The organism is Paenibacillus sp. FSL R7-0198, assembly GCF_038000415.1.
Classification (GTDB): Bacteria; Bacillota; Bacilli; order Paenibacillales; family Paenibacillaceae; genus Paenibacillus.
The window spans coordinates 3,114,258-3,171,928 of sequence record NZ_JBBOCB010000001.1 but is presented as its reverse complement, the minus strand read 5'-3'; the positions used below and the strand labels follow the sequence as shown (position 1 = coordinate 3,171,928).

Sequence of the window (57,671 nt, the reverse complement as noted above, 5' to 3'; positions counted from 1 at the left end):
CCGAACATCAGAATACGAAGGATCGAGATCATTAGTCCCGTAACGACCGAAGCCAATCCTCCCAGATATACCGCTGCGGTAACGATGGCCAGATGCCGTAGATCTACAATCGTAGTCTCGTTCAAAGGAAAAGAATAGTTCATGAGTACTGTGCCATATATACCGAATAATAAGCCGCCGATCAACTGAACACGTAACGAGGGAAAAGGCAATCGGATATTATAGAACTTCGCGATGATCCCGGACAAATACATAAATGTAATCATGACACAGATATTAATGAAAAAAGTGCTAAACAACCGACATTCCCCCTTTATACGCACATCCCTATATTTTATCTGAAAAGTGGTGCTGTAGCGAACCATATTATCCCAAATTTATGAGGGGATTGCTGGGAAAGGTGTTTTATTTGCATATACAGGATGTTAGAGCGATATTGACTTCAATATACAATAAGATTTATACTTAATCTAAATCAAAATGTATTCCTTCTTTTTGGGAAGACCATCATAAATAGAAGATCAGTGTCTGATTTCATATAAAATGGATCAATAATAAAGGAGAAATGGTTGTGAGAACTTTAAATCTGACGATACAACGGCAAGCGGTGTATGATGTGGTGCGCCATTCGGAGGACCACCCGACAGCTGCTGATGTCATGAATCGACTCGTGGAACAAGGATATAATCTGGCCTATGGTACGGTGTATAATTCGCTTCGTTATCTAACGGACAAAGAATTGATACGGGAACTTAAACTCGGAGAGACAGCAAGCCGGTACGATGCCCGTATGGATGATCATCAGCACATTATGTGTGAAGTATGCGGCAAAGTGGACGAGGTGATGACGGAGGTTCCTCCACAATGGATGAAACAGGTAGCTGAAGAAACCGGATATGCAATCGATCATGCTCATGTGGTCTTTGGAGGTGTCTGCGGGGAATGCAGAAACAAACGGATCAAGTAAAAATAAAACTGCCTGGCCGCCGTTTACCCCTTAGGGTTAAACCAGCCTTGTCCGACTCAACACCCCTTGTGGACAATTGTCCTGTTACAAGGCGTGTTATTCTGATCAGCCCGATGCCGGGGCAGGTTCATGAACTGGTAAAAGCCTTAACGGATAGCTGCTTTGATGTACTGGTCTTTCATCGCTGGGAACCGGATCTGCATGAGCGTCTTGTCTTTGATCTGTTGATCTATGATCTGTCTGTTGCCGGAACCATAGATGCATTCGCTGGGATCAGCAGCCGATTGAACCGGGAGGCGGAACATACCACGCCTTGTCTGTATTTGGTCGGTGAGAAGATGATTGGCAGCGCGAGTGGACCGATGCTTCAGGAGGAATTGCTGGTGTGGCCTGCACGCCCGCAGGAAGCACTTTACCGGGTGCAGCGCATGATTGGCAACAGTCCTGCTCTGCCCAAACGTGGTTTTTTGCCTGAGGAAGGGCATCGTATTGGATTCAAGGATCTGTGGCTCGATCGTGAACGGATGAGTGTGCAGCGCGATAATACCCGGATTCATCTAACCAAGACTGAATATGATCTGTTACTCAAGCTGATTGATGCCAAAGGTGCAGTCATTTCCCGTGAGGAAATGCTCAGTGATATCTGGGAGACGGACTTTACCGGTGGGAGTAATGTGGTCGATGTTCATATCAAAAGCTTGCGCAAAAAATTGGGCGATAACGCGTCTTCGCCGCAATATATCGTAACAGTAAGAGGAGTGGGCTACCGCCTGGCGGATTAGTCCGCTTTTTTTTGCCTAAATTTTATCTTTCACTTCATGCTTTTTCGGGTACTACCTAATAGATAGGCAAATCAGAATCATTCCCTTAAAAACATGTTCATGCTTCATTCATGAAGTGTTGAAGAACCTCATCTTAAACTCATGTGAACCTCATGCAAGAGCAGAGCAGGACATGTTAGAATCAATTTAACAGTTAGATCAAGTCTAAATGTATATTTAATTCGAAGCCGAATATGATTTTAATAGTAGATATATAGCAGCCGTGAGACCCATTAGAGGAGGACGACATGATGACAGAACGTATGACAACCAATCAGGGCGCACCTGTAGGTGACAACCAGAATTCCCGCACAGCAGGCAGAAGAGGGCCGACACTGCTTGAAGACTACCATCTCATTGAGAAAATAGCCCACTTTGACCGTGAACGTATTCCCGAAAGAGTCGTACATGCGAGAGGTGCCGGAGCTCATGGTGTATTCACGCTGGAGCAGAGTATGAAGGCTTATACAACAGCTGACTTCCTGCAAGATCCAGGTACGGAGACGGATGTGCTGGTTCGTTTTTCAACCGTTATTCATGGTACGGGATCACCAGAGACTGCACGAGATCCACGTGGATTTGCTGTCAAATTCTACACTCGGGAAGGCAACTATGATCTCGTCGGCAACCATCTGCCTGTGTTCTTCATTCGTGATGCGATGAAGTTCCCCGACATGGTACATTCCTTGAAGCCGGCTCCGGATACAAACATTCAGGAACCAGCCCGTTATTGGGACTTTATGACCCTCTCACCGGAATCAACACATATGATGACCTGGTTGTTCTCAGATTTGGGCACACCGGCAAGTTATCGGGAGATGGATGGTTTCGGCGTACATGCTTTCAAATGGATTAATGCACAAGGGCAGGTCCATTATGTGAAATACAAATGGGAGTCTGCACAGGGCGTGCGAGGTTTCTCTCGTCAGGAAGCTGCCGAAGTACAGGGGCAAGACTTTAATCATGCTACCCGGGACCTGCATGAACATATCAAGAACGGGCAATACCCGCAGTGGAAGCTTCAGGTACAGCTGTTGAAGCCTGAGCAGATGGATGATTTTGCTTTTGATCCGCTCGACCCAACAAAAACCTGGCCTGAAGATGTATTGCCATTCCATACGGTAGGGACCATGACCCTGAATCGGAATCCGCAAAACTTCTTTGCTGAAGTGGAGCAGGCTGCCTTTTCTCCTAGTGCGCTTGTACCTGGAATTGAGCCTTCCGAAGACAAATTGCTGCAAGGACGCTTATTCTCTTATCCGGACACACAGCGTCACCGGCTTGGTACGAACTATTTGCAAATTCCGGTGAATTGCCCGTATGCACCTGTTCGTAATCATCAGCGTGATGGACTTATGAATGTGAATCAAGATCCATCTCCGGTGAACTATGAACCCAACAGTTCAGGAACCAGCCCGCAGGAAGATCCGGCATACCGGGACAGTGAGGCCCCATTGCAAGGGCATGTTACACGCGAGAAAATCGAGAAAACGGATGATTACACGCAGTCAGGGGAGCTTTTCCGTTCATTTACCCCTGTAGAGCAGCAGCATTTGCTGGATAATCTGATCAATGACCTTAAGGGAGTATCTGTCGATATTCAAATGCGTGCCCTGTGCCATTTCTTCCGGGCGGATGGACAGCTTGGCGGACGTTTGGCTCATGGACTCGGCGTGGATATTTCTGCACATATGCCGTCACAGGATGGAAAATAAAGTACAGTTTGACCCTGTACTCACAACATCATAATGACTGATATTCGGTGAAGACCGGGCAAACCGTGAACGTGCGGAATTTCCCGGTCTTTCGCTTTTTTTGCTGAAATGGAAAACAAATTTACAAATCATTTACATAAAATAGCTGACATAGAGGTTGACTTCTCATTTGATGGCACTACAATGGGTAGTGTGAGGGGTGTCAGAACATGAGAATACACAATTTCAAAGTGGGTGAGCGTGGGCTCAACCGATTTTTCGGTCCGCTGGAGGCCAAGATCATGGACATTTTATGGGCTCGTCCTGGCAGCAGTATCCGTGAAGTGCAGACTGCACTTGAACAAGACAAAGACGTCAATTTTAATACAGTCATGACCGTGATGAACCGGCTCGTGGACAAGGGACTTCTCGGAAAGTCTCAGAAGGGCAGAACATCTTTGTACCAACCGGTACAGAGTAAGGAGGAGTTTATGAACGACCAATCCAAGGAACTGTCACATGAGTTGGTGGATGAATTCGGAGCTCTGGCATTGAATCATATGCTGGATGCGCTGGACGAAGCAGATGCGGGTCTAATTGAACGCCTGGAACAGAAGATCAAACAATGGAAAAAGGATAGCGATTAATATGTGGAAGACCCGCTCGAAACTTTTGTTTACCGTCGGGTTTGGCATTCCGTTACTCGTGTTCATGCAGATGTTCATGTACGCGATGTACAAAATTTTTGGCTGGGATATCCCGTTTAATCTGCTCTGGCTCTGCAATCATTGGATGAGTCGATTGGGATGGTTATCTGTGGGACATTTCCTGCTGGTACTGGTATTGCTGACATTTGCGGGAACAGGCTGGTTGCTAACGGTGCGTATGATGAAAACGAGAGCAGCCGTACGTAAACTTCGCTCCATGGAAGTGCGTGCATTGTCCCGCAAATTGGAGTCCAGGTATCACCATCTCGGACAGCCGGGATTCATTGTGGTGGACAAGTCATCTCCGGTTGCATTTACAATTGGTTTATGGAGACCTTGCATCGTACTCTCCACGGGGCTTCTGACGATGCTGGATACAGAAGAGGAGACGGCAGTTGTGTATCACGAAGTCCATCATCTGTGGCACCGTGACCCACTGAAGACGACACTGTTATCGGTATTTGCAATCATGATGCCGTATATTCCCGTATTGAAGCATACTTCGAAACATTACAATATCGTTAGAGAAATTCTGGCAGACAATGAGGCCATTGAGCGTACAGGTAATGTGGCAGGCATTGGCAGTGCTTTGCTCAAGCTGCTCCGTGCTTGTCCTGAACCTTGGGGAGCCAAAGAACTGACCGTTCAATCCTCATTTGCGGATACGTCGGTGAATGTCCGAATTTCACGTCTGCTGGACCCAGAACAGGACGTGACGCTGAGGTTACCACGCTACGCCGTTCTGATGTCGGCTACTGTTTTCCTGTTGCTGTCTATCTTGTTTGTTTGGTCCATTGGATGAATCAACTTAGCTAAATGTGAGTTCGAGTATAACACTAGGAAGGATGATGAACATGAATAATAAAAGTGTAGAGATTGGATTATTTTTCTCAAGGATTATGATCGGATTGATCTTTGTATTGCACGGCTGGAGTAAATTCGAAGGTGGAATCAGCGGTACAGTAGGTTTTTTCGAAAGTATCGGTATTCCCGGATTTCTTGCATCCGTTGTAGCCATTATTGAGTTGGTGGGTGGTGCAGCGATGATTCTGGGTCTGGGAACACGTGTGTTTGCTGCCCTGTTTGCCATCGTGATGGTTGGCGTTCTGTTTACAGCCAAAATGGGTGAGCCGTTCCTGAGTGGTACCGAGTTAGATTACCTGCTGCTGGCGGGTTCCCTGACACTGCTCTTCACAGGAAGCCGCTTCCTGGCCGTGGATTATCTGTTCTCCAGACAGGGGAACGCTCGCCAGAATGTGAGTGCTTGAAATGACTAACGATTCTAAAAAATAATGAAGTGCAGGATGAGTCCTGTAACGAGGTTCTTTATTGGCCAGGCCGGTTCGGGAATTGTATTTGCGAACCGGGCTGATCAGTAGAGAACTTTTTTCGTTTGGACGACATGCCTTTGGTTTGTTACAATGAGAATAAGTATGCTACTAAGAAAAAATAAGGAGGATGCATTTTATGATTAACGTCATTCCATCCGATGCCCGCTCCAGCTTCGATCGAGGCTGGCTTCGTGGTAGTCACAGCTTTTCTTTCGGAGAATACCAAGACCCGGAGAATACGGCGTTTGGACCGATGCGGGTAGCGAACGACGATGTGATTGCGCCTGGTCGCGGTTTTGGAGCTCACCCGCATAGTGATATGGAGATTGTATCGATCGTACTAAACGGCAAGTTGCGACATGAAGATAATCTGGGCAATGTAGCCGTTACAGGCTTTGGCGGTATCCAGCGGATGTCAGCAGGCAGTGGCATGATTCATACCGAACATAATGCATCCGATACCGAAGAAGTACGTTTGCTTCAGCTCTGGTTCATGCCACAGACAAAAGGGTTGGAGCCCTCCTATGAGACGACATCATTTGATCCAGCGGCATTGGCAGGAGCACTCGTGCCGATTGTATCCCCAGATGGGGGCCCAAGAATTGCGACCATTCATCAGGATATGACGATCTACCTTGGCCGATTAGCCAAAGACGAAAAGTTAACCTTTAATCAGGATGCAGGCCGACGAATGTACATTTTCTCCATCGAAGGCAAGCTGGGATTGGATGGAGAGTACCTGTTGAACGAAGGCGACACGGCTCGTGTGGAACAGCGGGATTCAATCGAACTGCAAGGAAACGAAGATACGTTCTATATGATTATTGATTTGCCGTAGATGGCTGATGAAATGAACTCCAAGATGAAGGAGGATATACACGTATGGCGCAACAGGAATGGTTTATGGTCAAACATGCGGTGACCGGGCGAGGATTGGCTAATAGCAAAACAGATTCCCTGTCCTACCGATTCCAACAGGAGGGTACAGGTTTCATATTTACCGTGACGGGCCTGGACAAGCAGATTGTGGAACAGATTATGGAGCTTAGACACGAGTTAAACGTATTTCGCTTCGTCCAACGCAAGGATCAGCCCCTTTTGAAACACTGGTACTACGTAGACGGTGAACGGGTAGTGTATGACAGGGAAAGTCACACGTTAAGCATCTATGCGAAATCGGAGATTCGTTATGTGCCTGAAGATTATTTTGCGGATTGACTACACGTTATAATAAATATTAAGCCTTCCACATGGAAGGCTTTTTTCCTTATATATTATCAATCTTATAGTATATGTATTTCAGGTTGTTTCATGAAATTTAAGAAAAAAGAAGCAATCGAAGGTTGACATGATGAATTTAATATCGATATAATTCACTTAATTGATAATGAGTATCAATATCAAATGATGCGAGGTAGAGCAAATACAAATGTTTTACGGCGATCGGTAAGGGGATTAGTAGAGAGATGAAGTTACGTTATATGTTGATCGTATTGGCTGTATTGTCTATCGTATACATATTTATTGGCAATTCAGACATTTCACCATTGGATATATTTCATTTGTCCTCTGTCCAGCTACAGGTATTACAAGTTAGCCGGTTTCCCCGCCTGATCAGCATCCTTGTCGCCGGGATCAGCATGAGTGTAATCGGACTGATTATGCAGCAGCTGACACGCAACCGATTCGTTTCCCCAACAACAGCTGGAACGATGGATTCAGCCAGATTGGGTATTCTTGTGACGTTAATGTGGTTCCCGGGAGCATCCCCTCTGCAAAAAATGTTGGTCGCTTTTGCCTTTGCTCTGGCGGGAACACTGATTTTCATGCGAATTCTGGAGAAAGTCAAGTTCAAGGATACGATATATATCGCTTTGCTAGGTCTTATGTTTGGCAACATTGTAAGCTCCGTTACAACATTTTTTGCTTACAAAAACGACCTGATCCAGAACATTTCTTCTTGGTTACAGGGTGACTTCTCCACCATCATGAAGGGACGTTATGAACTGATCTATATCAGTATTCCGTTGCTCATTATCGTGTACCTGTTTGCTAATCGTTTTACACTCGCAGGGATGGGCGAAGATTTCTCAACCAACCTTGGACTGGCGTATCGACGAGTTGTGAATATCGGACTGATCCTGGTGGCGATGGTTTCAGCGTTAGTGATTATTACGGTAGGTACAATTCCGTTTCTGGGCCTAGTCGTGCCCAATATCGTAACACTGTACAAAGGGGATAACTTACGTGATACATTGCCTCATACGGCAGTGCTTGGTGCGATCTTCGTTCTGGTCTGCGATATTCTGGGTCAATTAATTATTTATCCTTATCAACTTTCGATCAGTCTGACGGTGGGAGTTGTGGGAAGTGTATTATTCCTGTATTTACTGCTTCGAAGAAAGGCTTATGGATCATGAGAATGAAATATACGGCGAATACATGGAAGTTGATCTTGTTAATTGCAGCGGCAGTATTATTGATCGGCATATTTCTGGTCATTCAATCCGGAGGGAACTGGGATTACATATTGCCTCGAAGAGGAAAAAAGATTCTCGCCATTGTACTGACAGGTGCCTGCATTGCGTACTCTACAGCTATTTTCCAAACGATAACCAACAACCGAATTCTGACACCTGGCATCATGGGCCTCGATTCCTTGTATATGCTATTTCAGACGTTTGCGGTGTTTGTGTTTGGAAGCACACATATCAGCTTTGTGAACAAAAATCTTAATTTTGCAATATCTGTCATGCTCATGACGTTGTTTGCTTTACTATTGCATCAGTTCATGTTCCGCAGGGAACAGGGGCGTAATATTTATCTGTTGCTGCTGGTGGGTCTTATCCTGGGTACGCTGTTCCAGAGCATGTCTTCATTCATGGAAGTACTGATTGACCCTAATGAGTTCCTTGTGCTGCAGGGCAAGATGTTTGCGAGCTTTAACAATGTGAATACGGATCTGCTGATCATCTCAATCGCTGCGATTATTCTGATCCTGCTGTACGCGCAGAAGTTTACCAAATATCTCGACGTACTGTCTCTCGGCAAAGATCACGCAGTGAATCTCGGGGTGGATTACGATTACATTGTGAAGAGGCTGCTGCTGGTGGTGATGGTTCTGGTCTCGATCTCCACAGCGCTGGTGGGTCCAATTATGTTTTTGGGGCTGCTGGTCGTGAATCTGGCGCATCAGGTATTCCGGACACATCGGCATAAAGTGTTGATCTGGGGTTCGGTTATGATCGCAGTCGTTGCATTGGTTGGCGGACAGCTCATTGTAGAGCGGGTGTTTACCTTTGCTACGACCGTTAGCGTCATTATAAATTTTATAGGCGGCGTGTACTTCATCTATTTACTGCTAAAGGAGAATAAGTCGTGGTAGAAGTCAGAAATGTTACCAAACAATACAGCGGCGTCCGGGTAGTCGATGACGTATCACTGAACATTGCCAAAGGAAAGATTACATCATTTATTGGGCCAAATGGAGCTGGGAAAAGTACCTTGTTATCCATGATTACCAGGCTAATCAGCAAGGATACAGGACAAGTCCTAATTGAAGGGCGCGAGATTGAAAGCTGGAAGAACAAGGACTTGTCGCGCAAAATATCAGTCCTCAAACAGTCCAATCACATCAATATTCGGTTAACTGTGGAGGATCTTGTGGCTTTTGGCCGGTTCCCGTATTCACAAGGAAGGCTCACACCAGAGGATCAACAGTGGATTCAGGAGGCCATCGACTATATGGAACTGGCCCCATTCCGCAAGAAGTATCTGGATGAACTGAGTGGCGGACAGCGGCAGCGGGCATATATCGCCATGGTGATTGCCCAGAACACCGAGTATATTTTGCTCGATGAACCTTTGAATAACCTGGATATGAAACATTCTGTTCAGATTATGAAGGTGCTGCGCAGAATGGTGGATGAACTCGGCAAAACGATTGTCATTGTCATTCATGACATCAATTTTGCCTCCTGTTATTCCGACTATATTGTTGCGCTCAAGGATGGACGCGTAGTGAAAGAAGGCAAGACGGAAGACATCATCGATACGGATGTATTGCAGAGCGTCTATGATATGCACATCCCTGTGCAATGGATTGATGGACGTAAGATTTGTGTATATTTTGCGTGAGTGAAAAGGTAGTCAAATATAGAGAGCGAGAGGTGTCTATACATGAAAAAGGGTTGGTTGTTTACATTATTCGTGGTGTTGTCGGTTGTCCTGGCAGCTTGTGGTGGGAATAAGGCAGCGGATAATACAGGTGCAAGCAGTGGCACAGGATCAGAAGCTGCTGCACCAGCAGATCAAGCAAGTGAAGAAGTGGTCATCAAACATAAACTGGGCGAAACAACAGTAAAGAAAAATCCAGAGAAGGTCGTTGTTTTTGACTACGGTGTACTGGATTCACTGGATCAGCTTGGCGTTGAAGTTGCAGGGGTTCCGCAGGAAGGTGTACCTCCTTATCTGGACAAGTATAATGATGCGAAGTACACCAATGTTGGTGGTCTGAAAGAAGCTGATTTTGAGAAAGTTAACGCGATGAAACCAGATCTGATCATAATCTCGGGACGACTCCAAGATTCGTATGAAGAACTGAGTGAGATTGCACCAACCATATATATGGCGGTAGATACGGCAGATTATATGAATTCTCTGACCAGTAACGTGAAGACACTCGGGGACATCTTTGGTAAAGAAAAAGAAGCAGAAGAAGCCATTGCATCGATCGAAACATCCGTTAAGGCACTACATGACAAAGTAACGGCTGCAGGTAAAAATGCGCTAATCGTCCTGACAAACGAAGGTAAACTGAGCGCCTATGGTGCCGGTTCCCGTTTTGGTATTATTCATGACGTATTTGGTTTTACTCCGTCAGATGCGAACATTGAAGTATCCACACATGGGCAGAGCGTTTCATTTGAATATGTCATGGAGCAGAATCCGGATTACCTCTTTGTCGTTGATCGCAGTGCAGTGGTTGCAGGTAACGGTGAGGCATCCCCGGCAAAACAAGTGATCGAGAACGACTTGGTGAAAAATACAACAGCATATAAGGAAGGACATATTGTTTATCTGGATCCGAATTACTGGTATTTGTCTGGCGGTGGATTGGAATCCATTCAAGAAATGATTAAAGAAGTGGACGCAAGCATCAACTAAAGTGAAGTAACAATGTATGTGTTGGGTGTCAGGAAGGTCTCTGTTAAATACAGAGGCCTTTTTGCTGTCTGAAAACTCAGAGAATTTAATCGTAATTTTGCAAAAAAGACCACATAATTCCCGGCTGTCTGGCACAAGCTACCTTGTATAAAAAACAAGAACGGAGGGGCGGCATATGGCAGACAAGACATCTGGGAAAGACAAGTCCCGACAACCGGGACGAGCTTCAGAAGAGAAAAAACATATCCCTTTGGGACTGCCGTCCCCGCCTTTTCTACGGCAACCGATTAGTGCAGTACATGAAACTCAGATTCAAGCGGTAAAGGAGATCTTCTCCGAATGCTCGGATGTGGTTTTACGCAACGTCATGATTACGCCGGAAGTGAAAGGGCTTCTGGTCTATATTGAAGGCATTGTTAACTCGGCGGACATCCAAGAGCACATGCTGCGCCCAATTATTCGAGGGCTGGTACAGCAGCGTACAGATGAACCTGATGTTCCACTGGATGATACACGTGTTGAGCTAACACAGGTGAAGCGAGTGGATACCTGGGCTGCTGCGACAGAAGGGGTACTGGCATCGTCTGCCCTTCTGGTGATTGATGGAAGTAGTAAAGCCTGGATGTTCAATGTCAAAGGCGGCGTCAGACGTGGTGTGGAGGAACCGCAGACAGAATCCGTGATTCGGGGACCGCGAGAGGGATTTACCGAAACGCTCCGTGTGAATACGGCTTTACTGCGGTTTAAGCTGAAAACTCCCTCTCTCAAGATGGTGAGTATGACACTAGGCACAGAAACCAAGACCGATATCGTTCTGACTTATCTGGACGATATTGCTGATCCGAAGTTGATCCGGGACGTGAAGAAACGTCTGGAAAAAATAAAGATCGACGGCATTCTGGAGACGGGGTATATCGAGGAACTGATTGAAGACCACCCGTACTCTCCATTCCCGCAGATGCACTATTCCGAGCGTCCGGATACAGTAGCAGGCAACCTGTTGGAAGGGCGGTTTGCCATTATGGTAGACGGCACGCCCTTCGCGTTAATTGCTCCAGTCACGATCTGGCAGATGCTTCAGGCCAGTGAGGACTACTATGAACGATTCTTCATCAGTAATCTGGTACGCTGGATTCGCTTTTTATTCGTAGCCATTGCTCTATTTCTACCAGCGCTGTACATCGCTATTACGACATTTCACCAGGACATGCTGCCAACCACATTGATACTGAGTATTGCCGGGGCACGGGAAGCTATTCCTTTTCCGGCACTGGTTGAAGCTCTCATCATGGAGCTGTCGTTCGAAGCCCTCCGTGAAGCGGGGGTCAGGTTACCAAAAACAGTCGGTCAGGCAGTCAGTATTCTCGGTGCGCTCGTGATTGGGCAGGCCGCAGTTCAGGCAGGGATTGTGTCCGCACCAATGGTTATTATCGTATCCATGACAGGTATAGCTTCCTTTACAATTCCGCGGTTTAACTTTGCGATTACCGTGCGTTTGCTCCGATTTCCGATCATGTTACTGGCAGGTATGCTTGGACTATATGGCATCGTCATCGGTTTGGTCCTGATCTCGGTGCATCTGACACAGATGACTTCGTTTGGTGTGCCTTATCTGTCAGGTCTTAGCCCGTACAGTAAAACAGATACCAAGGATATTCTTATTCGTGTGCCGTGGTGGAAAATGATCAATCGTCCTTCTACGGTTCAGGATAACCAGAAACGGATGAAAGACAAGATCAATGGTTCGCCTGAAGCTGAGGAAGGATGGTGAACACATGTTTCTTATTCGTAAATTCCGCGCTGCATTGATGTTACTGCTGTGTACCCTTTTCATAGCAGGATGTTGGGATCGTAAGGAAATTAATGATATTGCCTTTGTGATTGGCGTAGCTGTTGATAAGGAGGACGACAATTACAGATCCAGTCTCCAGATTGCACTTCCCGGTCAATCCGGTACTACCGGCAGTTCGGGAGGTGGCGGTGGTACAAGCGGGGACAAATCATGGTTCATGTTGTCCAACACCGCGAAGACACTGAGGGGGACTACACTTGAAGGCCAAAAAGCACTCTCACGAACGATTTATTATGCGCATCGTCGTACCCTGCTTATTGGAGAGGACCTTGCCCGGGATGGCGTGGCTCCGATGCTCGATTTGTTTACGCGGTACCCACTCAACCGATTCTCTGCATTACCTGTTGTTACGAAAGGTGCGGCATATGAAGTCATGGATACGGATGCACCTATAGAGAAGTTTCCATCCGAGATGGTGAGAGAGTTGTGCTTTCTAAATATGCGTAATCCACGTTCTCTTAAAACGTTCACCGATTCCATTCTTAGTGAAGGGGTAGATCCATTCCTGCCGGTTGCTTCGAAAGTGGACAATGTTCCGAAAAGTTGGAAGGACACCAAAACCAACATCAAGTTGGATGGATTGGCCATTTTCAAGAAGGATAAACTGGTTGGCATGATTGACAAGGCTCCCGCTGATGCCCTGATTCTCGCCATGGGGGAAGCCAATGCACCAGAAGTTATGGTCAAGGCTCCGCGCGGAGATGGAGATATATTCATCAAATTGAACGAGAACAATTCTTCACTGCACCCCAGTGTCAAGAATGACAAGGTTACTGTGACCGTTCAATTGTATGCCAAAGGTGTGGTTGTAGATAACGAATCCAATTACGGTGATCTGCGTGAAAAAGAGATTTTAAAATTAAATGACGCGATCCACAAAAAAATAAAAGAGGATATCGTTGAAGGGGTTCGATTAATACAGCAAAAATATCATGCCGATATTCTCGGGATTGGTCGGTCGATCCATCAACAATTGCCTAAAGAATGGGACAAACTTAAGGATCGATGGGATGTTATCTATCCTGATGTTGAGGTGAATGTTGTCCCCCACGTCATTATTGAAAATGTAGGGGTAGTCAATAAACCGATCGGTGTCATGGAGGAGGATATCGTACATGATTAAACCACTGTTGTTCACCTATCTGGGGATGGTCATCATCGTGATTGTGATGGATTTCAGACATCTGAAGCAGGCGGCGGTCATTAATCGCTGGTTATCTTATGGCTTGATTGCATTAGGAACTGGCCTTTGGTTCTATGTAACCCATTTAAGTAAAACCTTTTTTGTAGCGGTATGGATCAGCCATGTCATCCAGCGATTCTTACCGCTTCCATAGATACGGACTAGAAATGGTGCGGAGTACAGATTGAATAAAAGAAAGGAGGTATAGTATGAATCAAAGTGTGACTTCTCGACAACTTGTACTACTCGTGCTGCTGCTCAGTATGACGGGCACGTTGATTCAACCCCATGCACAGGCCATTTATTATGCGGAACAGCATGCTTATCTCTCGTATGTGCCAGTTGTTCTCGTGATGATTATATCCATGTTGATGGTAAGCCGAATTCAGCGAAGATTTCCGAATCAGGATCTATTTGAGGCGCTTGTTGAGCGGTTCCCCTTTATGGGGAGACTCGCAGGCGTAATGTACATTTTGTTTTTTTTCTTCATATTCGCTAGAGATATCCGATTAATTGGTGATTATGTAAGTATAACTTTGCTAGAGACAACGCCGATATCCATTGTGGTATTGTCACTCATGATTATGGCGGTATTTATCGTCAGAGGTGGGCTGGGTTCGTTGATCGGAATGTCAGAACTATATGTTACCCTGTTCCTGTTGAACTCTATCATTGTGCCTTTCATGCTTATTCAACAGTTGAATATGGATAATCTGATGCCCTATTTTCATGTCGATGTGGCAGGTGTAGGCAAAGGAAGTTGGTACATATTTTCTTTTTATGGAGAGATGATCGCCTTGCCTTTTGTCGTCAAAGGCAGTGATTTTCGCTTCAAGCCTGTGTTATGGGGCATCATCATCTCGGGATTGCTGATGATGCTGATTCTTGTGGAAACCATCACGTCGATTGGTGTGCCTATTGCTTCCAGACTGGTATACCCTTCATATGAACTGGCAAGGCAGCTGCAAATTAGTGATTTTCTGGATCGGTTTGACCTGGCACTGGCAGCGGCGACCTTGCCTGCCATGATTACGAAGATTGCATTTGATCTGTACTTTGTCTGTTGGGGACTGAAGCGAATGATCCCGAACGTTTCGGGAAAGGTCATGACAGGTCCGGTGGCACTGTTAGGCTTTGTTTGTGCATTCTGGTTTTTCAGAAACGCCATTCAGCTTTATCGTTTTACCCGGGAATGGACTTGGATTGCCATTGTTTTTGAAGTGCTGTTCCCTATGGTGCTGTTTCTTTTCCTTCGTCCTCGCAAAAAGGATAAAAAAGAATCTACCCAACAGAGATCGGGAGACCAGTCCAAGAAAGAGAAGCAAAAAGCCTCTGATTCGGAGAAGAATGGAGAGAAAAAAAGGCAGGATTCTCATGGTGGAGAACTCCAGCCTTCCTGATACATTCCATCAAAAATCGTTATAGATGAAATGGGCAAAAAGAGGGTAAGCGCAGTTTCCCTTCACAGGAGTACCCTGTATACTGTAGTCAGACTGATGAACATTCGGCTGAACTAACGGGGGGAACATGAATGGCTCAACATTTGGCAGGTGTACGTGTAGCATTGACAGGACCGCGAAAATCGAAAGAAATGTCCATACTGGTGGAAAAAATGGGCGGTATTCCGCTTGTGCGACCGGCACAGGGAACGGTATTTCTGGATGATCGGAATATCAGGGACGGGCTGGTATCCTGGATCTCAGACCCGCCAGACTGGGCGGTGTTAACGACAGGTATGGGATTGGATGCACTGTTTGAAATGGCTGAGGATATGGATGTCGCAGGCCAATTGTTGGATGTATTATCGGAATCCTCAATTGCAGCGAGGGGATACAAGACGGTGAATGCACTCAAAAAGCGCAAGTTAACACCGCTGGTACGAGATGATGACGGTAGCACGGATGGGCTCATTCGAGAATTCGCCCCACATGATCTCGCAGGGAAAAAGGTTATATTGCAGCTTCATGGGGAGACAGCTCCCAAACTCGTTGCATGGTTGGAAGAACAAGGTGCAATCGTCAGACAAGTGCTTCCTTACCGCCATGTCCCGCCAGAAGAGGCAGAGCTGGAACAACTGTTGAATGAAATTCTAAAGTTCGAGGTAGATGCTGTTGCGTTCACGAGTGGACCGCAGGTCAGATTTCTGACCCATTATGCGGCCTCTCAGGACAAGCTTGAGCCGATGCTTGCAGCCTTCAGACAAGGTGTAATTCCTGCGTCTGTAGGTAAAGTTACAGCAAACTCCATGCGTGAAGAAGGTATTGAGGCACTGGTCATTCCGGAGGAAGAGAAGATGGGCGCACTCATCGTTGAGCTTGGACGTTACTTTGCAGCAGGGCGTGCGGCCAAGATTAGAGATTAGTGGCCTGCTTTTAGATCAGTTCGACAAAAAGCTTTTGGCGTCGCTTCATGAATAAAAAGTGTGCATTAAGCTTAACCGCATCGCTATATGATGCGGTTTTGTTTATATTATAGAATCTATACGTTTTCAGCGGAGCTGAAGGATTCGATAATCGCAAGAAAAGGTGGAAATGACGATGAGCATTGCAAATCGTAACACCAGACCCCGACTGATCATTGCAGGCACCGGAAGTGGTGCAGGGAAAACGACAGTAACCCTGGGGCTGATGAGAGCACTTGCCCAGCGTGGTTTAAGTGTACAAGGGTTCAAATGCGGCCCGGACTATATTGATCCGACATACCATACCGCTGTCACAGGCAGACCGTCACGTAATCTGGATGCATGGATGACATCGCCTGAGTATGTGAGAGATACGTTCGAGAAGGCATCGGCGGGGCATGATATTTCCATTATAGAAGGCGTTATGGGCCTCTATGATGGCAAAGATCCACTCAGCAATACAGGCTCAACTGCAGAGATTGCTCTGGTCACGCAGTCCCCTGTCATCCTGGTTGTGGACGTACGCAGCATGGCTCGCAGTGCGGCCGCAATTGTACTGGGGTTTCAACAATTGGAGCCTGAATTAAATATTGCCGGAGTGATCGTTAACCGGTGTGGAAGTGCGGGTCATTATACCATTGTGAAAAAAGCCATTGAGCAGATGTGCGGCATTCCGGTGGTTGGCTGGCTGAAGCGGGACGAGGGCATGTTCATCCCTGAGAGACATCTGGGACTGGTACCTGCCATTGAGCGCGGTGAACTGGAACCATTATTTCAGCGGGCTGCCGATGTGTTAATGGAAGGCACCGATCTGGATCTTCTGCTGGAGCTGGCAGCAAGCGCCCCGCCTTTGAATGCAGAAAAAGTGAGTCCTGCGACTACTACCCACATAGATTCAGCTAATACTGAACCAGGTTCGAATTACGATCCACATTCCAATTCAGTGATCCACGTTAATAATCGACATGTATCATATGAGGTACAGCCTGTTATAGCCGTTGCGCGCGATGCGGCATTTAATTTCTATTATCCCGATAATCTGGAATTGCTCGAAGCAGCCGGGGCCCGATTACATTACTTCAGTCCGCTCGCTGGCGAAAGCATTCCAACAGATGTGGATGGCGTCTATTTGGGCGGTGGGTTTCCCGAGGAGTTTGCAGCGGAGATTGCCGGTAACCAAGGGTTCTTGAAAGGACTTCGACAGGCAGCACAATCCAACATGCCTTTATTCGCCGAGTGTGGTGGTTACATGGTGCTTGGAGAAACGTTGACCGACCGTGAGGGCGTCACCTTCGACATGGCGGGCATTATCCCCGCACAGGTGCAGATGCAGAAGAAGCGCGCTGCGCTTGGCTACCGTGAAGCAAGTAGCGTTCGGGATTCCTTTTTGCTGAAAAAGGGTGAAGTACTTAGGGGTCATGAATTTCATTATTCGACAATGACCTATCGTGATGAAGAAACGATCCCTTATGCGTATGAGACCAAGGGGTTACGTGGCTTGAACCAAGAAGGGTATGCCGCAGGCAACATCGTGGCGGGGTATACGCACGTTCATCTGGGCTCTTATCCGGCAGCCGCTCGAAGATGGGTGGAACATTGTTCAGCCTATCGGCAGGAGCGATATATACAGAGATAATAGCAGCTATTTATAGCTTGAATAGATAGCTTAATTCAATAAGCAAAATGGCTCTAATCTCACTTTTACCTCCTGAGTCTTTGGTCGTGAAGTTGGCGATCCCATTCTGAATTAAAGGTTTTCAGATGAATATGTGGAATGAATAAAAGACAGAATCATTTTGCGAGGGAGGGACATCATGATGAGAACCGTATGTGTAACGGGAGCTGCCCGGGGATTGGGATTGGCTTTGACGGCACAGATGCTGAAGAGAGGGTATCTTGTGTATGCGGCCGGTCTGGACGTGGAAGATTCCGAGGGAATTCGTATGCTTGCAGAAGGATATCCGGACCATCTGCGCGCCATCGAACTGGATATTGCAGACGACCTGTCGGTAGCTCTGTTCACGGAGACATTGAAGCTGGATACGAATCATTTGGATATGCTGATCAATAATGCGGCTATACTAGGAAGTATTACGGATCATATCCGCGGGCCGTTGAATATGGCGGAGATGGCTGAAGTATTTAATGTGAACACCTTAGGTACACTTCGTGTGACTCATTCCCTGTTACCCCTCCTTCTTCAAGGACAGGTCAAGCTAATTGTTGATATCTCTTCCGAGGCTGGAAGTATAGAACAATGCAGTCGGGATGGGTGGTATGCCTATTGTATGTCCAAAGCTGCTTTGAACATGCAGGCCCGTCTTGTGCACAATGGTCTGAAGGATGAAGGCGGACAAGTGATGCTTGTGCATCCCGGTTGGGTACAGAGTTATATGCGGGGTGAATTGGATGTTGCTGCGGATCTCACGCCCGAGCAATCTGCACAGCATATCGCAGTACTTATCGACCGCCATGAACAGTTTAAAGGAGATCAACCCGCATATGTGGACTACAAGGGCGAGAAGCTCCCCTGGTAGTTGATTGATACAGTGAGGTGAACAAGAAAGGAGATTGATTGAATGGATCATCGTAAAAAAGCATTACTACTTGGCGATTATACACATCCGGATTGGCACCCGCTTCAAGGTGTGGATGCGGAGATTAGCCGAATTTTCCATGATACTATGACTGTGCAGTGCAGTGAGAATCGGAATATGCTGCTGCAAGAAAATATAACCGGGTTTGATGTATGTATCTCATACATGGACGATTGGAAGGGGAAAGTCTCTCCACAGCAGACAGCAGGTTTGTTGTCCTATGTAAGTAATGGAGGTGGACTGGTCATTATACATAACGGCATTTCCCTTCAAAATCGTTATGAACTCAAACAGATGATCGGTGCCAAGTTCCTGCATCATCCGGCTTATGCACCACTTGAATTCACTGTAACGGAGGAAAGCCATCCCGTGACGGAGGGCATTTCGAATTTCACAATGGAAGAAGAGCCGTATCAGTTCGAATTTGGTTCTTTTGCCGAAACGAAAATATTGCTTGAATATCAATCCGAAGATGGACCAAAGCCTGCGGTATGGGCTCATCGATATGGTGTTGGACGTATTGTTTATTTGATGCCGGGTCACCATGTACCGTCTTTTGCACACGAAACATACCGCAAGTTACTCCTGCAAGCAGGCAAATGGGCTGCACGTTACGTCTGATCGGACTGACATTTTTGCATGCGGAGTGTAAGGGGTATAATATAGAGATCAACGAAGAGGAGGATGACAAAAATGAGCGATTTGTTCAAAAAGGCGATCTCGTTAGGGCTTGGTCTTACTGTCGTAAGCAAAGAAAAAATTGAGAAAACCGTGGATGATTTGGTCAAGCGTGGGGAACTTGCGCCCGGTGAATCCAAAGCTTTGGTTGAACGCCTGATGGAACGGGGCGATGAAGAACAAGGCCAGTTCAAGAGAGTGATTCAGGAACAGGTCAAGCGCGTGCTTCAGGAAGCTGGTGTGGCATCCGAAAGTGATGTAACCAGTCTGGAACAGCGTGTTGCCGTTCTGGAGAAAAAACTTGCTGAACTGGGCCACTCACCACAGCTTCAACCTGATGAATCCCCAGCTCCACTTGAAGTTCCTCCTCCTCTCAAAGGAAACGAGATCGAGTAGATGGCAGTGCGAATCAAACATGTCGGCAGATACCGTGAAATTGCCATGGCGCTCGTGCGTCATGGCTTCGGTTATATGGTCGAGGAGCTGGGATTGTTCCAGTTGCTGGCTCTGCCCAGACGGTGGATGTCGCGTGAAGCACATACCACCAAAACGCTGAGTGAACGCATCAGGCTTGTGCTGCAGGAGCTGGGGCCAGCTTTCGTCAAGCTGGGGCAACTCGCAAGCACAAGGGCAGATCTATTGCCTGAGTCTGTCATTCGTGAGTTGGTGAAGTTGCAGGATCAGGTCCCGCCGTTCTCTTCCGAGACGGCACGGGGTATTTTGGAACAGGAATTGGATACACCGCTGGAGGAGATCTTTTCCCGGTTCGAGGATACCCCTGTAGCTGCGGCCAGCATTGGACAGGTGCATCTGGGCAAACTTCGAAGCGGTGAATCGGTAGCCATCAAGATTCAGCGGCCGGGTATATCGCGTATTGTGCAGCGTGACCTGGATATTTTGCGTGAACTGACAGCCATGGCCGAGAAGCGCTGGGATTGGGTGAAGCAATATCAGATTCCGCAAATGGTAGAAGAATACGCCCAGGCATTGATGGCTGAGCTGGATTATACGGTCGAAGGCCGGAATACGGAAAAGATTGCACAGCAATACCAACAGGACAACAAGGTGAAAATCCCGACAATTTACTGGGATCAGACGTCGTCACGTGTGCTCACGATGGAGTATATCGAAGGTATCAAACTCAATGATCGTGAAGAACTGGTCAGACGCGGCCATGATCTGAATAATATTGCTGAGCGGCTGGTGGACTCATTATTGAATCAGATCTTTATTCATGGATTCTTTCACGCTGACCCACATCCGGGTAACCTGATGGTATTGAAGGATGGACGTCTTGCCTTTATAGACTTCGGTATGGTGGGCAGTCTGAGCGATGAGATGAAACAGCAGCTTGCTTCGCTTATTATTGGGTTAATGCGCAAAGATACAGACAGTATGATCCGGGCCATTGAGAAATTGGGCATGATGCCAGATGACATGGATCTGCGTGGGCTTCATGTGGATTTGGACAAGTTGCGTAGCAAATATTACGATATTCCCTTTTCCAAGATTAGTGTGGGTCAGGCGTTAAATGACTTGTTCGGCGTAGCCCAGAGGCACCGGGTTGTCATGACTGCCGATATTCTGCTGCTCGGTAAATCGTTGCTGACGATGGAAGGTGTGATTGAACATCTTGATCCTTCCCTGAGCATTGTAGATATGGCTGAACCCTTTGGCCGTAAGCTGATCAAGGAACGTTTTAGCGCAGGAAGAATCAAGAATCGGTTGTTCCGCAGTGCGGCTGATATGGCCGAGAGTGTCATTGGTCTGCCAGGGCAGTTAAGGCAGTTATCATCCATTATTAGCAAAGGCAAGCTGAGGCTGGAGATTAGTGTCCCTGAACTGGATGCACTCATGCGTAGAATGGACCAGATTAGCAATCGGCTGTCCTTCAGTATCGTGTTACTCGCTTTTTGTATCATCATGGTGGGATTGATTATCGGTTCGTCCATCAGTCATCAATCCACGATGCTGTGGGATATTCCGGTCATTGAAATTGGTTTCCTGGTGGCGATTCTGATGGTGGCTTTCCTGCTCTATTCGATATTCAAATCCGGAAGATTCTAGCATAGCAATGCGATAATACCCGTTAAAGAGACTTTTATCAAAGGATCTTTACGGGTTATTTTTTTGTGAATAGAGCATGGGTGAGTAAATTATAGAAAGATTAAGATAATAGGAGATAAGGTTCTGTTTTTTCGCCTTAATTGTATTAGTACATATCCAGTCCTGTGACTATAATAATAGGTCAGTACATTAACGGACCCGGTTTTTCTGAGAGGGGAAAACCTATTGGCATCAGGATCAGCTCCTGATGTCGCATGAGTAAGTCAGCTGAGGCAGTAATGGAACACCAACGGTACACACTGGAACGGAAACGACGTAAGCGCTCAATAACCCGTCAAGGCTATACGGATGGCGAAGAATGATGCAATTCAGGCAGGAGCATAGGCGAATGATGCGGAGAGGATTCCGTTGTTTTGTGCTGTCCTGGGTAGTTGGTTAGTGTGAACGGCTTCCGTTACTCTTCAGTAGAATTGTCCATTATAAGGAATACACGTAGGAGGAACGGCAAGAACATATGAATACTTTAAAACAACAATGGTTTGGCAACATTCGCGGAGACGTGCTGGCAGGCATTACGGTAGCGCTGGCGTTAATTCCGGAAGCCATTGCGTTCTCCATCATTGCAGGTGTTGATCCGATGGTCGGATTGTACGCTTCAATTACAATTGCGATTGTGATCTCGATTGCTGGTGGAAGACCAGGCATGATCTCGGCGGCAACAGGTGCCATGGCGGTACTGATGGTTGGACTGGTCAAGGATTATGGCGTTGAATATCTTTTTGCAGCTACGATTTTGACGGGCATTATTCAGTTTCTGCTTGGCATATTTAAGGTTGGGCGATTTATTACGTTTGTGCCTCATTCGGTACTGACTGGATTCGTGAATGCACTGGCTATCCTGATCTTTATGGCGCAGTTAACCCACTTCACGGGAGCGAACTGGATCATGTATGCGATGGTAGCGGGTACGTTAGCGATCGTTTATATTTTGCCACGGTTTTTCAAAGGCATTCCGGCTCCACTGATTGCAATCATCGTGATGACGATTATTACCGTAGTGTTTCATTTGGATGTAAAAACAGTAGGCAACATGGGAAATATAACGAGTACTCTGCCGATGTTCCACTTGCCGAATATTGCATGGACTTGGGACACGCTGATGATTTTGCTGCCTTACTCATTCACCATGGCACTGGTTGGATTGCTGGAATCTCTGCTGACGGCAACCATCGTGGATGAGATGACAGAGACGAAGAGCAGCAAGAACCGTGAAGTGCGGGGTCAGGGTATCGCGAATTTTGTGAACGGTTTGTTTGGCGGCATGGGCGGCTGTGCGATGATCGGGCAGTCGGTCATTAATGTGAAGTCTGGCGGACGTGGAAGATTATCTACGTTTACTGCGGGTGCGTTTCTCGCGATCCTGTTGTTGCTGTTTAGCGGTGTGGTGAAACAGGTACCGATGGGTGCGCTCGTCGGTGTAATGTTTATGGTGTGCATCGGAACATTCGACTGGAGTTCCATCAAAAATATTGCTCGCGTGCCGCGAGCGGAAGCCTTTGTCATGATCGTAACGGTGGCGATTGTGGTCTATACCCACGATCTGTCGATCGGGGTTATGGTCGGCGTTGTGCTCAGTGTGCTGCATTTTGGCTGGAAACAGACCAAGATCCGCGTACGGGCGAGCCAGGAACAAGGGCAGAAAGTATACCGGGTTCACGGACCATTCTTCTTCGGTTCTTCGTCCCGCTTCGTGGATGAGTTCAATGCGGAAGCCGATCCGAAGGAGATCACGATTGATTTCGGAGGGTCACATATCTGGGACAATACTGCGGTTGTGGCTATAGGCAAAGTGAAATTCAAATACGCGAAGCTGGGCAAAACTGTGCACCTGCGCGGGTTAAACGAGGAAAGCTCCCGTATTCTTGAACGGAGTGGATTTGCGACAGCGGGCGGTTCTTAACTTGGTTGGACGAAGGTGTACTGTCGGAACATAGTTACGCGGACAAGGTGAAAACTCAAAGTGAGTGAACATGTGAACATGTGACATCCCTATGAAGTAGACAACATAAATAGATATTTTTTAATCAGCGGCGCACTTTTTCCCAATGTAAGTTGGGGAGAGGGCGTCGTTGTTTTTATTAGAAAATATGGTGTGTACAGCGTTGGAGTTGTAAAAGAAGCAATAGTAGTAGATCTAGTGGCAGTTCTAATGGTAGTAATGGTACTTCTAGTAGAAGTATAGGTAGTGTTGATTCTTTTTGGTTGTTGTTGTTGTTGTTGTTGTTGTTGTTGTTGTTGTTGTTGTTCCTAGTTCTAGTTTTGCAGTTGGTGTTCTGGTTCTAGTAAATGTTGTTATTTCTGTAGCTGATGTTATTGTATTCAAGCCTCTGTCCTTCAGTATGTGTAATTCCTAACGAACCTGACACGTCTTATATGGGGGTATTTCATGTTTTCGTTATTTTAACGAATCTCAGACATCTTATTTTGACAATATCGCAAAAAAGAAGCCCTACAGCTGATGTTTCCGGGTAATAAGGTGGCTGGAGTTCGTTAGAAATTACAAACCGCTATAATCGACGGAATAAGGTGTCCTCGGTTCGTTAGAATTAGTGGTGGTAATCACATCGTGAAAACTATTTTTTGACCCATCTACACACAGTATACTTTGATCTACCATCTACCCACTGCCCCACCGCGTTCAGTTCAATCCTCAACCCCATTCACAGAGTCATACTCCCAACTAATTTTAAGATATTTCACTCATCATTATTGCTCAGGGGGAGCTCCAATAGTTACTCTTCAAAACCATCCTCAAACTCACTTGGTCGATACAAGTCACACTGATCTTGGGATTTTGTGCTACAAGTTGGAGGTGTAACGCTGTATCCCCTTTTGTTTTGCTTGACTAACGTGTAAACTACAGGGTATGGAGAAGAAGAGCAACGAGTGGATTGCTTTTTAAAAAATTCATTTCATAATCATGGTTGATATAAGGAAAACTAGTCTTGATGGCAGATACTGATACAGAAGTCATTATGAAATGGACTTATCTAAATGAATATACAGAGGTGTAACGATTGGCAAACTTTGAACAACTGGGCATTCGCCCGGAATGGTGCGAGATCCTGAAACATCAGGGCATCGCCGTGCCGACTCCGGTACAGGAGCGTTCGATTCCGGTACTGCTGGGTGGACGCGATATTATCGCCGAGGCACAGACAGGAACAGGGAAAACGCTGGCATTTTTGCTGCCGATTATTCAGAAGATTAACGTATCTGACCGTTCGCCGCAAGCGTTGATTATCGCGCCTACGCGTGAGCTTGCGCTGCAAATTACGGAAGAAGCGAAGAAGCTCACGGCAAACGACGATAAACTGCATGTGCTTGCCGTATACGGCGGACAGGATGTGGACAAGCAACTGCGTAAATTGCAGAACGGTACCCAGATCGTTATTGGTACACCGGGTCGTCTTCTGGATCACTTGCGCCGTGGCACATTGAAGCTTGATAATGTGAAAAAACTGGTGCTGGATGAAGCCGACCAAATGTTGCACATGGGCTTCCTGGACGATGTGGAGACGATTCTTAGCGAGCTGCCACACAAACGCCAAACGATGCTGTTCTCAGCAACGATGCCAAAGGGTATTCGCAACTTGGCGAAAACCTACATGAAAGATCCGGAAGATGTAAAAGTATCTTCCCAATCTGTTATTCCGATCAAACAAATTCGCCAGCAGGTGCTGGAATGTACGGATCGCGGTAAGCTTGAAGCGCTTCGCGGCATGATTGATACGTATCGCCCATACTTGGCAATTATTTTCTGCCGGACCAAGCGTCGTGCATCCAAGCTGAACCAAGATCTGCGTGAAGCAGGTTATGCAAGTGATGAACTTCATGGAGATCTGTCCCAATCCAAGCGTGAGAACGTAATGAAAGCGTTCCGCGATGCCAAACTGCAAGTGCTCGTTGCTACAGATGTAGCTGCACGTGGACTTGATGTTGAAGGTGTAACGCATGTATTTAACTACGATATGCCGCATGATGCGGAAAGTTATATCCACCGGATTGGTCGTACAGGCCGTGCAGGCGGTACAGGTCTTGCTGTAACGTTTGCAACAGAGCACGACAGACCGGAACTTGCACGTATTGAACAAGGTATTGACCAGAAGCTGTCCCGTATCCAGTGGACAAGCGAAGGTCCAATTGCTTCGACTGGAGCAGCTAGACGTTCCATTAATAGTCAGGGTGATGACGAACGTTCAGGCGGACGCTCTTCCGGAACTGGCAGTGCCCGTCGCGGTGCAGGCCGTAACGATCGCAGAGATGGCGGACGTGGGGGTCGTGGTTCCCGCGGTGGCGAAGGTGGACGCAGTGAAGGCGGACGCAGTGGTGGTCGTAGCGGTGGCCGCAGCAGCGACAGCAGTCGTGGTGCAGCGGGTCAAGGTGGACGCGGTGCAGGTCGCAGTGGCGATGAGCGCAGCGCAGGTCGTGGTTCTGCACGCAGCAGCGACAGCAGTCGCGGTGCAGCGGGCCAAGGCGGACGCGGTGCAGCTAGCAGCGGCTGGGCTGGCCGTAGCGCCGACAAGCGCACCTCCGGGCGCAGCAGCGAAGGCTCTCGCCGTCCGGAATCCGCAGGACGCGGACCGGCGAAGGGCGACCGTCGCGATTCTCGTCGCGGACGGTAAAGCCTTGGCGCAAGCGGCGATATAGCTGCAATTGCGCAGGCACCATGCCATGCCACAGTGATTGGCATGGCACATATGAGAGGGTTCGGGTACAGATGTACCGAACCATCAGATCAAGGGTCGCGACGGAACCACGTCGCGGCCCTTTTTCACTAGGACAGATGATCATTTCCGCTTATTGTTTTTGTCGTCTGCGAGTGCCTGTTTGCGCGCCTGTTTGATCCATGGAATATGCCATTTAGGTATTCCCCATCTAGTTTTTCTTTCTGTCCGTGTCCTTCGCATAGCACTTGGCTGACTGCCATAAACTTCAAAACACCTCATCCTAGACCTAAGGATGGGGTGTTTTTGGATTAATTCTTATATCATTAGAATCATAACCTTCGATCTGTGGTGCTGACGCGTGTGCAGGGATGGATGAAATTGCATTCGTCTATATACAAGGAGTGAGTTTGCACTAAATTACGTTTTTCTTTCTCAATATATCATCTCTACAGCTGAACATCTGCGTATTGATCCCGATATTTCTCGTTATACACCCGGCCTACCGACTCCGCGAGACCCCCGCGTGCCTTGCTCGGATAGCGTTCAATCGTGTGATAAAGTCTCATGAATCGATCCTTGGGCATAAAGCGGGCGTAGCGGGTAATAAGACTAGGGAATAACTCAATATATTTGCTCTTGCGCACGGCAGCAGCAGCTACGGCTGTAAGTATCTGAATTCCATTGTGGAGCTGTAAAATGTTCACTTCATAGGTCGCGATATAACGAATCGCATCTTCACGGATCAAATCCGGCTTAAGCCGCGCAATCTCACCGATATATTCAGCCAGCAGCCGCTCGAAGCTGCGTAACAGCAAGGGCTTGAGTTGCAGATCCATGTCACTGCGCAGGACAAAGGATTGTAACAGCGCAACCTGTTGCAGTCGAATCCGGTCATTGTAGACGAGGGAGCCGATCTCGCGGAGCATCTCATAGGCAAGTGCTTCATCCTGCTTTCGGGCTTCGGCGACCAGAGCCCAGTTGCGGTTGATTCCCTGGCGGATGATTTCCTCATCCTGTTGCAACGTGCGCTTCAACTCGCGCTGCTGCTCTACCTCGAATGAACGTTTCTGCATGAAGATCAGTAAGGCCAGAAGCAGCAGGGAAACGCTGGCTGCCGCCATGGTCTGATCAATGGTCTCACCGAAATAGGTGGCACCTGCACCGAACAATATGGTAATGAACAGGTCGCGTGCAATGCGGCGTTTCACACGGGAAGTCGCCTTCGCCTGAACGGAGTTCAGGGTACCCCGGCCACAGGCCGTGCACTCATCTTCCCACAGGCAGGTGTACTGTCCACAACGTGAGCAGACTTGCAACTTTTCATAGGCATATGTCGTTCGTTGAAATGGTCGTATGGATACAACTAGTTTAGTACTCATGCTCAATCACGCTCACCATTCAGAATAGTGTAGAGGGTACGATCCGTGTCTTCGCGGGAGATTGGTTTCCGCCGATGAAGCTGGAGTGCAAAACCCTTTATGATGACAAAAAGAAACAATATGGCGAGGCATCCGTATGTAACCATAATCCGTTCCCTTCTATGGCTTGGTAAACAAGCGCTGTTATATTGCAGTTTGCTGGCAATAACTATATCATATTTCCATAGTTGGTACTTTTGTGCCAGTTACAGGCGTGAAATCGTCGATTTTTGTCAGTCATTACAAAACTGTAACTCAAGATAGGGGTGCTTTTCAGAATTTATTAGTAGACTGTTAAGATTTCCTTAAGGCTTGACGCCTATAATAAACTATTCCCATTTTAATCTCAAACGTGAAGGAGTACACCCAATGCTGCGGACACGCAAAATACGCTGGCTCAGCGGAACGATGGTTCTGCTGGCAATTCTAACGCTACTGCTACCTCAAGCGTTGCTGCCACAAGCTGCAGCGGCTCAGGCACAGACAAGCGGAATCGATGCGGTGCTTGTAGCCGATGTAAGTAACTCAATGAATACAAGTGACCGTGACAAGATCAGTAATGAAGCCATGAAAATGTTTATTGATATGCTGCCAGTCCAGGGGGACAAGGTAGGGATTGTCGCTTATACCGATCAGGTGGAGCGGGAAAAGGCTATGCTGGAGATTCAGTCCGATGCGGACAAGAGCAGCCTGAAGGATTTTATTGATCAGCTCGGCCGGGGGCCATATACCGATGTCTCAGTTGGTGTCGCCGAAGCTGTGAACATACTGAATCATGGTGCAGACCCATCCCACTCGCCAATGATCGTGCTGCTGGCGGATGGTAACAATGACTTTAACAAAACCAAAGGCCGTACACAGGCACAATCCGACGCTGATCTGGAAAAATCCGTGAAGGAAGCACAGGATCAGGGTATCCCGGTATATACGATTGGACTGAACGCCGATGGCAAGCTGAACAAGGATGCACTTGCAGACCTGGCCAAGCAGACCGGAGGCAAGTCATTCATTACCGATACGCCGGATGATCTGCCACAGATTTTGAGTGAGATCTTCGCCGATCATGCCAAACTGAATGTGGTGAAGCTGCCCTCTGTAACGGGAAACGGCAGTTATCAGGAAGTTACCGTGAACGTGCCAAACGACAGTGTGCTGGAAGCAAACATTTCGATCATGTCCTCGAAGCCGGTGGAAGTACAATTGACAGACCCTTCCGGACAAGCTGTGGACCTGAACTCGGATGCAGCCAAGCTCTCAACGTCGAAGAGTTATTCACTCGTGAAGCTGTTGAAACCCCAAGAGGGAGACTGGAAACTTCGGGTAAAAGGGGCTCCGAAAGACAGCATCGATATCAACCTGTTGTTCAACTATGATCTTCAGCTCGTTGTGGACCCAATTAAGACCAAGTCCTATACCAAAGGGGATAAGGTTGATCTAGCAGCTAAACTGGAGAATGGTGGTCAGCCACTTCAGGATAATGATCTGTATACAGATATGAAGGCCACGCTGGTTGTGAAAGATGTAGATACAGGGAAAAGCGAGGAACAACCGCTGGAAAACACAGGTTCTGGTTTTGCCGGAACGTTTGAAGTACCGGACAATCATAATTATGAATTGATCATCCGTGCGGAAGAAGACAGCTTCTACCGTGAAAGTGCGCCAATCACGATCAACGCGAGCGGAGCAGCCGGAAGTGGATCTCAACCAACAACGTCTGGCGGTGAACAGGACAAGTCGTTTCCTTGGTTGCCTGTCATCCTGGGTGTTATAGCCCTGATCGTGGTTGGTGTTGGTGCCTGGTTCCTGATGGGCTGGCTGAAACGCAAAAACCGGGGATTTGTAGGTCAGATGGTCGTGGAGATTCGTGATGAGAACACGGGAGATAAGTCATATCCGCAATATAAAAAGCTGGTATCTTTCCGCGGCAGATTCCATCTGCATCAGTTGTTGCAACTGGACCCTGAGCTGAAGGAAACCGAAAAATACGTATTTACGCCCAGCAATGGGGATCGAATTATAGTCCGTAACACCGCAGGCGGTACGCTGGAGAAATCCGGTCGTGCAGTTGATGCAAGCTCAGGCGTTGAACTGAAGAACGGTGACCGACTGAGCATCCCGCTGCAACAGGCGGACAAGACCATTTTAATTGAGTATCTGGTGTGAAGGATTATAGCTAAGTGAACGTAAGCTATATAAGTTGAACTAATCATTTACACGAGAACGCAGAGGACAGAAAAAAGCTGGAGAAGCGGAAGCGTTCGCCTTTATCCCCAGATTTTCACCGTTGAAAAAGAGAATCAAAAAATCTGGGGATAACAGCGATCGGAAGTTTGTTCTGTCATCGGAGTGGCAAGTGTAAATATTCTTTAGTTTGAATTATATAGATTGAAGCATACGTGCGTTAATCTAAGGAGGACAACGAATGAAGCCGATTGTTAGAGAACATATTCAGCAACTGGATGTATCACTTGGCGGAGGTATTGTCAGTGAGAAGATCAGAGTTGATACGATTGATAACCCCATTCTGATTATTGGTCTGGGGGGAACGGGAATTGATGCGCTGCTGCGGCTCAAATATCAGATTAACCGTCGTTTCAAGCTGCCACAGGACCCGGTATCCAAGAAAAAAATGGACAAGCCGGATAATGTGGAGTTTCTGGCTTTTGAGACAAACGAACAGGATCGTGCCAAAAAGTATAAAGGGATCGGACTTGATCCGATTAATGAATTCGTGCTGCTATCCAATGCCGAGATTGGCGGACTTCTTCAAAACCGCAGCGTGCTAGAGCCTTACATTACGGACTGGCTATCTCCAGAACTGAGCATCACGGACGGCATGAACGGCGCCGCAGGTGTGCGTCAGGCTGGACGTCTGCTGCTGTTCACGAAGATTAATCAGGTCGTGCAGGCCATCGACAAAAAGATCAAGACCTTATCCGTAGGCACCAACAAAAAACTGATGGTGTTCCTGCTGACAGGTCTGTCCGGCGGTACAGGCAGCGGCTGTTTCCTCGATATTTCCTATATCGTACGCGGCATTATCGAACGTGATCACGGCTCTGCCGGGATTGACCGCGTCAATACGCTTGGGTATCTGTTCACGCCAGACGTGAACCTTTCCAACAAAAGCTTGAGTGAACACACTCGCGAATACATTCGCAAGAACGGATATGCTGCGCTCAAAGAGCTGGATTATTGGATGAACGTGGATAGCCGCGGTGAGCGGTTTACACAGAAGTACGGCAATATTTTAACAGTTAACTCACCACTACCGCCATTTAACCTGTGTCATCTGATCTCTGCGACGAACACCGAAGGCAAATTGCTGGAGAACGCCTACGATTACTGCATGAACGTTACGGCCGAGAACATTACGAACTTCATGGCAAGTGAGGAGAAGCAGTCGGGTGAGGAGTTTGCGATCCATGACTATATCAGCAACATCCGGACCAACATTGCACAGATGAACAAGGTGTACCCGGCGAACTATGATTACAACATCATCGGTGCATCTTCGGCTGTACTGCCAATCGAAGAGATGACCACGTATCTGGCTTACCGGATGTTCGACAAAATGAACACCATGTTCTCCAAAGCGCCGAACCAGGAGGATACCGAGAAGTTTGCCCGCAAGCTGGGCATTGATCTCGAAAGTGTCGTTAAGTCCTTTGAAGCGCGCGTGCCAGAGCCACTGCCTGGTTATCAGAACAGCGAGCGTTTATCCTATGGCAACGTGGTGAAATCACAGGTTGTGAACATGGACACCGAATTGGAGCAGAACTTCCTGGCTCGTGCCCGTGAAGAATATATCAAGGCGAAGAAACAGCTGCCTGGTGAGATTGCGGGTCAGTTCACTGAACAGATCCGGCGTATGTTTTTGCATCCCGAACAAGGTCCGTTCTATGTCTCTCGTCTGATTTATACGGAAAAAGGTTTCTGTGTACTGAAGATGATTCAGTCGTACATCGAAACGTTGCGTGAGAATGCCTTCCGCATTCCGCGTGATATTGAAGCAGCTCAGGAGCAGTCCGAAGAGAAGCTGGGCGATGCAAAGAGTGCTTTTGTCTCCAAAGAGAAGAAAAAGAATGCTTATATTGAAGCAAAAATTCATGAGTACTGGCTGCACGCCGACGTGGAACGCAACGATCAGATGATCGAGTTCTATGAAGATCTGTATGAGTTGCTGAACCAGGAAAACAGCCGCATTTATAACGTATTTACCGAAACGCTGAATGCCCTTAGCTCGATATTCGCCAAGAACGGTGATCTGTTGACACGCGGCGAAGAACAAGCCGATCACAAAGGCAACAAAACATATTACTGGAACGTGGTAAGTGTACCGGATATCGTCAGTGTGGTGGATGGGCTGCTGGACAAGCGCGATACGGATGATCTGATTCGTGACTTCTCCCGTGAATTGCTGGAAAATTCCAGCCAGTGGGTGAAAGAAAACGAGATTGATATCGTCAGCTCCATCTCTGACTTCCTGAGTGAAAAATTCGGTGATCTGATTACCCGTTCCATGGAAGATTTCCTGGTGATCAAATATGGTCAGGATGAGTCGGTCGAGAAATTCGTGGAACGTTTCATTGCTGGCAAGCTGGATGATGAGGCCGTTCCAGTGTTCAATCTGAGCAACAGTACAGGCAGTCTGCATTTCCCTTCATGGGGATTTGTATCGGTACCGGCACAGGCGCCAGGCATTCTGAAAGGGATTCGTAATTATCAGAACAATGCGGTGGGCAAGTCTCATTTTACCGTCAAGGAAAGTGAAGTGCGTAACCGGATTTTCTGGCTGAACACCCGCAACGGGGTACCACTCTTTGTGTATACACCGCTCAAAGTCTATGAGGAAAGTTATGAACGTACCATTTTGGACAAAGAAGGCATTGGTCGTCACTTGGTGCAAACGGAGAAAAACAACTGGACCTATCTGCCGTCTCCGATTCCGGAGAAATCATGGGGAGATGTGTACGAGAACGCCCGCGTGAAGCAGTATAACGCCCGTGTACGTAGTGAATTCGAGCAGGCGCTTGGATACAACATCGTAATAGCCAAATCCATTGATGAAAATACAAGCAACCGGTATGCGATTGTGACAACAGAAGCGTTTGATTTGTCTGCCAAACTGGGAGCCTACGACATGCGTCTGACGTCTACCACGCCGAACCTCGGCGAAGTGAAGCGGGCCGTGATTGAGCTGAAACGTTTGCAATCCGAAGGGTTGCCGCGTGTAGGCGTTAAGGATATTTTCGGAAGTATTAATGAAGATATGGCCAAAGAAAACCTGGTACGCTCTCCGCAGTTGATCGCACGTGTCCGTGAGGAACTTGCGAAGATGAATGCCATCTCGGCCAAAGTTGCCGAACTCGAAGGCATTCTTGCCCAGTACCAGGACGAGGAACAGTGGTATGACCGCTTCATCGAAGCGTTATATACCGACACCATCGTCAAAAAAGGTGCGCTCTATGTTTATGACCGTGACCCGGAAGAAGACGCATGGGAGCCGTTCGCAAACCTGATGAAGAGCCGTAACTTTGCCGAGTATGAAGTGTTTGGCAACTTCCGAGGTCTGGCGGAGAAGGATCGCAGTACATTGCTGCGCAAAGCCTCCCGCCGTGATAACGATCTTACAGCCTCTGAGGATATCACCCCATTGCTGACAAAGCTGGATGATCTGGCTGCGCTGTTCATGGAATCACGTGATCGTCTCGAATACGAGCGGGTAGAGCTGGCTAACGGAGAAGACATCTATCAGTTCTACAGAACGATGTCGTCCAAGCTGAACGACATTCGCAGAAGGCTGAAGTAAGATGGTGACCGGGATGGAGTTCAATTCGAACAATACCCTGAAGCGTGATCTGGAGAAGTATGCAGCGCAGTATGCAATAGAGCAGGAGCGTCAAGGCAGCCTGGGTGATGGACGCAGCAGTATCCATTACCCGGCACTGTTCCTGTTTGTGGGTGATCTGGTTGCACCTGCCGTGTCTGCCGTGCAGGAGATCAATCGGCTGAAGTGGGATAACGGAGACGGTGTGGTCTACGTTCAGATCGGGACAGAAGATCAGGAAGCACCTCCGGTTGAAACGAGAAATGGTGGCTCGTCTGATGATGGTCAGGTGACTCGTCACCGCTTGCCTTTGTCCGCTGGGCAGACAGAGCGACCGTCCAAAACACGGCGTAAAGATGTACATCGCAGTTTCCACGAATCGGATCAGGCGCTCTTTGATCTGAATCGTACGCTTCGGCGGGTAAGTAACCGGATTGCCGAATATGGACGGTTATATTCGTCATTTGATCGGATTTACGTTACGGTGGTAACCAGAGCGGATGATCCGTTGAATGTATTGTTGCCGGAGCTCACCAAGCTGACGGAGACCATTCTGTCCCAAGCCTTCAAGTCGGTGCAGACGGATCTACATGTATTGGTCAGTGAGATGGAACAGGTGGATTCCTTCGGGTATGCCAGCGCAGCAGGTCTTGCTTTTCTACGGGAACTGGATTATATGCAGTCCTTGGACTATACGTTCAGCGGTAATCTGCTGGTGACGGAGGATGTGATCTCCATTCCTGTTACACATCCCGCTTCGCCGTTGTTTGATCTGGTATATCTATTGTCCGATAAAAATGAGCGTGGAACCGGCGTTCCCGGTGGCTGGATCGAAAATGCCGAGATCATTTGCCGGATCTGCTTACTGAAGAACAGGAAGCAGGATGTGGATCACTCGGGTACCGTTTCAAGCACGGGAGCGAACACATACAACAATACATCTTTTAAAAACAATATTCGTACCACCTCTAATCAGCATGGTTATGCAAGTGCGGGTTTTGCCGAGATTAGGCGGCCAAACAAGCCAATTGCCTTGGCGGTGTTATATCACATGTATCGGTATCTGCTCGCACGCATGCGGCAGGAGCCGGATTGGAGCATCAAGGACAAGCTCGCTTTCTTCGGATTGGATGCGGCCTCGGTGGAACGCAAAGTCGAAGGTCTGCTGCCCAATGAAGATCTGGTTAGTGGCATGAGTGGCATCATGACGCATAACGTTAGTTTCTCTGATCTGAAGCCTCTCTCCCTTCGTGAAGCGGAGAGAGCGTTGTTTGGACAAGGAGCTGAAGCGTACTTCCGCGATAACGTTGTCCGTCTTGTCGAAGAGCGTGTGCGTGAGCGCAGCTCTGGCGGCTCTCTGCGCCGTCAGGCCGAACAATCCCGCGCGGAGCATTCAGAGGTTGGTTACTTCCAGTGGGCGGCCTGGAGTGACAGTGAGCCTGGCAGTGTACGTGAAGCGCTGCTCGGATTGATTCGGGATAAATCGATGCAGCTTGAATCCGCACGTGCTTTGCTGGAGCAACGTCAGCAAGAGCGAGTGGAAGATCAGTCGTTCAAACGAGCGTTGTTCCGTGATAAACAGAATGTACGCAATCTGATTGACTGCATGCTGGAGCGAGTGTATGTACCGAAGGTAGAATTACTGCGACTGGAAAATGAATTACATCTGCTGCGCAACTACGATACGGAGATGGAAGAGCTTCACCGTTTTAGTCGCCACGTCACAGCAGCACTTGAAGCGCTGGAACGCACACTGCGCGAGACAGCTACCCAAAGTATCGCCGCTGCGGATGAATACATTGGCCAGAACGTGATGGAGTACTACGGCAAAGTGACGGAAGAGCTAATCATCGACCTGGAAGCCAAGCGCGGACGGGATGTATGGTTTGAGGACCGTTACATGGGAGACATGAACCGGCTCGCCACAGAAGGTGATGATCGTCTGCTGAAACGTCTGATGGAGGTATGTCACTCCTTGCTGCTTACGGCCGAGCCGTTGCGATTGCCATTTGAAGAAGAGTTGTTGCAGCGGGCCAATGTAACGATTGCCTACGGAGATAAAGACGTATTAACCCGGGATGATCTGTTCCGCAGGTTGTACCACACGCTGGAGGATCAGGCAGTTGTTCGGGTACGCGTATTCGATTATACGCAGGAACATCGGTATGAAGAGAAGTATTTCTTTGGTGACCATCATAGTGCTTTCATGGACTACGCGGCGCATGCCGAAGAGACGTCTCGCATCTACAAGTTGGGTGTGGTGTACGAAGAACGCAGTAGTGGCGTGGAGAAGCTGAATCTGATGGGAGGTTTCCATCTGGAGGATCTCATGGTGTATCGGAACGGTAAGGTATATTACGACTCGTATACGGAAAATGGCTATGAACTTCACCCCGCAGGTCTGGTGGAGAAGTTGTCACCCATCCGTTAAGACGTCTGGCGGTATCCTACACCCAGCACCAATTTTGTATTAACTCAGCCTGCTTACGGCTGGTATGGAAAGGATGCATGTGGACATGCAGCGAAAAATCAATCTTCTCCTGGTCCTGTTTAGCCTGATAGGCGGGGCGGTGGGCTTTGCGGCAGGAGAAATCATGCTGCGTCAATGGCTTGGGGAGATGCCACGTCTGTTGCTGATGGGATTATACTTTGGGATACTTGCGCTGAGTGTGGGATTGTTCTGTTTGATCGCAGAGATGATCTCACCCAAGCTGAATGGCGCTTCATGGAAGCTGCGATATCTGGGACTGTCGTGGAAACTGCTTGTTCCGGCAACACTCGCTCTGTTGTTTGTTGTTGGACTGGCTCTGCAATTGTTGTATCAGATCAATCCAGGCGGTGTGAAGCAAGTGAAAGACATCGTACTGATGATCGACAACTCGGGCAGCATGAGCGAGACAGATCCGGATAACGGACGCTTTGAAGCCGCCAAGACACTGATTAGCCAAATGGAGAGTGACAAACAGGTAGCTGTCATTACGTTTGATGACCAACCGCAGTTGTTACAGCCGTTTATTGCGCTGGATAGTGAAGCGGCCAAGAATGAGGTTTATAGCAAAATCGATGGCATTGTCACAACTTCGGGCGGCACCAATTTTGATGCCGTGTTGCGGGAAGGCATGGAGCAGATTCAGGGAAAACAGGACCCGAAACGCGGTACCGTTGTCATCTTGTTATCCGATGGCTTCAGTGAAGCGGATACGGCAGATATTTTGTCCCAATATAACAACGAACAGATTTCCATTAATACAGTCGGCCTCAGTCTGGTGGACCCATCAGGAACGGATTTGCTGCGTAATATTGCCCAGCAAACGGGTGGCATGTACTATGATGTACCAGATTCCGGTGGTCTGAATCTGGCATTCCAGCAGATCTACGATACGATTGATGAACGGACGCTGGTGACGGAGCGTACAGGCATGATGGAGCATAGCGTTTATCTGGCGATTTTCCGTGTAGCAGCCGTGTTACTGATTGGCGTGGCGCTGGGTGTGTCACTCGGACTCGTATTTGATAACCGTCATCTCGCGCTCAGCTTTGGTATTGGCGGTGCGGTGTCGGGTCTACTGGCAGGGCTTCTGCTGGAGTGGGGACTCGACGGTTCGAACGTGGGTGATACATTCGTACGTCTTGGTGCGATGCTCATTTTGTCTGGCGTATTGACCCTCTTCTCCTGGATTGTTCCGATTAAGGAGAACACGCCGCGGAAGAGCAGGGGTCGTCGTGAAGCGGGCGGCGGAACTTCTTCTGCCGAAGGGTTTGGTCAGAGACCAAGAGATACACGCAGCAAAGGATTCTAACGTCTGGAGGTCAATGGAAATGCGGTTTACGGATGCAGACCCTTCGACACCCTTGATTCGAAAGCTGACACTTGCGGTGGACGAAGGACGTTGTACACTTCGCTGGCTCTGGCCGGAACGGGTAGAAGCTGTGTATGTGGAACGGCTGGAGCTGGATATGATGAGCGATGATCGTACTGGGGAAGAGCCTGCACAGGGCAAGCTGAAGCTGTACACGAGAGAGGAATATAAGGCGAGCAATGGTTACACGGATCGGATCACAGGTTTTGGTGCCATCAAGTACACCGTGTATGTGTGTCAGATGGAGGAAGAGGGACCTGTACTGATCCGTCAACGAGACGAGGACAACATGGTGATTGCAAGCGCAGGGAAGGCGGATATCCGCTTTTCCATTCGCTACAAGAGCGGTTTTTTTCAGAAACGAAAAAGTGTATTGATCACCGTCACAGCGGAAGTACCTGTTCCAAAGGAAGCTCTCTGTTATGTTCGCAAACAGGGCGGGGTTCCGCTGAATAAGGAAGATGGTACGGTGTATCCTTTTGTGAGTGATTTTGCTCCCGGAAGAAATGAGATGCCGCCCGTTGAAGTTGCCAAGGATGATTATGTGCGATTATTCTTCACGGACGGACCGAAATATGGAGCCGCCTATCGGCTTATATCAGACTAGATAGTTGGACTAGCGATTGGAAGGTTACTCTGTCATCGTAGTGCAAGTGTAAATCACCTTAGTCTAACTGATCAGGGGAGGGGAGTGGCTATGAGCTTTTTTAGTCGGTTTTTGAAGAGACAACAGCCGGAGGAACGTCCGCTGTTTTACGATATTGTATGCCCTTATTGTTTCAGCAAGTTTTCACCGGAAGAGGTGGTGTTCCGCGCCGCCCATCACCGCGATGATGATGAGGACTACGCACTCGGGGAAGATGCGAAGTTGAATCGGTATCGTGAAAGGTTCGGACTCGACACGGTATTTGATATGGAGGCCGTATTGGCACCTCATGATGTACCGGAGGAACATCGTATTTATTCCGATAACATCGTGATGGGTCTGAACGATCGATACGGTGTCGTTACACGCCGCCGGTTGTGTCCGCAATGTCATAACGAGCTACCTGTTACGGCTGGTAAAGCACCGAGCAACATCATTTCCATTATTGGTGCGTCCCAGGTGGGTAAATCCGTCTACATGACTTCATTAATTCATACATTGCAGCATTATACAGCGGATCATTTTGACGCGGCTTGCATGCCACTGAATGCGGAGATCAGCCGACGGTTCCGTGCGGATTATGAAGAACCGTTGTTCGAACGGGGCGATCTGCTGGATTCCACCCAGAAGGAGAAGTTGCAGGAGCCGTTTATCTTCCAATTTGTGTTCAAGGACGAAGATAAAGCACCGCTGACCCTGGTGTTCTTTGACGTTGCGGGTGAAGGTATGGTGGAGCAGGATTATCTCGGACTTCACGGGCAGCATATCAAGAACTCGGCAGGTATCCTGTTTATGGTGGACCCGCTTCAGATTCGTTCGATTCGGGACAAAATTCGCATTAACCTCGGCAACGAGCCGGGAGAGTGGACGCCACGATACGATGAGCCGCGTGATGTGGTGCTGACGATGTTCGGAGATTTTATCGCGTATCAGGACAAAGCCAAAACGAATATTCCAACAGCCGTTGTGCTCACGAAAAGCGACATGCTGCATTCCCTCAAAGATGAAGAGGGGGATTATATCAAATCGAACAGTAATGTCTTCCGCAACATGGTGCATCGCGATTGGTTCGACTTAACCGAGTTTGAAAATATCGACGGGGAGATCCGGCGTTTTATCGAGAAGGTGGATCGTCCGTTCAAGGGTACGATGGATGTGTACTTCAAGGATACAGCTTATTTCGCAGTATCTGCGCTAGGCAGCAATCCGGTGGATATGAAATTGCAGGGTGTGGTTAGCCCGATCCGCGTGGATGAACCCTTCCTATGGTTACTCTACAAGCTGAAGTACATTGAGGGGAGAGTGGGATGATGCGTTCTTCCGTAACCCCGCCCATTGAACAACAGTTGTATACCCGAGAGCGGCGCGGGGTGTTTCGCACAACAGAGGGGTTCGATACGGTTGCGGCATCGCCGGGACTGGACCCTTCTTTTATCAAAAAAGTGCTTCACCCCTACTGTGTCTATGACGCTCCAGCGGAGCTAACAGGCCGTAGCGAGAAGGACGAGACGAAGTTTCCGGCTTCCATTCACCTGCTTCATCTGGAGAGTGGAGAGACGATTATTGGGCAAAATGTGTACCAGGCTGCGGATTTCACCGGGCTGCGAAGTGCCTTTTTTGCACATAATTACGTCTTGTCTCCCGAACGCTCGGAAGAGCAGATGAAACAAGGCGGCTGGCTGGATGCCGTGTTCGCCACGTCCTATGACATCGAACAAGGTACAGTTCTACCAGCGCTTGCTGAATTGCCAATATCGCAGGGAAGCGGCCCTGATTCATCGCCAAGCCAGATGCTGAGCGCCTTGAAGATGAACGAAGTGCTGTTCAAGCGCTTGCTCTATGCGGTAATGCAGTCTGTAGCGACACGCAGAAAAGTATACATTGCGCTGGACCTTCCCGCAGAAGAAGTGACCGCAGGTGCCAAAGGATTGTTACGTTTGCTGTACACAGCGTTACCATACGCCTTCCGGCGGCAGCTGGGATTCATGACGTTTGCCAAGGAGCCGCAGGGCAAGAAGGGCATCCACATCCAGTTTGTAGAGCGGGGGACGTTGCGTCCGAAAGACCGGAATACGGAGAAGGACTTCACCTTTGATCTGGTATCCGGCAGAGTGACACATGCGGATGCATCAGTGGCGAAGTTACCTTATGCGGAATTCGCCTGGGCTTTATTGCAGGAACCTCGTGCTGCGGATGCGTTCTATACCTTTGCGGACGAAATGCTGTCTGGCATGGAGCCTGGACGGGAGCTTTCCATTGAAGCCTATGGCGAACTATCGGTGTTCTATGCTCTTGAACAAGGCATGGAAGATCTGTACCTGGATAACAAAAGCCATGTCCTGAGTGGCTTGTTGACCTATCTGAAGCCGGATGGTGGATCGCGGCAACGTTCCCGCCTGAACGAGCTGTTCCTGACCTTGCTCAGCCGAGAACTGGACAGTGTGAAGCGCGAGAACGTACCCGAAGAAGACGTTGCTGCTCGCATTGGAGAATACTTCAGTGTTGCCGCGCCTGTGGTGCAATCCTGGATTGTGGACTATTTCATCTACGGTGTGAATAATGCCCGCGCCCAGAAGCGTATGCGTGCTGTGCAGGAACTGTATGCTGTGCTGGATCGGCATACGCAGCTGAATCGGGCATTCTTTGATAAAGTGCTGGCCAATGAATCGCTCACCAAGCTATTGTTCGAGCCTTATCTGGATAATCAGCTGAAACGTACCGAATCGGCAGCGAACGTTGTGGAAGTGATCCAAAAATGGATTACGTCCCATCCATCTGCGATCCACTACAGCTTCTTGCTGGAGCGGACAGCCAGTGAGCTGCGTGAACGGTTATGTTCTGCACCTAATCCGGTGCAAGCTGCGAATGAAGCACTCCAGCGCGTTAGCATACTGGATCAGGTACCAGCTGAGAGTATTTATGATACAGGTATTACTGCACGAATTGGTCAGTCTGAATCTACAGCCCGCTCTAATCGAAAAGGTAAATCTCCGTCTGCCAGTCAAGATCCGGCATATCAGGAGGAGTTAACCCGCCTTGCAGACAAGCTTGCTTATGTCATTAACCTGTTTATGATTCAGGATCTGGATCTGGAACGGGTTAACCGTGAACAGCTGTTAAGTATCGATATTTTGCAGCATGGCAATGAGGTTCGGGATTGGGCGGCACGTCAGGGCTCGGATGTTTCCGCTCGAACGAACATGATGCTGGCAGCTAGAGCGTGGCTTAGTGGCGAGGGGAATGAAGAAGAGGCATTGGAGGCACTTTCCCTGGCAGAACGCAATGAACTTCAGCGCTGGACGCGTCGCTGGCTTGCCGGAGAGCTGCAGGCTCATCCGGGGATCGAGGCATATGAAGCTTTGCCGATGGCTTTTTATCGGGGAGGAAGCGGCAGCAATCGGTTGGATTATCCTGGCCTGATTGAATTCATCCGCACCAATGCAAGTCGTGCTGAAGGGCTGTATCCATTCTTCGATTGGTCAGGAGATCATCGAATGTTTGTCCGGGGTTCCAATGCGCATAAAGGATATGCGGATGCCATCGTGGCTTATTTCAAAGCCCATGACCGTGAAGCTTTCAAGTCGAAGTCGGCTTTCAAACCGTATTATGCAAGAGCCAGCAAGACAATGAAGCCGGTCTATGATCGTGCGAAGACGGAATTGTCCTCTCCACTGGTGCGGATGCTAACGGGTAAAAGGAAAAATCTGTTCGGATTAATCCTCTTGATCCTGGTTCTTGGTATTGCTGGCGGTACATATGCATGGATGAAAGATTCTGTAGAGCCGCCAGAGGCATCCCCTCCATCTACCCAGGAGCCTGTCATACCGGCTGAACCTGAGGTGCAGCTCGCGGAGCAGATTGCTTATATGATTCCTGCGAGTGAACAGGAGGATACGCAATCACCTGCTCAACTTGTGATCCGTTTCAGGAATGATACGGGAAGCACTGAGTTTGAGCAAGGCAAACTTCAATTGACGATGAAGGATGGCAGCACTCAAGAGTTGGATGCTACAGGTAAGTGGGAGAGCTTTAATCGGAATGAAGAGCCTGATACCCAAGATACCTCCGATGGTGGCTCAGGAAGTACTTCCGAAGGAGGCACGGATGGTTCCTCAGCGGGAGACACGGGGAACACAGAGCAGACGCAGGATGGCGATCAGCAGGCAGACCCATCATCTGGTGACTCCACTTCAGATCCTGCTACCGACACAACAACGGATACCGGTACGAATGCATCGTCTAATGCTGCGAGTGGAGACACGGATCAAGGTACTGATGCAGATCAAGCTACAGGTTCGACATCACCTGACACATCTGTATCCAATGAACATGATGCGGATGCGACCACTCCTGCACAGATGTCTATTGGAGAGGTAGATCGCCTTTATCCGTATGGATTGCAGATCGATCTTCCAGCAGATATTGATGCCGAGAGCATTGTCAGTGTGAAGAGTACGCAGGGCAATATGACGATAATCCAATTGATGCCGCAGCCTAATTAAGCTGTAAATCATCATATTATTTGAGTGTGTTGCATAGAATCATTGAGTGTCTTTTGATCCAACAATGAAAAAAATGCTGATTTCATACCTTATTTAACGAGCGTATGTGAGATGACCTTGAACTTGAATTTCAAGGTCATCTTTTTTTATTTGATATGGCGGCTGAATAGATTGAACTAACATTTACACAAAAACGGAGAGGACAGAAATAACCTGAAGAAGTGAAGCGTTCGCCTTTATCCCCGGATTTATCCTTTAAAAAAGGATCAAAAAATCTGGGGATAACAGCGATCAGAAGGTTGTTCTGTCATCGGAGTGGCCACATTCACAATTCAGACACAAAATTTGCGATTCAAGAGTTTGAAAGACAGTCAGAAATGATAAAGTGCGCGGAATGAATGAGAAAAGATCTCATATGCACTTGGGAAAAGAGGGAGATTTCTGCTACAGAAAGAGCAAATAAAGCACGAAAAGAGAAGAAAATTTGGTTTTTTATGTTGACAAATGATAATGATTATCAGTATCTTTAGTGTAGAAGATATTTGCGTCGGAAATACACAGAATTACAATTTCGTTTTTGTTGTCATAGCCGGATTACATAACCGGGATAAATGAGAGAGGGATGATCGCATGTTTCGTCTGGAGACGACCAAGCTGGATATCGCTTATGAGGAAAGACTAATTGTAGAGGATCTGAATATTCAGATTCCCCAAGGAAAAATTACAGCACTTGTTGGAGCCAATGGTTCAGGGAAGTCAACCATCCTTAAAACGATGGCACGTATTATGGCTCCAAAAGCAGGTAATGTATTGCTCGACGGGAAGTCCATCCATAAACAGTCCACGCGTGAAGTTGCCAAGCAACTTGCGATTTTGCCACAGAATCCAACAGCCCCTGAAGGTCTTACCGTTACTGAACTGGTATCGTATGGTCGCTTTCCTTATCAAAAAGGATTTGGCTCCATGCGTGCGGAAGACAAACGCATGATTGAATGGGCTATCGAAGTGACAGCCATGACTGAATTCCATGATCGTCCGATTGATCAACTTTCCGGTGGACAGCGTCAACGTGCCTGGATTGCCATGGCACTTGCACAAGAGACGGATATCCTTTTCCTGGACGAGCCGACTACGTTCCTGGATATGGCTCACCAGCTCGAAGTATTGCAATTACTGGAGCAACTGAATGCCACAGCCAACCGTACCATTGTTATGGTTGTACATGACTTGAATCATGCTTCCCGCTACGCACATCACATGATTGGTATCAAAAAAGGTAAAGCCATTGCTCATGGTTCACCTGTGGAAGTTATGAATTCGGATGTGCTTCGTGAAGTATTTAACATTGAAGCAGATATTGTGATTGATCCGCGTTCCGGTGTACCGCTCTGCTTGCCTTACGCTCTTGCAGGCGAACGTCAGCAATCGAAGACGCCAGAGCAGATGGTCATGAACAGTGCGATGGTTCATGCTGGAGGACGGACAGAACCACGTGTTCAAGCGACAGGAAGTTAACGAAATGGGCCATATGTGGTCATTACATTATAGAATGAAGCCGCTGTGCGCTATCGCACGCGGCTCTTTTGCATTCATGGGGAATTTGCAACGCATGGGAGCAAAGGGGACGGGTAGACCCGGGATTTGGTAATCGCATTGGATCAGGTCTATAATAATAGGACAGGCTGTGAGTCCATTGGTTATGCCAACGTGCTCGCAACAGCCCAAACCAACATATGTCATGGGAGGAATCAGTCATGTCCGTATATTCATATCAGGCGGTAACCACCGCGAACCAAGAAGTCTCACTGGATCTGTATCAAGGTAAGGTATTGGTCATTGCTAATACAGCCAGCAAGTGTGGGCTGACCCCGCAATACGGTGAATTGCAAAAGCTTTATGATCGTTATCGCGATCAAGGCTTGGTTGTACTGGGTTTCCCTTGTAACCAGTTTGGAGGGCAGGAGCCAGGTACAAGTGAGGAAGCGGAATCATTTTGCCAGATTAACTATGGTGTGAATTTCCCGGTGTTTGCCAAGGTAGATGTGAATGGTGAGGACACTCATCCCCTGTTCCAATACCTGAAGGAGCAACAACCTGGCGTAGGTGAAACAAGCGACATCCAATGGAACTTCACCAAGTTCCTTGTTAACCGTGAAGGTGAAGTGGTAGGTCGTGTTGAACCGAAAGAATCTCCGGAGACAATGATTGCAGATATCGAGAAATTGCTCGGTTAATACATGAACGTTGAGAAGCCTGTCCTTGCATAAGCAAGGATAGGCTTCTTTGATTATTTTATATAGCGTGGCTATATTCTCTTCACAGGTAGGGGGTGGCTTCAGGGTAAATTTGTAAGCGTTTACCAATTTAAAAATCAACAATTTAGCGGAAATTGAATGCATTTATTTTTGTACAAGTAAAACATGAATGTGGGAGAGGACTCTAATTTTATACGTCCATACTGTGTCCATACAGGGAACGCGGAAGCCTTTGCATAGCATAAATCGACCCCAATCCGGGGACAATGAAACCAATACAATGAAGGGGAGAAAGGCTTAAATACAGGGAAATGACTTCTTTCGACAAACTTTTTTTGCTCAACCTATTGCAATGTGAAAAAGATCACATTATAATGAGTGTATAAAGTGAAATAAATCACATACACAGTTTCGAACAAGAAGTGAAATATTTCACAACCATCATAACGTTATATTCAAACTCATTTATATATTTCGAGGAGGAACTTTTAATGAAAATCGCAGTTATCGGATGTACACACGCAGGGACCGCAGCCATCGTAAACACCGCCAAATTGTACCCGGATGCTACCATCACGGTGTATGAGCGCAATGACAATATCTCCTTCCTATCTTGTGGCATTGCGCTCTACGTAGGTGGAGTTGTGAAAGACCCTGACGGTTTGTTCTATTCTTCGCCTAATCAATTGGCAGAGCTTGGTGTTGAGACCAAGATGCTTCATGAAGTTACAGCAGTAGATGCCAAGGGTCATACCCTTCGGGCTAAAAACCTGCAAACCGGGGAAGAATTTGAAGATACGTTTGACAAACTGATTGTGACAACGGGGTCATGGCCTGTCGTTCCGAAGCTTGAAGGCATCGAGATGGATAACATTTTACTTTGCAAAAACTACAATCATTCCAACACGATTATTGAAAAAGCCAAAGATGCCAAACGTGTTACCGTTGTAGGTGCAGGATATATCGGCGTTGAGCTGGTGGAAGCTTTCCAAATGAATGGCAAGGAAGTTACCCTGATCGACAGTGTGGACCGGATTTTGAACAAATACCTGGACCCTGAATTCACGGATGCGATCGAAGATACGTTGACTGGGCGTGGCATCAAGCTGGCTCTTGGTCAAACGGTACAGAAGTTTACTGGAGAGAATGGCAAAGTAACTAAGGTGATTACGTCCAAAGGAGAGTTTGAAACCGATCTGGTTATTCTGTGCATTGGTTTCCGTCCAAATACAGAGTTGCTTAAAGGCCAAGTGGATATGCTGCCAAATGGCGCAATCGTCGTGGATAAATATATGCAAACGAGTCAAAAAGACGTCTTCGCTGCAGGTGACAGCTGTGCTATTCATTACAACCCGACAGGTAAAGCATCTTACATTCCGCTGGCAACCAACGCCGTACGGATGGGTACACTTGTAGCCCGCAACCTGGTTCGTCCTACGACACCATACATGGGTACACAAGGAACATCCGGTATCAAAATTTATGAGCAAAATATCGCAGGTACAGGAATGACGGAAATGTCTGCTGCTGACGAAGGTTTGATTGTGGAATCTGTCGTACTGGAAGATAGCTACCGTCCGGAGTTTATGCCAACGGCTGAGAAACTGTTGCTTAAAGTGGTATATGAGCAGGCAACTCGTCGGATCGTCGGAGCACAGGTGATGTCTCAGGTTGACCTGACCCAATCGATTAATACGATCTCGGTCTGCATCCAAAACAACATGACCGTAGATGAGCTGGCCTTCATCGACTTCTTCTTCCAGCCACATTACAACAAACCATGGAACTTCCTGAACACGGCTGGTCTGCAAGCACTGCCACCGGTAGAAGTAAAAGCACCAGCAATGGTGTAAGCAAGCAGAATAGATGGTCGAACAGCTAGCATGATAAACGCCATACAAAGATAAGTCATGCTTATCTGTAAACATGAGGTGTACAATAACTGCCAGGATTACGAAACAAGGCGGACGATTATATAGGAAAAAGAAGACTGGCGAGTATATCGTCAGTCTTTTTTGTGATTTTTTAGCTTCAAAAGGTCTTACTATACTCTGCTGACTTAACTATTCAAAGACGCTCTGAAAGTATTTTTTTAAACAACATTGTGATAATTTGCACAAAGTTATGTTTAGGACCGAGATACAATTAGGATGTGGTATTCAACGCATAACTAATGAATTTCAAATGGTTTTATCCAATGATGAACAATGAAGGAGAGGATGAATGATATGGCAGCAAAAACACCTCTTGAGGTTGCACAATATACGGCGCAAACAGGCATGAAGAAGGCTCAATATCCGGTGTCTTCTGTACTGGTGCTTAGTTTTCTGGCAGGGGCTTTTATTGCGCTCGGTTTTCTACTGGATATTCGGGTGATTGCATCTGCTCCTGCTGAGTGGGGAAGTCTGGTTAATCTGATTGGTGCAGCAGTGTTCCCGGTGGGACTAATTTTGGTGCTCATCGGTGGTGGCGAGTTGCTGACAGGTAACATGATGGCAGTTCCACTCGCGACGATTGCTCGAAAGTTATCCGTTGGTAATATGTTGAAAAATCTAACCTTAGTGACGATTGGTAACTTTGTTGGAGCTTTGTTTGTCGCATACGCGTTTGGACATGTGCTTGGTCTGACCGGAGAGGGTGTATATCTGGCGAAAGTGGTGGATATGGCTGGACACAAGCTGCATGACGGATTCCTGCAGGCTTTTATCTCAGGCATCGGCTGTAACTGGCTGGTCGCGCTGGCGGTGTGGCTATCTTATGCATCGGATACAATGAGTGGCAAGGTACTGGGTATTTGGTTTCCAACGATGGCGTTTGTGGCCATTGGATTCCAGCACGTTGTGGCCAATATGTTCCTCATCCCGGCGGCAATCTTCGAAGGACATTATTCGTGGGGCCAATATGTGATGAATTTCATTCCGGTATGGCTCGGGAATCTGACTGGTGGTGCTCTGTTTGTAGCTGCAGCCTATTGGGTGGTGTACCTGCGCCAAGCTGAGCCGAAAGTGAAACCGGAGGTAGCCACGTCGATCGAAGCTGTGGAGACGGAGGCCAGAGCGATGTGGAGCAAGCAGGCGTAGCAGGGCATATATACACGTATGTATACATGGGTAATGGAACATTCATGTAGAAGAGAAGACGATTCTGATCTTGCTCGGTTCATGGCGAATATGCTGTGATGGAGCAAGGCGGGATCGTTTTTTTGTATGGGGTCCTTGTTGGAGTTTAACGCAAAATAAATTCGCCATGACAAGGTTCGGGGGAACGAAACCTGTTCATGGCGAATTTCGGGAGTGGTCCATGATATGGCATGAGGAGGAAGTGGGGAAACACTAGCCTAATGCCTTATTTTTAATTTACCCCTGAATTCTGAAGTTGAATCAAATGGCAAAACATTTTTTTGAAAATAATTTTAATCCGCTATAGCGGTGAATATTGGGCGAAAATATATTGTTCTCTTTACGTATTAACCTCGAAGAAGATATGATATAGGGATAGTTTTTTAAAGAGGGGGAGCCATACGATGATCGATCAGGAGAATGGAATTTTCGCAGCGGTATGCCCGCTCGATTGTCCGGATACTTGTGGTCTGTTACTACATAAAGAGAACGGTAAAATTGTGAAGGTGGCAGGCAATCCGGATCATCCGATCACCAAGGGTGCCATTTGTAATAAAGTCAGAAATATGACCGAGCGGGTGTATCACCCCGAGCGTCTACAATATCCGATGAAACGTGTAGGAGCCAAAGGTGAAGGCCAGTTTGAACGAATCAGTTGGGATGAAGCGATTTACGAGATTACGACCAAATTCACTGCATTGTCCGAGACTTACGGCCCGGAGAGCATCCTGCCCTACAGCTTTTACGGTAACATGGGCATTCTCGGCGTAGACGGCATGGACCGACGTTTCTTCAATGCGCTTGGTGCAAGTGTGCTGGAGCAGACGATCTGTAACTCTGCTGGAAATACCGGCTGGAAATATACGATGGGCGCCAACCACGGAACGGTGCCGGAAGATACGGAGCACGCGGATCTCATCCTGGTATGGGGCGGTAATATCGTCAGTACGAATATGCACCAGGTCGTTTTGGCGGAGAAAGCCCGTAAGAAAGGCGCCAAGATCGTCGTCATCGACGTTCATCGCAATCGTACGGCCCAATGGGGCGACTGGTTTATTCCTTTGTATCCGGGCACGGATAGCGCACTAGCGCTGGGTTTGATGCATGTGCTGTTCGAACGGGGACTAACGGATGAAGCGTTTATGCAAAAGTATACAGTGGGTCATGAGGCACTGCGTGATCATGTCCGCAGTTACAACCCTGAACGTGTTGCACGCATTACGGGTGTGCCGGAGGAAACCATTGTGGAGCTGGCCGAACTATACGGCAACGCACAGGCAGCCCATATTCACATCGGCAATGGCCTCCAGCACCATGATAATGGGGGGATGAACGTGCGTAGCGTTGCTTGTCTGCCTGCCATTACAGGGCAATGGCTGAAGCAAGGCGGCGGTGCCGTTCGCACGAACAGCTACGCGAGCACGAATAGCGACGCGCTGGAACGTCCGGAGCTGCGGCAGAATCCGGAGCCGCGAGTAGTGAACATGAACCGGATTGGTGAAGCGTTGCTGGAAGCAGAGCAGCCGATCCGGGCTATGATGGTTTACTGCAGCAATCCACTGGTGGTGGCACCGGATACCGAGCGGGTGGAGCGAGGTTTTGCACGGGAAGATCTGTTCACGGTTGTGCATGATCTGTTCATCACGGATACGGCGAAATATGCAGATATCGTATTGCCAGCCACATCTTCATTTGAAGCGACGGACCTGTACACCTCTTATTGGCATCAGTACGTTCATCTGCAAGAGCCGGTAATTGCACCGATTGGGGAGAGCAAGAGCAACGTGGAACTGTTCTCACTGCTTGGGCAGGCTATGGGGTACGATCCTGCAATCTTCGGAGAAACGCCGGAACAGATGATTGAGGACGCACTTCAGGGCACAGGCAACCCCTACATGAATGGGGTCACGTTGGAGGGACTGAAGGAACATCGATTCGTGAAGCTGGATATGACGCCACATGCTACATATCTGGATCAGCTGCCCACGCCTTCAGGCAAAATCGAATTGTATTCCGAGACGATGGAACAGAGAGGGCTTCCCCCGCTCCCTACCTATAGTGCTCTGGTTGAAGGATATGATGGGGAGAATCCGGCTGGACCTGCCGATACCTATCCATTGATGTTCCTGTCGCCGCCAAACCATAATTTCCTGAACTCCACCTTTGGCAATTCAGCCAAACATCAGCGTTTGGAAAAGATGCCTCTATTGCAAATGCATCCTGAAGACGCTGCCCGCAGAAACGTGGAGGATGGAGATGCGGTGCTCGTATGGAATGATCGTGGGCGCATTGAACTTACCGCCAAGGTAAGTGAAGCCATGCTGCCGGGAACTGTTATCAGCCAAGGCTTATGGTGGGATGGTGACGGGAAGAAGCAGCGGGCAAACTCGCTCACATCCAACCGATTGTCGGACATGGGCAACGGTGCTACCTTCTTCTCGGCCACTGTTGAAGTGAAGCGTCAATGAGTGTGCTTGCAGGGTGATTTTTTTGAGGTAAGATGAACAAAGGCTAGAATTTGAGCAGGATTATAGTGCAATAGATGTAACACTTCATAAAACCTTCGCTCTGGCTGGTTATGGTTATGCCGTCAGGGCAAAGGTCTATTTTTTATGGCCATTTGTTTGTGCAGAGGTACTAAGGAGAATGATTTAACGATGATGAGATGGCTGGATAACTATCCAAAAGAAGTGAGAATATTTTTATTAGCAAGTCTGGTTAATGCAACAGGCAGTGCCTTGATGTGGCCGCTGACCACGATGTATGTGTTTGATGAGCTAGGACGGACGATGGCTAACGCGGGTTTTGTAATCCTCATTCAGTCCCTGGGTGGCATCTTTGGACAATTGCTTGGTGGTTCGTTGTATCACCGGGTGGGCGTGAAGAAGCTGATTATTGGCTCACTGGCGCTTAATGCGTTAGGTTTGTTTGCGCTGCCCTGGATTAGTGCGTATTGGGTCGTATTTATATGTGCGATGGGGTGGATTGGTCTGTTCAGTTCATTGTCGCTGCCAGCGATTCAGGCCTTTATTGGCTTCCGGTTTGCGGAGCAACGCGGTGAATTATTCAATATTATCTATGTGGCGAACAATATTGGGGTGGCGATTGGTACGGCGCTGAGTGGTTTTCTGGCTGACTTTTCCTATCACCTCAGCTTTGTACTGAACGGAGTGACCTCAGCCGGGTTTGCGATTTTCTTCTGGTATTATCTGTCGCGGGTCGAACCGGATCAGGGGGAAGTACATCTGACCAAACGCAAAACCGTCCCCGATGGGCCGGGCGTCTGGGCATTGCTGGGTAATACCCGATTATATCTGTTTATGAGCTTGGGCGTGCTCTTCCTGTTATTCGGCAACTCCATCTGGAACACAGGTGTGTCCCCGTATATCATCTCTGAGGGTATGGAAAAAAGAATGTACGGTCTGCTCTGGACCCTGAACGGGGTGCTGATCTTTGTGGGCCAACCTTTTACCAGCTGGGTGAAACGGACCATGGCCCGTACCTCCACTGCCCAGATGACCGCGAGTGCCGTATTCTATGGCATGGCCTACATCGTGATGATTACCATGTACAGCTATCCGGGCATGGTGCTTGCCATGGTACTTGCCACGTTTGGAGAGATGTTGATCTCCCCTGCAACACCTGCGTTTATCTCGGAGCATGCGGGCAGGGCGGCGCCTTTTTACATCGGGATATCGGGTGGGATCGGTGCGGTTGGACGGGTTATCGGCCCCTATGCGATGGGGGTCATGTATGACAAACAGGGACTTATTCCGGTAGCGTGGCTGGCAACAGGCACAGCAGCTATTGCGGTACTTGGTTTTGTGTTGCATGCGGTGTTGAACCGTAATCGTGAAGTGAAGGAGTATGGAATGGACGCCTAACAGATCTCATCGGGTTGGATAGGATGCGGAAGGAAGAACGAGTTGAAGTGGACGGTAAATTCACTGTAAACTGTCTGTTCATCCGTAAATTATGGTTGACAAAAAAATCTTTTTATGCTATAATTTACATATTAAAACATTCCGTATATACTAAGATTCTCCTGGCCAGGGGAATCTTATTTTTGTTTGTACGGGAGGATGAAATATGATGAAGCAAAATGAGTCCAGCATTACATCCTTGATTTCGGCTTTTGGTCGATCTTACCACTGCCAATACGATACACCTCTTATTTTGGATGATTATATAGCCAGTGCGCTTATCACTCCTCAAGAGTTTTCGGATATCCGTGAGAATATGATTCAAGGTATCCATTTTTTCAACCCGGACATGGCTCATCTGATCAAGGACGACCCGGATGAGATACTGAGGTGGATTGTACAGACCCAGCTTGCTCCAACCCCCTTGGCACGTGCCGCATATTGCGAACGAGTGCTGCTTCATGAAATGGCATTGGGAGGCACGCAATATGTAATACTTGGAGCCGGTCTGGATACGTTTGCGTTTCGGTATCCGGAATTAAAGGATAGACTGAACATCATTGAAGTGGATATCCCAGCCACACAGCAATTCAAACGTAGTCGGCTGTCGTCCTCGAAACTACCTATTCCATCCAATCTGCACTTTGTAGCTATGGATTTGACCGATAAGGATTCCCTTATAACGCTCGTGACTGAAGAGTTAAGCAGCGAGAAATCCTTTGTGAGTTTACTTGGCGTCTCTTTTTACTTGACCAAAGAAGACTTGTCCCGGTTGTTACAAGTGTTGTTTACGAAACTGCCTTCCGGCAGTTCAATTGTTTTTGACTACGCTGACGAACATCTTTTTGATACAAAGGGCATATCTAATCGCGTGGACCATATGATCCAGATGGCAGCAGCTGGCGGTGAGCCGATGCAATCCGGGTACTCATATGTGGAGATGGAGGCCTTGCTTGATGAAGCGGGGTTGCTTATCTATGAGCATCTGACTCCAGAGGCGATTCAGGAACAGTTTTTCCAGGATCGAACCGATCATCTAAGGGCATTTGAAACGATACATTTCATTCACGCGGTAAAAAAATAAATCAATCTGGGCATACAGGATTACCTAGATAGCCTACATTTGCATAGCAACGACCAACCTTCATCCTGAGGCAGGGTGAGGGTTGTTTGGTTTGAACGAAGGATCAACATAGACCATGATTCGGTAGTCAATATTTTCGCATGTGATACAAATGTTCAGAAATCAGACTTGTTAGGGTGCAATTCCATGTCATTCAATGTCCTTGCCTCTATTTGTGCATAATGCCCATATAATAGAATGGATCTGGTTAAAGGCAGGGGGATGCATACGATGTACAAGGTTTTGTTGGTCGATGATGAATTTATGATCTCGGACGGGATCTCCAGTGTTGTGAACTGGACCCGATTAGGAACAGAACTGATCGGCATTGCTCAAGATGGATTGGAAGCGCTTGCTTCAATTGAGCGGCAACGTCCGGATATTATCATCTCGGACATTCGCATGCCGGGCATGGATGGATTACAGCTGGTTGAAGCGGTGGCTGAAAAGTATCAGGATATCTCATTTATCATGCTTACGGGTTTTACGGAATTTGAATATGCGAAGACGGCCATGCATTATGGAGTGAAGCACTATTTGCTCAAGCCCTGCAGCGAGGAGCATCTTGTACAGGCTATTAGTGAATTGGTCAGTGAGAAGCGGGAGTTGACTGATCAAGAGCGCTTTGTACAGTCGATCCAATATAATCTGGAGCGTGTACTGCCGCATGCCAAGGAATATTTTCTGAAAGAGCTGGTGACCAACAGAACGTATGGCGCCAAGGAGTGGAAATATTTCGAGGAATTATTCGATGTACAGTTCCAGGATCAGCGTGTGCGGTTGCTGCTGGTAGAGATCGAGGGGGATCATGAGTATCTGCACTTGTTCGCGGTCAAGAACATTGCCGAGGATATTTTTCACAATCCGATCTTAAGTACCACGGTTGGAGGGCATGTGTTACTGATGATGGAGGACAAGTTGTCTGAAACACAGTTGTTCCATAATATCGATGAGATTCGCGCCACATTTACCCGATATTATCATGATGATCTCACAATAGCGCTAAGCGAGCCAGGAGACCTCTCGCAGGCACGCCATTTGTACATGCAGACGCTGGTTTATCTCAATTACCGCTTTTACCTCGGTGAGGGCAGTCTCATTATGGAACGGGATATTTACTCTCCTGGAGAACGCATTCTTCCTGAATTCGAATACGATCCGGAGCGGATGGTTACTGCAATCAAGGCGGGACACTGGCAGGAAGTGGGATCAGAGCTGAACCGGATGTTTCAGCTGCTGGCCAGCTTGCGATACGATATATCCCAAACGAAGTCCTATCTTATTCAGATGTTTATGGAGATGATTCGACTCAGTGGCTCTGCCGAGATGAAAAGGTATATGGACCAGTTGCCAGGCATGATAGAATCCAGCACCCTGCATTCTTTTCAACAGTTTCTGCTTGCCGTTGCCAAGGAAATCACGCTTCGCCGTTACGAACAACACCGCTCCAGACAATCGCAGATGGTAGGCAGTGTGAAACAGTTGGTAGAGAAGCGCTACAGGGACGAGACATTAACACTCCAGTCCATCGCTGGGGAAATATACATGAATCCAGACTACATCGGCAAAATGTTCAAAAAAGAAACCGGTGAGAAATTTACGAACTATGTGTTAAGCTACCGCATCCGCAAAGCATTGGAACTTCTGGAGCAGGACGGGAACTGCACTGTATCCTCGCTTGCCGAGCAGACAGGGTTTGGTGCCAACTGGCCGTATTTCAGCAAAATGTTCAAGAAATACACGGGATTCTCCCCTTCCGAGTATAAAAAAGTTCCCTAAGACAGCGTTGCTGTCGCTTCTACATAGCTAATCTTTATATCCGATCTACATCTAATCTGTGATCGGGCCCTGTACGCCATTCATCGGCAGCAGGGTCTTTTTTTGTCGGACGGAACTCGGTTTTGAACATCCATTTAACGGAAATGAGCATGGGAAGAAAAGGCGCTCGCTTCTATCATTAGAAGTGTCATGTTAATCAATACCGAGAGTGGAGGGCGAGTGGATGGAGCTGAATCGAAGCCGGGGAATTGAACCTGGGCGTTTGAAGCCAGCTGGCAAATGGAGTTCGGTGAAAAAGGAACTTGTCCGCAACAGATACGTTTATCTGATGCTCGTTCCTGTGGTAGCCTACTATCTGATTTTCAGCTATGGGCCAATGTACGGGCTACTGATGGCATTTCAGGAATCCTACAACCCGATCAAAGGAATCTTGGCAGGCGAATGGGTCGGATTTGACAACTTCACCATGTTTTTCGAAAGTTATTATTTCTGGCGACTGATTAAGAACACACTGATTTTGAGTTTTTACAGTATTGTGTTTGGTTTTCCGGCTCCGATTCTACTAGCACTGTTGCTGAATGAAGTCCGGAAGAAGTGGTTCAGAGGCGCAGTACAGACCATCAGTTATATGCCGCATTTCATCTCGGTTGTTGTCGTGGTTGGAATGTTGAAAACGTTCTCATCTCTGGACGGTGGGTTATTTAACGTCATTCGTGACTTTTTCGATCTGCAGCCGATTATGTTTTTGGCGGAAAAAGATATGTTCCGTCCGATGTACATCCTGTCCAACATATGGCAGGGCGCAGGCTGGGCCTCGATTATCTTTTTGGCAGCACTAAGTGGTATTGATCCTCAGTTGTATGAGGCTTCCAAAATTGATGGTGCAGGCCGCTGGAGACAGCTATTACATATTACACTGCCGGGCATTATGCCAACGATTGTGATCATGTTAATTCTGCGTATGGGGGCGGTCATGAACGCGGATTTTCAGAAAATATTGCTGATGCAAACGGCACCGACCTATGAGACATCGGATGTTATCTCCACCTTTGTCTATCGATCGGGTATTTTGGAGGGCAACTATACGTATTCAACGGCCATCGGACTTTTCAATGGCGTCATTAATTTCGCGCTACTTATTATCGCAAATGCGATCAGCAGAAAGCTTAACTCAACCAGTCTATGGTAATCGGAAGGTGAAGCGATGAGACAGTCTATAGGGGAACGACTTTTTGATGTATTTAATACACTGCTGCTCTTGGTGATCATGGTTTTATGCTTTTACCCGATGCTGTACGTGTTCAATTCTTCAATCAGCGACCCGGACCAGATGCTGCGTTCCCGTTCACTGATGCTCATTCCTGAAGGTTTTCAGCTGGGAGCGTACAAGTCGGTATTTCAGGATACTCGCATCTATACGGGATATATGAACACCTTGTTCTATGTTGTGGTAGGTACCGCGATTAATCTGCTCATGACTTCACTGGCTGCATATGGGCTGTCACGCGGTGATCTGATGGGCAGAAAAACGTTGATGAAATTAATAACGTTCACGATGTTCTTCGGCGGGGGCATGATTCCGACGTTTCTGCTGATTCAAAATCTGGGCATGGTGGATACCCGTTTTGCGCTTATTATTCCGGGTGCCATCAGCACATTCTATTTCCTTATTATGAAAACAAATTTTGAGGGCATTCCGATCAGTCTGATCGAATCGGCGAAGCTTGATGGTGCCAATGACTTTCTGATTTTGTTCCGAATTGTACTGCCTTTGTCAAAGCCAATCCTGGCGGTCATGATGCTGTATTATGCGGTTGACCATTGGAATGATTATGTCGGACCGATGCTCTACCTGCGCAGTCAGGAATTATATCCGATCCAGATTATTATGCGTGATATTCTGATCAGCAGCAGTACGGAGGCCATGGGCGCTGGCGCCGATACCGGCTTTGCCATTGGGGAGAACATCAAATATGCAACCATCATTATCTCGACGCTGCCTATTATGCTGGTATATCCGTTCATCCAACGTTATTTTGTTCAGGGCGCTTTAATCGGTGCTGTGAAACAATAAAAATGTATCCTATGGAGGCGAATTACGTGAAAAAAAGAATGGGGTCCATCCTGTTGTCATCGCTACTTACCATGTCTTTACTGGCGGGCTGTACGGGTGATAATGAACCAGGTAACGCAGAGCCAGCGGAAGGAACAGAACCTGCGGTTCAGGCGTTAACCGAGATTCCGCTACCGATTACAAGTGAGCCATTTACCATTGACTACTGGCGCGCCAATGATGCCAAACTGACAGCTTCCTTGAACAATTTTGGCGATATGGCGGCTTATAAGGAAAAGGAGAAGCTGACAGGCATCCAAGTGAAGTTCACACATCCTCCGCTTGGACAACAGCGTGACCAATTCAATCTGTTGATTTCCACGAAGGAGCTTCCGGACGTCATTTATTATAACTGGGCAGATGCCGTTGGCGGACCGGAAAAAATGATCAAGGATGGTCGAATCATTCGATTGAACGAACTGATCGACAGTTATGCACCGAACTTAAAGCGGATTATTGAATCCGATCCGGATGTGAAGAAACAGATTGCACTCGATGATGGAACGATCTATATGTTCCCGCTGCTCAAGCTGGATGCTTTGAAGCTAAATGCCACTTCCGGTTTAATTATGCGCCAGGATTGGCTTGATGCATTGAACCTTAAGGTACCTACGAACATTGATGAGTGGTATACGGTACTCAAGGCATTTAAGGAACAGGACCCTAACGGCAACGGCAAGCCAGATGAGCTGCCATTCACAGGAAACTGGGGGCCGGGTAACCTGACCAAGCTCCATGATTTTGCCGCGGCCTTTGGGGTAATTGGTGGCTTCCAGATGAATGGAGACAAGGTGGAGTTTGGACCGATTCAACCAGGCTACCGTGATTTCTTGGAGACCATGGCCAAGTGGTACAAGGAAGGGCTGATTGATCCCGAGATCATGACCAATGACGGTAAAGCATTCGACT

General features: G+C 47.8%; 45 protein-coding genes (2 of these 45 cut by a window edge). 42 read left to right on the top strand and 3 right to left on the bottom strand.

Annotated elements, in window-relative coordinates:
* A protein-coding gene (locus MKY87_RS13620; RefSeq protein WP_340964892.1) for a GGDEF domain-containing protein crosses the window boundary here: on the bottom strand, nt 1–299 show its 5' portion. 814 nt of this gene lie to the left of the window's left edge; the window shows 299 of its 1,113 coding nt (coding positions 1–299); its start codon is at nt 297–299; the stop codon falls past the left edge of the window.
* Between the two features lie 272 nt (nt 300–571).
* Here MKY87_RS13620 and MKY87_RS13615 point away from each other — a divergent pair, with 272 nt between their 5' ends.
* The 24 genes from MKY87_RS13615 to MKY87_RS13500 all read left to right on the top strand — a co-directional run bounded on the left by MKY87_RS13615 (nt 572) and on the right by MKY87_RS13500 (nt 26,149).
* The gene (locus tag MKY87_RS13615; RefSeq protein WP_036612807.1) at nt 572–967 is read left to right on the top strand and encodes a Fur family transcriptional regulator; all 396 of its coding nucleotides are present in this window, start codon (nt 572–574) and stop codon (nt 965–967) included.
* Nucleotides 943–1,749, top strand: a complete 807-nt coding sequence (locus tag MKY87_RS13610; protein WP_338588920.1) for a winged-helix domain-containing protein — start codon at nt 943–945, stop codon at nt 1,747–1,749. The genes MKY87_RS13615 and MKY87_RS13610 overlap by 25 nt, the downstream gene beginning before the upstream one ends.
* Nucleotides 1,750–2,039: 290 nt before the next feature.
* Nucleotides 2,040–3,503 carry a catalase gene (locus tag MKY87_RS13605; protein ID WP_340967442.1) on the top strand — a complete coding sequence of 488 codons (1,464 nt, stop codon included), beginning with the start codon at nt 2,040–2,042 and terminating at the stop codon, nt 3,501–3,503.
* 209 nt (nt 3,504–3,712) lie between these two features.
* Nucleotides 3,713–4,129 (top strand): BlaI/MecI/CopY family transcriptional regulator, encoded by a 417-nt coding sequence (locus MKY87_RS13600; RefSeq protein WP_017691824.1) that lies wholly within the window; start codon nt 3,713–3,715, stop codon nt 4,127–4,129.
* Nucleotide 4,130: 1 nt separating this feature from the next.
* Nucleotides 4,131–4,991 carry a M56 family metallopeptidase gene (locus MKY87_RS13595; RefSeq protein ID WP_340964890.1) on the top strand — a complete coding sequence of 287 codons (861 nt, stop codon included), beginning with the start codon at nt 4,131–4,133 and terminating at the stop codon, nt 4,989–4,991.
* A 52-nt stretch (nt 4,992–5,043) separates the two neighbouring features.
* A complete protein-coding gene (locus tag MKY87_RS13590; protein WP_339788260.1) occupies nt 5,044–5,457 on the top strand; it encodes a DoxX family protein in 414 nt (137 codons plus the stop codon).
* Between the two features lie 199 nt (nt 5,458–5,656).
* Entirely contained in the window at nt 5,657–6,358 is a 702-nt protein-coding gene (locus MKY87_RS13585) for a pirin family protein (RefSeq protein ID WP_340964888.1), read from the top strand.
* Between the two features lie 44 nt (nt 6,359–6,402).
* Nucleotides 6,403–6,738, top strand: a complete 336-nt coding sequence (locus MKY87_RS13580; RefSeq protein ID WP_339788263.1) for a hypothetical protein — start codon at nt 6,403–6,405, stop codon at nt 6,736–6,738.
* A 248-nt stretch (nt 6,739–6,986) separates the two neighbouring features.
* Nucleotides 6,987–7,940: an ABC transporter permease gene (locus MKY87_RS13575; RefSeq protein ID WP_340964886.1), complete on the top strand. Its 954-nt coding sequence runs from the start codon at nt 6,987–6,989 to the stop codon at nt 7,938–7,940.
* Complete coding sequence (locus tag MKY87_RS13570) at nt 7,937–8,905, top strand: iron chelate uptake ABC transporter family permease subunit (RefSeq protein WP_339788266.1); 969 nt, start codon at nt 7,937–7,939, stop codon at nt 8,903–8,905. The genes MKY87_RS13575 and MKY87_RS13570 overlap by 4 nt, the downstream gene beginning before the upstream one ends.
* Nucleotides 8,899–9,657 carry an iron ABC transporter ATP-binding protein gene (locus MKY87_RS13565; RefSeq protein ID WP_338588904.1) on the top strand — a complete coding sequence of 253 codons (759 nt, stop codon included), beginning with the start codon at nt 8,899–8,901 and terminating at the stop codon, nt 9,655–9,657. Before MKY87_RS13570 ends, MKY87_RS13565 begins: the two co-directional genes overlap by 7 nt.
* A 42-nt stretch (nt 9,658–9,699) precedes the next feature.
* Entirely contained in the window at nt 9,700–10,686 is a 987-nt protein-coding gene (locus tag MKY87_RS13560) for a siderophore ABC transporter substrate-binding protein (protein WP_339788271.1), read from the top strand.
* A 175-nt stretch (nt 10,687–10,861) separates the two neighbouring features.
* Entirely contained in the window at nt 10,862–12,457 is a 1,596-nt protein-coding gene (locus MKY87_RS13555) for a spore germination protein (protein WP_339788274.1), read from the top strand.
* Between the two features lie 4 nt (nt 12,458–12,461).
* Nucleotides 12,462–13,661 (top strand): Ger(x)C family spore germination protein, encoded by a 1,200-nt coding sequence (locus MKY87_RS13550; RefSeq protein WP_338588898.1) that lies wholly within the window; start codon nt 12,462–12,464, stop codon nt 13,659–13,661.
* On the top strand, nt 13,654–13,875 hold the full coding sequence (locus MKY87_RS13545) for a hypothetical protein (RefSeq protein WP_338588895.1): 222 nt from the start codon (nt 13,654–13,656) through the stop codon (nt 13,873–13,875). Before MKY87_RS13550 ends, MKY87_RS13545 begins: the two co-directional genes overlap by 8 nt.
* A gap of 55 nt (nt 13,876–13,930) precedes the next feature.
* Entirely contained in the window at nt 13,931–15,121 is a 1,191-nt protein-coding gene (locus MKY87_RS13540) for a GerAB/ArcD/ProY family transporter (RefSeq protein WP_340964881.1), read from the top strand.
* Between the two features lie 131 nt (nt 15,122–15,252).
* Nucleotides 15,253–16,083, top strand: a complete 831-nt coding sequence (locus tag MKY87_RS13535; protein WP_340964879.1) for a uroporphyrinogen-III synthase — start codon at nt 15,253–15,255, stop codon at nt 16,081–16,083.
* A 175-nt stretch (nt 16,084–16,258) separates the two neighbouring features.
* Entirely contained in the window at nt 16,259–17,758 is a 1,500-nt protein-coding gene (locus tag MKY87_RS13530; RefSeq protein WP_339788280.1) for a cobyrinate a,c-diamide synthase, read from the top strand.
* Nucleotides 17,759–17,936: 178 nt separating this feature from the next.
* Nucleotides 17,937–18,659 (top strand): SDR family oxidoreductase, encoded by a 723-nt coding sequence (locus tag MKY87_RS13525; RefSeq protein WP_235193706.1) that lies wholly within the window; start codon nt 17,937–17,939, stop codon nt 18,657–18,659.
* Nucleotides 18,660–18,701: 42 nt separating this feature from the next.
* The gene (locus tag MKY87_RS13520) at nt 18,702–19,340 is read left to right on the top strand and encodes a ThuA domain-containing protein (RefSeq protein WP_338588883.1); all 639 of its coding nucleotides are present in this window, start codon (nt 18,702–18,704) and stop codon (nt 19,338–19,340) included.
* A 72-nt stretch (nt 19,341–19,412) separates the two neighbouring features.
* Nucleotides 19,413–19,793 carry a phasin family protein gene (locus MKY87_RS13515; RefSeq protein ID WP_253441470.1) on the top strand — a complete coding sequence of 127 codons (381 nt, stop codon included), beginning with the start codon at nt 19,413–19,415 and terminating at the stop codon, nt 19,791–19,793.
* Nucleotides 19,794–21,464 carry an ABC1 kinase family protein gene (locus tag MKY87_RS13510; RefSeq protein ID WP_340964876.1) on the top strand — a complete coding sequence of 557 codons (1,671 nt, stop codon included), beginning with the start codon at nt 19,794–19,796 and terminating at the stop codon, nt 21,462–21,464. It abuts the gene before it with no gap.
* A gap of 514 nt (nt 21,465–21,978) precedes the next feature.
* Nucleotides 21,979–23,424 carry a SulP family inorganic anion transporter gene (locus MKY87_RS13505; protein WP_340964874.1) on the top strand — a complete coding sequence of 482 codons (1,446 nt, stop codon included), beginning with the start codon at nt 21,979–21,981 and terminating at the stop codon, nt 23,422–23,424.
* 1,117 nt (nt 23,425–24,541) lie between these two features.
* A complete protein-coding gene (locus MKY87_RS13500; RefSeq protein WP_074092592.1) occupies nt 24,542–26,149 on the top strand; it encodes a DEAD/DEAH box helicase in 1,608 nt (535 codons plus the stop codon).
* Between the two features lie 491 nt (nt 26,150–26,640).
* Here the strand turns inward: MKY87_RS13500 and MKY87_RS13495 are convergent, their stop codons facing one another.
* Nucleotides 26,641–27,573, bottom strand: coding sequence for a hypothetical protein (locus MKY87_RS13495; RefSeq protein WP_338588874.1), 933 nt, complete (start codon nt 27,571–27,573; stop codon nt 26,641–26,643).
* Between the two features lie 2 nt (nt 27,574–27,575).
* Nucleotides 27,576–27,719 (bottom strand): hypothetical protein, encoded by a 144-nt coding sequence (locus MKY87_RS13490; protein WP_340964870.1) that lies wholly within the window; start codon nt 27,717–27,719, stop codon nt 27,576–27,578.
* A 262-nt stretch (nt 27,720–27,981) separates the two neighbouring features.
* On the opposite strand from MKY87_RS13490, the gene MKY87_RS13485 reads away from it, so the two are divergent.
* The 18 genes from MKY87_RS13485 to MKY87_RS13400 form a co-directional block, all read left to right on the top strand.
* Nucleotides 27,982–29,775 carry a vWA domain-containing protein gene (locus MKY87_RS13485; RefSeq protein ID WP_340964868.1) on the top strand — a complete coding sequence of 598 codons (1,794 nt, stop codon included), beginning with the start codon at nt 27,982–27,984 and terminating at the stop codon, nt 29,773–29,775.
* Between the two features lie 259 nt (nt 29,776–30,034).
* A complete protein-coding gene (locus MKY87_RS13480) occupies nt 30,035–33,424 on the top strand; it encodes a tubulin-like doman-containing protein (protein ID WP_340964865.1) in 3,390 nt (1,129 codons plus the stop codon).
* Between the two features lie 13 nt (nt 33,425–33,437).
* Nucleotides 33,438–35,873, top strand: coding sequence for a transcription initiation factor TFIID (locus MKY87_RS13475; protein WP_340964863.1), 2,436 nt, complete (start codon nt 33,438–33,440; stop codon nt 35,871–35,873).
* Between the two features lie 85 nt (nt 35,874–35,958).
* Nucleotides 35,959–37,242 carry a vWA domain-containing protein gene (locus tag MKY87_RS13470; RefSeq protein ID WP_340964861.1) on the top strand — a complete coding sequence of 428 codons (1,284 nt, stop codon included), beginning with the start codon at nt 35,959–35,961 and terminating at the stop codon, nt 37,240–37,242.
* A gap of 19 nt (nt 37,243–37,261) precedes the next feature.
* Nucleotides 37,262–37,909 (top strand): beta-mannanase, encoded by a 648-nt coding sequence (locus MKY87_RS13465; RefSeq protein ID WP_076209731.1) that lies wholly within the window; start codon nt 37,262–37,264, stop codon nt 37,907–37,909.
* A 90-nt stretch (nt 37,910–37,999) separates the two neighbouring features.
* Complete coding sequence (locus MKY87_RS13460) at nt 38,000–39,259, top strand: TRAFAC clade GTPase domain-containing protein (RefSeq protein WP_024632789.1); 1,260 nt, start codon at nt 38,000–38,002, stop codon at nt 39,257–39,259.
* Nucleotides 39,256–42,450 (top strand): GAP1-N2 domain-containing protein, encoded by a 3,195-nt coding sequence (locus MKY87_RS13455; protein ID WP_340964859.1) that lies wholly within the window; start codon nt 39,256–39,258, stop codon nt 42,448–42,450. The genes MKY87_RS13460 and MKY87_RS13455 overlap by 4 nt, the downstream gene beginning before the upstream one ends.
* 630 nt (nt 42,451–43,080) lie before the next feature.
* The gene (locus tag MKY87_RS13450; protein WP_091012819.1) at nt 43,081–43,965 is read left to right on the top strand and encodes an ABC transporter ATP-binding protein; all 885 of its coding nucleotides are present in this window, start codon (nt 43,081–43,083) and stop codon (nt 43,963–43,965) included.
* Between the two features lie 239 nt (nt 43,966–44,204).
* A complete protein-coding gene (locus tag MKY87_RS13445) occupies nt 44,205–44,684 on the top strand; it encodes a glutathione peroxidase (RefSeq protein ID WP_047840764.1) in 480 nt (159 codons plus the stop codon).
* A gap of 512 nt (nt 44,685–45,196) precedes the next feature.
* The gene (locus MKY87_RS13440; protein WP_340912225.1) at nt 45,197–46,558 is read left to right on the top strand and encodes an FAD-dependent oxidoreductase; all 1,362 of its coding nucleotides are present in this window, start codon (nt 45,197–45,199) and stop codon (nt 46,556–46,558) included.
* Between the two features lie 375 nt (nt 46,559–46,933).
* Nucleotides 46,934–47,785, top strand: coding sequence for a formate/nitrite transporter family protein (locus tag MKY87_RS13435; RefSeq protein WP_338588850.1), 852 nt, complete (start codon nt 46,934–46,936; stop codon nt 47,783–47,785).
* A 443-nt stretch (nt 47,786–48,228) separates the two neighbouring features.
* Nucleotides 48,229–50,292, top strand: a complete 2,064-nt coding sequence (locus MKY87_RS13430) for a molybdopterin-containing oxidoreductase family protein (protein ID WP_340964856.1) — start codon at nt 48,229–48,231, stop codon at nt 50,290–50,292.
* Nucleotides 50,293–50,484: 192 nt separating this feature from the next.
* Nucleotides 50,485–51,708, top strand: a complete 1,224-nt coding sequence (locus MKY87_RS13425; RefSeq protein ID WP_340967441.1) for an MFS transporter — start codon at nt 50,485–50,487, stop codon at nt 51,706–51,708.
* Between the two features lie 208 nt (nt 51,709–51,916).
* On the top strand, nt 51,917–52,831 hold the full coding sequence (locus tag MKY87_RS13420; RefSeq protein ID WP_340967439.1) for a class I SAM-dependent methyltransferase: 915 nt from the start codon (nt 51,917–51,919) through the stop codon (nt 52,829–52,831).
* Nucleotides 52,832–53,101: 270 nt separating this feature from the next.
* Nucleotides 53,102–54,649, top strand: coding sequence for a response regulator (locus MKY87_RS13415; RefSeq protein WP_340964854.1), 1,548 nt, complete (start codon nt 53,102–53,104; stop codon nt 54,647–54,649).
* A 328-nt stretch (nt 54,650–54,977) separates the two neighbouring features.
* Nucleotides 54,978–55,838: an ABC transporter permease gene (locus MKY87_RS13410; RefSeq protein WP_235193717.1), complete on the top strand. Its 861-nt coding sequence runs from the start codon at nt 54,978–54,980 to the stop codon at nt 55,836–55,838.
* Between the two features lie 15 nt (nt 55,839–55,853).
* Nucleotides 55,854–56,723: a carbohydrate ABC transporter permease gene (locus tag MKY87_RS13405; RefSeq protein WP_169479833.1), complete on the top strand. Its 870-nt coding sequence runs from the start codon at nt 55,854–55,856 to the stop codon at nt 56,721–56,723.
* A gap of 26 nt (nt 56,724–56,749) precedes the next feature.
* Nucleotides 56,750–57,671 carry the 5' portion of an ABC transporter substrate-binding protein gene (locus MKY87_RS13400; RefSeq protein WP_340964851.1) on the top strand. The gene runs 728 nt beyond the window's last position, so the window shows 922 of its 1,650 coding nt (coding positions 1–922); the start codon lies at nt 56,750–56,752; its stop codon lies beyond the right edge, outside the window.

Coding starts and splice junctions, on each gene's coding strand:
- MKY87_RS13610 (WP_338588920.1), top strand. CDS start 943: ATGCAGAAACAAACGGATCAAGTAAAAATAAAACTGCCTGGCCGCCGT.
- MKY87_RS13605 (WP_340967442.1), top strand. CDS start 2,040: ATGACAGAACGTATGACAACCAATCAGGGCGCACCTGTAGGTGACAAC.
- MKY87_RS13600 (WP_017691824.1), top strand. CDS start 3,713: ATGAGAATACACAATTTCAAAGTGGGTGAGCGTGGGCTCAACCGATTT.
- MKY87_RS13595 (WP_340964890.1), top strand. CDS start 4,131: ATGTGGAAGACCCGCTCGAAACTTTTGTTTACCGTCGGGTTTGGCATT.
- MKY87_RS13590 (WP_339788260.1), top strand. CDS start 5,044: ATGAATAATAAAAGTGTAGAGATTGGATTATTTTTCTCAAGGATTATG.
- MKY87_RS13585 (WP_340964888.1), top strand. CDS start 5,657: ATGATTAACGTCATTCCATCCGATGCCCGCTCCAGCTTCGATCGAGGC.
- MKY87_RS13580 (WP_339788263.1), top strand. CDS start 6,403: ATGGCGCAACAGGAATGGTTTATGGTCAAACATGCGGTGACCGGGCGA.
- MKY87_RS13575 (WP_340964886.1), top strand. CDS start 6,987: ATGAAGTTACGTTATATGTTGATCGTATTGGCTGTATTGTCTATCGTA.
- MKY87_RS13570 (WP_339788266.1), top strand. CDS start 7,937: ATGAGAATGAAATATACGGCGAATACATGGAAGTTGATCTTGTTAATT.
- MKY87_RS13560 (WP_339788271.1), top strand. CDS start 9,700: ATGAAAAAGGGTTGGTTGTTTACATTATTCGTGGTGTTGTCGGTTGTC.
- MKY87_RS13555 (WP_339788274.1), top strand. CDS start 10,862: ATGGCAGACAAGACATCTGGGAAAGACAAGTCCCGACAACCGGGACGA.
- MKY87_RS13550 (WP_338588898.1), top strand. CDS start 12,462: ATGTTTCTTATTCGTAAATTCCGCGCTGCATTGATGTTACTGCTGTGT.
- MKY87_RS13545 (WP_338588895.1), top strand. CDS start 13,654: ATGATTAAACCACTGTTGTTCACCTATCTGGGGATGGTCATCATCGTG.
- MKY87_RS13540 (WP_340964881.1), top strand. CDS start 13,931: ATGAATCAAAGTGTGACTTCTCGACAACTTGTACTACTCGTGCTGCTG.
- MKY87_RS13535 (WP_340964879.1), top strand. CDS start 15,253: ATGGCTCAACATTTGGCAGGTGTACGTGTAGCATTGACAGGACCGCGA.
- MKY87_RS13530 (WP_339788280.1), top strand. CDS start 16,259: ATGAGCATTGCAAATCGTAACACCAGACCCCGACTGATCATTGCAGGC.
- MKY87_RS13525 (WP_235193706.1), top strand. CDS start 17,937: ATGATGAGAACCGTATGTGTAACGGGAGCTGCCCGGGGATTGGGATTG.
- MKY87_RS13520 (WP_338588883.1), top strand. CDS start 18,702: ATGGATCATCGTAAAAAAGCATTACTACTTGGCGATTATACACATCCG.
- MKY87_RS13515 (WP_253441470.1), top strand. CDS start 19,413: ATGAGCGATTTGTTCAAAAAGGCGATCTCGTTAGGGCTTGGTCTTACT.
- MKY87_RS13510 (WP_340964876.1), top strand. CDS start 19,794: ATGGCAGTGCGAATCAAACATGTCGGCAGATACCGTGAAATTGCCATG.
- MKY87_RS13505 (WP_340964874.1), top strand. CDS start 21,979: ATGAATACTTTAAAACAACAATGGTTTGGCAACATTCGCGGAGACGTG.
- MKY87_RS13495 (WP_338588874.1), bottom strand. CDS start 27,573: ATGAGTACTAAACTAGTTGTATCCATACGACCATTTCAACGAACGACA.
- MKY87_RS13490 (WP_340964870.1), bottom strand. CDS start 27,719: ATGGTTACATACGGATGCCTCGCCATATTGTTTCTTTTTGTCATCATA.
- MKY87_RS13485 (WP_340964868.1), top strand. CDS start 27,982: ATGCTGCGGACACGCAAAATACGCTGGCTCAGCGGAACGATGGTTCTG.
- MKY87_RS13480 (WP_340964865.1), top strand. CDS start 30,035: ATGAAGCCGATTGTTAGAGAACATATTCAGCAACTGGATGTATCACTT.
- MKY87_RS13475 (WP_340964863.1), top strand. CDS start 33,438: ATGGAGTTCAATTCGAACAATACCCTGAAGCGTGATCTGGAGAAGTAT.
- MKY87_RS13470 (WP_340964861.1), top strand. CDS start 35,959: ATGCAGCGAAAAATCAATCTTCTCCTGGTCCTGTTTAGCCTGATAGGC.
- MKY87_RS13465 (WP_076209731.1), top strand. CDS start 37,262: ATGCGGTTTACGGATGCAGACCCTTCGACACCCTTGATTCGAAAGCTG.
- MKY87_RS13460 (WP_024632789.1), top strand. CDS start 38,000: ATGAGCTTTTTTAGTCGGTTTTTGAAGAGACAACAGCCGGAGGAACGT.
- MKY87_RS13455 (WP_340964859.1), top strand. CDS start 39,256: ATGATGCGTTCTTCCGTAACCCCGCCCATTGAACAACAGTTGTATACC.
- MKY87_RS13450 (WP_091012819.1), top strand. CDS start 43,081: ATGTTTCGTCTGGAGACGACCAAGCTGGATATCGCTTATGAGGAAAGA.
- MKY87_RS13445 (WP_047840764.1), top strand. CDS start 44,205: ATGTCCGTATATTCATATCAGGCGGTAACCACCGCGAACCAAGAAGTC.
- MKY87_RS13440 (WP_340912225.1), top strand. CDS start 45,197: ATGAAAATCGCAGTTATCGGATGTACACACGCAGGGACCGCAGCCATC.
- MKY87_RS13435 (WP_338588850.1), top strand. CDS start 46,934: ATGGCAGCAAAAACACCTCTTGAGGTTGCACAATATACGGCGCAAACA.
- MKY87_RS13430 (WP_340964856.1), top strand. CDS start 48,229: ATGATCGATCAGGAGAATGGAATTTTCGCAGCGGTATGCCCGCTCGAT.
- MKY87_RS13425 (WP_340967441.1), top strand. CDS start 50,485: ATGAGATGGCTGGATAACTATCCAAAAGAAGTGAGAATATTTTTATTA.
- MKY87_RS13420 (WP_340967439.1), top strand. CDS start 51,917: ATGAAGCAAAATGAGTCCAGCATTACATCCTTGATTTCGGCTTTTGGT.
- MKY87_RS13415 (WP_340964854.1), top strand. CDS start 53,102: ATGTACAAGGTTTTGTTGGTCGATGATGAATTTATGATCTCGGACGGG.
- MKY87_RS13410 (WP_235193717.1), top strand. CDS start 54,978: ATGCTCGTTCCTGTGGTAGCCTACTATCTGATTTTCAGCTATGGGCCA.
- MKY87_RS13405 (WP_169479833.1), top strand. CDS start 55,854: ATGAGACAGTCTATAGGGGAACGACTTTTTGATGTATTTAATACACTG.